General features: G+C 66.6%; 55 protein-coding genes (2 of these 55 cut by a window edge). 21 read left to right on the top strand and 34 right to left on the bottom strand.

The window, feature by feature from the left end; genetic code table 11:
• The 3 genes from AC3WG5_RS02570 to AC3WG5_RS02560 form a co-directional block, all read right to left on the bottom strand.
• A protein-coding gene (locus tag AC3WG5_RS02570; RefSeq protein WP_482580665.1) for an MATE family efflux transporter crosses the window boundary here: on the bottom strand, positions 1-215 show its beginning. The gene continues 1,192 nt to the left of window position 1, outside the view; the window shows 215 of its 1,407 coding nt (coding positions 1-215); the start codon lies at positions 213-215; its stop codon lies off the left edge, out of view.
• A gap of 77 nt (positions 216-292) precedes the next feature.
• Positions 293-595: a hypothetical protein gene (locus AC3WG5_RS02565; RefSeq protein WP_014087987.1), complete on the bottom strand. Its 303-nt coding sequence runs from the start codon at positions 593-595 to the stop codon at positions 293-295.
• A gap of 279 nt (positions 596-874) precedes the next feature.
• Entirely contained in the window at positions 875-1,600 is a 726-nt protein-coding gene (locus AC3WG5_RS02560; RefSeq protein ID WP_492567665.1) for a 3'-5' exonuclease, read from the bottom strand.
• A gap of 202 nt (positions 1,601-1,802) precedes the next feature.
• On the opposite strand from AC3WG5_RS02560, the gene pcnB reads away from it, so the two are divergent.
• The 7 genes from pcnB to AC3WG5_RS02525 all read left to right on the top strand — a co-directional run bounded on the left by pcnB (position 1,803) and on the right by AC3WG5_RS02525 (position 7,183).
• Positions 1,803-3,170, top strand: coding sequence for a polynucleotide adenylyltransferase PcnB (gene pcnB / locus AC3WG5_RS02555; RefSeq protein ID WP_492567664.1), 1,368 nt, complete (start codon positions 1,803-1,805; stop codon positions 3,168-3,170).
• The gene (folK, locus tag AC3WG5_RS02550) at positions 3,167-3,649 is read left to right on the top strand and encodes a 2-amino-4-hydroxy-6-hydroxymethyldihydropteridine diphosphokinase (protein WP_482580667.1); all 483 of its coding nucleotides are present in this window, start codon (positions 3,167-3,169) and stop codon (positions 3,647-3,649) included. The genes pcnB and folK overlap by 4 nt, the downstream gene beginning before the upstream one ends.
• Positions 3,650-3,664: 15 nt before the next feature.
• The gene (locus AC3WG5_RS02545) at positions 3,665-4,300 is read left to right on the top strand and encodes a deoxynucleoside kinase (protein ID WP_008954278.1); all 636 of its coding nucleotides are present in this window, start codon (positions 3,665-3,667) and stop codon (positions 4,298-4,300) included.
• A gap of 79 nt (positions 4,301-4,379) precedes the next feature.
• The gene (gene panB / locus AC3WG5_RS02540) at positions 4,380-5,171 is read left to right on the top strand and encodes a 3-methyl-2-oxobutanoate hydroxymethyltransferase (RefSeq protein ID WP_492567663.1); all 792 of its coding nucleotides are present in this window, start codon (positions 4,380-4,382) and stop codon (positions 5,169-5,171) included.
• A 183-nt stretch (positions 5,172-5,354) separates the two neighbouring features.
• Positions 5,355-6,188: a pantoate--beta-alanine ligase gene (gene panC, locus AC3WG5_RS02535; RefSeq protein WP_492567662.1), complete on the top strand. Its 834-nt coding sequence runs from the start codon at positions 5,355-5,357 to the stop codon at positions 6,186-6,188.
• Positions 6,189-6,220: 32 nt separating this feature from the next.
• A complete protein-coding gene (panD, locus tag AC3WG5_RS02530) occupies positions 6,221-6,601 on the top strand; it encodes an aspartate 1-decarboxylase (protein ID WP_492567661.1) in 381 nt (126 codons plus the stop codon).
• Positions 6,602-6,772: 171 nt separating this feature from the next.
• Positions 6,773-7,183 (top strand): GFA family protein, encoded by a 411-nt coding sequence (locus AC3WG5_RS02525; protein ID WP_008954282.1) that lies wholly within the window; start codon positions 6,773-6,775, stop codon positions 7,181-7,183.
• Between the two features lie 69 nt (positions 7,184-7,252).
• Here AC3WG5_RS02525 and rraA read toward each other — a convergent pair whose 3' ends face one another.
• The 5 genes from rraA to AC3WG5_RS02500 all read right to left on the bottom strand — a co-directional run bounded on the left by rraA (position 7,253) and on the right by AC3WG5_RS02500 (position 12,973).
• Positions 7,253-7,732 carry a ribonuclease E activity regulator RraA gene (gene rraA / locus AC3WG5_RS02520; RefSeq protein ID WP_492567660.1) on the bottom strand — a complete coding sequence of 160 codons (480 nt, stop codon included), beginning with the start codon at positions 7,730-7,732 and terminating at the stop codon, positions 7,253-7,255.
• Between the two features lie 123 nt (positions 7,733-7,855).
• Entirely contained in the window at positions 7,856-9,331 is a 1,476-nt protein-coding gene (locus AC3WG5_RS02515; protein WP_492567659.1) for a DegQ family serine endoprotease, read from the bottom strand.
• A gap of 104 nt (positions 9,332-9,435) precedes the next feature.
• Positions 9,436-10,068: an endonuclease III gene (gene nth, locus AC3WG5_RS02510; RefSeq protein WP_008954285.1), complete on the bottom strand. Its 633-nt coding sequence runs from the start codon at positions 10,066-10,068 to the stop codon at positions 9,436-9,438.
• Complete coding sequence (gene rsxB, locus AC3WG5_RS02505; protein WP_492567658.1) at positions 10,065-10,787, bottom strand: electron transport complex subunit RsxB; 723 nt, start codon at positions 10,785-10,787, stop codon at positions 10,065-10,067. The genes nth and rsxB overlap by 4 nt, the downstream gene beginning before the upstream one ends.
• A gap of 101 nt (positions 10,788-10,888) precedes the next feature.
• Positions 10,889-12,973 carry a TonB-dependent siderophore receptor gene (locus tag AC3WG5_RS02500; RefSeq protein ID WP_492567657.1) on the bottom strand — a complete coding sequence of 695 codons (2,085 nt, stop codon included), beginning with the start codon at positions 12,971-12,973 and terminating at the stop codon, positions 10,889-10,891.
• Positions 12,974-13,123: 150 nt separating this feature from the next.
• Between AC3WG5_RS02500 and AC3WG5_RS02495 the strand changes: the two genes are divergently transcribed.
• Positions 13,124-14,212 (top strand): PepSY-associated TM helix domain-containing protein, encoded by a 1,089-nt coding sequence (locus AC3WG5_RS02495; protein ID WP_492567656.1) that lies wholly within the window; start codon positions 13,124-13,126, stop codon positions 14,210-14,212.
• Between the two features lie 221 nt (positions 14,213-14,433).
• On the opposite strand, the gene ctlX is transcribed toward AC3WG5_RS02495, so the two are convergent.
• Complete coding sequence (gene ctlX / locus AC3WG5_RS02490) at positions 14,434-15,354, bottom strand: citrulline utilization hydrolase CtlX (RefSeq protein ID WP_492567655.1); 921 nt, start codon at positions 15,352-15,354, stop codon at positions 14,434-14,436.
• 200 nt (positions 15,355-15,554) lie between these two features.
• Between ctlX and AC3WG5_RS02485 the strand changes: the two genes are divergently transcribed.
• Entirely contained in the window at positions 15,555-15,977 is a 423-nt protein-coding gene (locus AC3WG5_RS02485; protein WP_482580674.1) for an Lrp/AsnC family transcriptional regulator, read from the top strand.
• A gap of 294 nt (positions 15,978-16,271) precedes the next feature.
• On the opposite strand, the gene acs is transcribed toward AC3WG5_RS02485, so the two are convergent.
• The 3 genes from acs to AC3WG5_RS02470 all read right to left on the bottom strand — a co-directional run bounded on the left by acs (position 16,272) and on the right by AC3WG5_RS02470 (position 20,291).
• Positions 16,272-18,239, bottom strand: a complete 1,968-nt coding sequence (acs, locus tag AC3WG5_RS02480) for an acetate--CoA ligase (RefSeq protein WP_014087974.1) — start codon at positions 18,237-18,239, stop codon at positions 16,272-16,274.
• A gap of 64 nt (positions 18,240-18,303) precedes the next feature.
• Positions 18,304-19,983 (bottom strand): cation acetate symporter, encoded by a 1,680-nt coding sequence (locus AC3WG5_RS02475; protein WP_294866696.1) that lies wholly within the window; start codon positions 19,981-19,983, stop codon positions 18,304-18,306.
• Entirely contained in the window at positions 19,980-20,291 is a 312-nt protein-coding gene (locus AC3WG5_RS02470) for a DUF485 domain-containing protein (RefSeq protein ID WP_008954293.1), read from the bottom strand. The genes AC3WG5_RS02475 and AC3WG5_RS02470 overlap by 4 nt, the downstream gene beginning before the upstream one ends.
• A 425-nt stretch (positions 20,292-20,716) precedes the next feature.
• Between AC3WG5_RS02470 and AC3WG5_RS02465 the strand changes: the two genes are divergently transcribed.
• From AC3WG5_RS02465 to AC3WG5_RS02445, 5 genes are all read left to right on the top strand, one after another.
• Positions 20,717-21,613, top strand: coding sequence for a LysR family transcriptional regulator (locus AC3WG5_RS02465; RefSeq protein ID WP_014087972.1), 897 nt, complete (start codon positions 20,717-20,719; stop codon positions 21,611-21,613).
• Positions 21,614-21,636: 23 nt separating this feature from the next.
• Positions 21,637-22,098, top strand: a complete 462-nt coding sequence (locus AC3WG5_RS02460; protein WP_014087971.1) for a hypothetical protein — start codon at positions 21,637-21,639, stop codon at positions 22,096-22,098.
• Positions 22,099-22,183: 85 nt separating this feature from the next.
• Positions 22,184-23,650, top strand: a complete 1,467-nt coding sequence (locus tag AC3WG5_RS02455) for a protein adenylyltransferase SelO (RefSeq protein ID WP_492567654.1) — start codon at positions 22,184-22,186, stop codon at positions 23,648-23,650.
• 198 nt (positions 23,651-23,848) lie between these two features.
• Positions 23,849-25,006, top strand: coding sequence for a metallophosphoesterase (locus AC3WG5_RS02450; RefSeq protein ID WP_492567653.1), 1,158 nt, complete (start codon positions 23,849-23,851; stop codon positions 25,004-25,006).
• A gap of 258 nt (positions 25,007-25,264) precedes the next feature.
• Positions 25,265-25,972 carry a DNA-3-methyladenine glycosylase I gene (locus AC3WG5_RS02445; protein ID WP_492567652.1) on the top strand — a complete coding sequence of 236 codons (708 nt, stop codon included), beginning with the start codon at positions 25,265-25,267 and terminating at the stop codon, positions 25,970-25,972.
• A 36-nt stretch (positions 25,973-26,008) separates the two neighbouring features.
• Here AC3WG5_RS02445 and AC3WG5_RS02440 read toward each other — a convergent pair whose 3' ends face one another.
• From AC3WG5_RS02440 to mdcA, 12 genes are all read right to left on the bottom strand, one after another.
• A complete protein-coding gene (locus tag AC3WG5_RS02440) occupies positions 26,009-27,148 on the bottom strand; it encodes an ABC transporter permease (protein WP_492567651.1) in 1,140 nt (379 codons plus the stop codon).
• Positions 27,145-28,074, bottom strand: a complete 930-nt coding sequence (locus tag AC3WG5_RS02435; RefSeq protein ID WP_492567650.1) for an ABC transporter ATP-binding protein — start codon at positions 28,072-28,074, stop codon at positions 27,145-27,147. Before AC3WG5_RS02435 ends, AC3WG5_RS02440 begins: the two co-directional genes overlap by 4 nt.
• Position 28,075: 1 nt before the next feature.
• Positions 28,076-29,050 carry an HlyD family secretion protein gene (locus AC3WG5_RS02430; protein ID WP_492567649.1) on the bottom strand — a complete coding sequence of 325 codons (975 nt, stop codon included), beginning with the start codon at positions 29,048-29,050 and terminating at the stop codon, positions 28,076-28,078.
• 96 nt (positions 29,051-29,146) lie between these two features.
• Positions 29,147-30,079, bottom strand: coding sequence for a malonate decarboxylase subunit epsilon (gene mdcH / locus AC3WG5_RS02425; protein ID WP_492567648.1), 933 nt, complete (start codon positions 30,077-30,079; stop codon positions 29,147-29,149).
• Positions 30,076-30,735 carry a malonate decarboxylase holo-ACP synthase gene (locus AC3WG5_RS02420; RefSeq protein WP_492567647.1) on the bottom strand — a complete coding sequence of 220 codons (660 nt, stop codon included), beginning with the start codon at positions 30,733-30,735 and terminating at the stop codon, positions 30,076-30,078. The genes mdcH and AC3WG5_RS02420 overlap by 4 nt, the downstream gene beginning before the upstream one ends.
• Before the next feature lie 104 nt (positions 30,736-30,839).
• The gene (gene madM / locus AC3WG5_RS02415) at positions 30,840-31,604 is read right to left on the bottom strand and encodes a malonate transporter subunit MadM (protein WP_492567646.1); all 765 of its coding nucleotides are present in this window, start codon (positions 31,602-31,604) and stop codon (positions 30,840-30,842) included.
• 16 nt (positions 31,605-31,620) lie between these two features.
• Positions 31,621-32,013, bottom strand: coding sequence for a malonate transporter subunit MadL (gene madL, locus AC3WG5_RS02410; protein ID WP_482580686.1), 393 nt, complete (start codon positions 32,011-32,013; stop codon positions 31,621-31,623).
• Positions 32,014-32,193: 180 nt separating this feature from the next.
• A complete protein-coding gene (mdcE, locus tag AC3WG5_RS02405) occupies positions 32,194-33,015 on the bottom strand; it encodes a biotin-independent malonate decarboxylase subunit gamma (RefSeq protein WP_492567645.1) in 822 nt (273 codons plus the stop codon).
• Positions 33,012-33,863 carry a biotin-independent malonate decarboxylase subunit beta gene (locus AC3WG5_RS02400; protein ID WP_492567644.1) on the bottom strand — a complete coding sequence of 284 codons (852 nt, stop codon included), beginning with the start codon at positions 33,861-33,863 and terminating at the stop codon, positions 33,012-33,014. Before AC3WG5_RS02400 ends, mdcE begins: the two co-directional genes overlap by 4 nt.
• A gap of 7 nt (positions 33,864-33,870) precedes the next feature.
• On the bottom strand, positions 33,871-34,173 hold the full coding sequence (locus AC3WG5_RS02395) for a malonate decarboxylase subunit delta (RefSeq protein ID WP_492567643.1): 303 nt from the start codon (positions 34,171-34,173) through the stop codon (positions 33,871-33,873).
• Between the two features lie 13 nt (positions 34,174-34,186).
• Positions 34,187-35,080 (bottom strand): triphosphoribosyl-dephospho-CoA synthase, encoded by an 894-nt coding sequence (locus AC3WG5_RS02390; protein WP_492567642.1) that lies wholly within the window; start codon positions 35,078-35,080, stop codon positions 34,187-34,189.
• On the bottom strand, positions 35,080-36,741 hold the full coding sequence (gene mdcA / locus AC3WG5_RS02385) for a malonate decarboxylase subunit alpha (protein WP_492567641.1): 1,662 nt from the start codon (positions 36,739-36,741) through the stop codon (positions 35,080-35,082). The genes AC3WG5_RS02390 and mdcA overlap by 1 nt, the downstream gene beginning before the upstream one ends.
• Before the next feature lie 153 nt (positions 36,742-36,894).
• Between mdcA and AC3WG5_RS02380 the strand changes: the two genes are divergently transcribed.
• Positions 36,895-37,800 (top strand): LysR family transcriptional regulator, encoded by a 906-nt coding sequence (locus AC3WG5_RS02380; RefSeq protein ID WP_492567640.1) that lies wholly within the window; start codon positions 36,895-36,897, stop codon positions 37,798-37,800.
• A gap of 72 nt (positions 37,801-37,872) precedes the next feature.
• Here the strand turns inward: AC3WG5_RS02380 and AC3WG5_RS02375 are convergent, their stop codons facing one another.
• From AC3WG5_RS02375 to AC3WG5_RS02355, 5 genes are all read right to left on the bottom strand, one after another.
• A complete protein-coding gene (locus AC3WG5_RS02375; protein WP_014087955.1) occupies positions 37,873-39,543 on the bottom strand; it encodes an L-lactate permease in 1,671 nt (556 codons plus the stop codon).
• Between the two features lie 292 nt (positions 39,544-39,835).
• Complete coding sequence (locus AC3WG5_RS02370; protein ID WP_492567639.1) at positions 39,836-40,567, bottom strand: UDP-2,3-diacylglucosamine diphosphatase; 732 nt, start codon at positions 40,565-40,567, stop codon at positions 39,836-39,838.
• Positions 40,568-40,609: 42 nt separating this feature from the next.
• Positions 40,610-41,101: a peptidylprolyl isomerase gene (locus AC3WG5_RS02365; RefSeq protein WP_008954314.1), complete on the bottom strand. Its 492-nt coding sequence runs from the start codon at positions 41,099-41,101 to the stop codon at positions 40,610-40,612.
• Between the two features lie 14 nt (positions 41,102-41,115).
• Positions 41,116-41,673, bottom strand: coding sequence for a peptidylprolyl isomerase (locus AC3WG5_RS02360; protein ID WP_008954315.1), 558 nt, complete (start codon positions 41,671-41,673; stop codon positions 41,116-41,118).
• A 134-nt stretch (positions 41,674-41,807) separates the two neighbouring features.
• Positions 41,808-43,058, bottom strand: a complete 1,251-nt coding sequence (locus tag AC3WG5_RS02355) for an anion transporter (protein ID WP_492567638.1) — start codon at positions 43,056-43,058, stop codon at positions 41,808-41,810.
• Between the two features lie 630 nt (positions 43,059-43,688).
• Here AC3WG5_RS02355 and AC3WG5_RS02350 point away from each other — a divergent pair.
• From AC3WG5_RS02350 to AC3WG5_RS02335, 4 genes are all read left to right on the top strand, one after another.
• Positions 43,689-44,729 (top strand): cation diffusion facilitator family transporter, encoded by a 1,041-nt coding sequence (locus AC3WG5_RS02350; protein WP_492567637.1) that lies wholly within the window; start codon positions 43,689-43,691, stop codon positions 44,727-44,729.
• Positions 44,726-45,040 (top strand): ArsR/SmtB family transcription factor, encoded by a 315-nt coding sequence (locus AC3WG5_RS02345; RefSeq protein ID WP_492567636.1) that lies wholly within the window; start codon positions 44,726-44,728, stop codon positions 45,038-45,040. The genes AC3WG5_RS02350 and AC3WG5_RS02345 overlap by 4 nt, the downstream gene beginning before the upstream one ends.
• Positions 45,041-45,128: 88 nt before the next feature.
• Positions 45,129-46,796 carry a SulP family inorganic anion transporter gene (locus tag AC3WG5_RS02340; protein WP_492567635.1) on the top strand — a complete coding sequence of 556 codons (1,668 nt, stop codon included), beginning with the start codon at positions 45,129-45,131 and terminating at the stop codon, positions 46,794-46,796.
• A 226-nt stretch (positions 46,797-47,022) separates the two neighbouring features.
• Positions 47,023-47,634 carry a YitT family protein gene (locus AC3WG5_RS02335; RefSeq protein ID WP_492567634.1) on the top strand — a complete coding sequence of 204 codons (612 nt, stop codon included), beginning with the start codon at positions 47,023-47,025 and terminating at the stop codon, positions 47,632-47,634.
• 116 nt (positions 47,635-47,750) lie between these two features.
• On the opposite strand, the gene AC3WG5_RS02330 is transcribed toward AC3WG5_RS02335, so the two are convergent.
• Both AC3WG5_RS02330 and norV read right to left on the bottom strand, forming a co-directional pair.
• A complete protein-coding gene (locus AC3WG5_RS02330; RefSeq protein WP_492567633.1) occupies positions 47,751-48,866 on the bottom strand; it encodes an FAD-dependent oxidoreductase in 1,116 nt (371 codons plus the stop codon).
• A 24-nt stretch (positions 48,867-48,890) separates the two neighbouring features.
• Positions 48,891-50,285, bottom strand: a complete 1,395-nt coding sequence (gene norV, locus AC3WG5_RS02325; RefSeq protein ID WP_482580701.1) for an anaerobic nitric oxide reductase flavorubredoxin — start codon at positions 50,283-50,285, stop codon at positions 48,891-48,893.
• Between the two features lie 260 nt (positions 50,286-50,545).
• Here norV and AC3WG5_RS02320 point away from each other — a divergent pair, with 260 nt between their 5' ends.
• Positions 50,546-50,998: an RrF2 family transcriptional regulator gene (locus AC3WG5_RS02320; protein WP_492567632.1), complete on the top strand. Its 453-nt coding sequence runs from the start codon at positions 50,546-50,548 to the stop codon at positions 50,996-50,998.
• A 24-nt stretch (positions 50,999-51,022) separates the two neighbouring features.
• Here the strand turns inward: AC3WG5_RS02320 and AC3WG5_RS02315 are convergent, their stop codons facing one another.
• Entirely contained in the window at positions 51,023-51,937 is a 915-nt protein-coding gene (locus tag AC3WG5_RS02315) for a LysR substrate-binding domain-containing protein (protein ID WP_492567631.1), read from the bottom strand.
• Positions 51,938-52,051: 114 nt separating this feature from the next.
• On the opposite strand from AC3WG5_RS02315, the gene AC3WG5_RS02310 reads away from it, so the two are divergent.
• Positions 52,052-53,317 carry an MFS transporter gene (locus AC3WG5_RS02310; RefSeq protein ID WP_492567630.1) on the top strand — a complete coding sequence of 422 codons (1,266 nt, stop codon included), beginning with the start codon at positions 52,052-52,054 and terminating at the stop codon, positions 53,315-53,317.
• 74 nt (positions 53,318-53,391) lie between these two features.
• Here the strand turns inward: AC3WG5_RS02310 and AC3WG5_RS02305 are convergent, their stop codons facing one another.
• Both AC3WG5_RS02305 and AC3WG5_RS02300 read right to left on the bottom strand, forming a co-directional pair.
• A complete protein-coding gene (locus tag AC3WG5_RS02305; protein ID WP_492567629.1) occupies positions 53,392-54,315 on the bottom strand; it encodes a 2-hydroxyacid dehydrogenase in 924 nt (307 codons plus the stop codon).
• 16 nt (positions 54,316-54,331) lie between these two features.
• Positions 54,332-55,281, bottom strand: the 3' portion of a protein-coding gene (locus AC3WG5_RS02300; protein ID WP_492567628.1) for a TIGR03862 family flavoprotein. It continues 307 nt past the right edge of the window; only the last 950 of its 1,257 coding nucleotides appear in the window; its start codon lies beyond the right edge, outside the window — the gene reads right to left on this strand; it ends in the stop codon at positions 54,332-54,334.

Below are 55,281 nucleotides of genomic sequence, written 5' to 3'. Positions count from 1 at the left end.
CCGACCAGCGTCACGTACACCGTGATGAAGACGCTGGAGCCCAGGGACACCGCGGCCAGGTCGTTGGTGCTGACGCGGCCGGACATCACGGTATCGACGAAGCCCATGGCGACGTGGGCGATCTGGGCCACCATGATGGGTAGCGCCAGGGCGAGAATCTGTCGGGCTTCCGCGACGATTTTGGTGCGCGGTTCCCGACTCAGTCCGAATAGCATGGCGGGGCCGGAGGGATGAAAACCGGTCAGTATACGGTCATCCCGCCGGGGCGTCGTTACAGCGTTGAGACACTGCGTTACGCGAAACGGGCCGGCGGATGACAGCGCAGGTCGCAGCTGATGACGAGGGCGCTGCCGAAACGGGCGTTGATCGCCAGGGCGTCGGGCAGGGTGACGTCGACCAGTTCCAGCAGATGCTCCCGCCGGCGCAAGGGGTAGCCGTGCTGGCGCGCGAACTGCGACAGCTGCTCAAGCGTGGTCAGGTGATCGCTGTGGACGGCGCTGGCCACCAGCGTGCCCTTGAGCGTGGATTGGGTCGGGGCGGTGTGGCCGGCGTCGTAGGCGAAGTCGCGGCAGCTGTCGTTCTGGCAGTCGTACATGGCGTATTCCTTCAGGTTGGGCGCTGTGGCGTGCCCGGAACCTTGCCAGGCGACGCTTTAGCAGGATTTTTGAGCGCCCTGCAAGTTGTCATTAACTCGGCGCTAATTACGGTATGGCGGATTGCTACGGCGGGCGGGGAGGGGCGGCAGGCAAGAAAAAACCCGCTTGCCAGAGGCCAAAGCGGGTTTTGTCGCACGCTTTAGCTGGAATTTATCGGCGCCCCGCAAGCTGTATCAAATCGGCGCATGCAAAAAGACTACCCGGCGTGCGGGCGGGTGTCAACCCTGGGGCGATGGCCATGCGGCGAGGAAGTCACGCCAGTGCGGCGCGGCCTGTTGTCCGATCCAGCCGCGTGCCTGCGCCACGCTGTCATGGTAATCGGCGGCGCCGAGCGTGCCCTGTACCAGGCGGTCGCGCAGGAATAGCAGGTAGGTGGCCATGGCTTCGATATCGCAGCGCGCCCGGATTTCGCCAAGACGGCCCGCCCGGTAGGCCTCCCACGGTGTGCCGCCCGCCACCACCGGCAGGGCGGGAAAGCCGCACAGCCTGGCCATGTCGTCGAGCGGGACCGTGGCGTAGGGCAACGGCGCGAGGCCGCTTTGCGTCGTATCCTCGGCGGACCAGTACGGCGGCAGGGCGATGCCGTTGATCAGGGCGCGGTAGCGCAGCAGCGGCAGGGCGAACGCCGCGCCGCTCCAGCTGGTGACGCAAGGCGCATGCTGCGCCACCTGGTCGAACAGGGCCCGCAGCAGCGCGGCCTCGTCGGTGTTGGCGTCGCCGCCGGTGTGGCAGGCGATCTCCTCGCCCAGTCGCAAGGTCCAGGAGATGGCAACGATGCGCTGCAGGTGAAGCGGCATGCCATCCTCGCCGCTGCGGGCGCGCTGGCGTTGCAGGGCGAATTCGGCGACGTCACTGTCGGCAATGTCGGCGGCAAAACCGTACAGGGTGCGGATGCCGGCCACGTCCGGAATGGTGGCGAGGGCGAAAGCGAGAATAGGGGTCACGGTGGGGCCGGCCTGCAGCAATGGAAACGGCTGAATTCTAGGTGGGCGGGACGGTCAGGGCAATCGCCGGCTGGGGCGGCCTTGCCGGGTACGGTCCGCCGTCATCGTGCGCGGTGTGTTTTCCCCGTCGTTTCAGGCTATAATCGGCGCCTTGAATGCGACGCTTTTCGGCGTAATTCCATACTCTCTCACCATTTCCCCGATGATCCGCAAGCTAATTCGACGAGTACTCGAGCTGCCCGCAGGCGTAGTAGGCAAGCGTCGCGTCAAACCGCGCGTTATTCCTCTTTCCCAACACGGAGTGCGGCGCGACCGGCTCAGCCATGCCGCGCTGAAAGTGACCTCCCGTCTGCAGGAAGCCGGCTTTACCGCGTACGTGGTAGGGGGCGCCGTGCGCGATCTCTTGCTGGACGTCAACCCCAAGGACTTCGACGTGGCCACCAGCGCCACGCCGGAGCAAGTGCACCATCTGTTCCGCCGCTCGCGCATCATCGGCCGTCGTTTCAAGATCGTGCACGTGATGGTCGGGCCGGAGACGATCGAGGTCACCACCTTCCGTGGCGGCAGCATCGACGACACCAACGAGACCGGCCGCATCATGGCCGACAACTCCTACGGCAGCCAGGAAGAAGACGCCCACCGCCGCGACTTCACCGTCAACGCGCTGTTCTACGATCCGTCCGACGAGTCCATCGTCGACTATCACCACGGGGTGAAGGATCTGCAGGCACGCAAGCTGGTGATGATCGGCCAGCCGGCGCGCCGCTACCAGGAAGACCCGGTACGCATGCTGCGCGCCGTGCGCCTGGCGGCGAAGCTGAATTTCGAGATCGACGAGAATACCCGCAAGCCGATCCGTGCCCACGCCCACCTCTTGAAGAAGGAGCCGCCGGCGCGCCTGTTCGACGAAATGCTCAAGCTCCTGATGTCGGGCCAGGCCTATTCCTGTCTGTGCAAGCTGCGCGAGGAAGGGCTGTCGCGCGGGGTGTTCCCGCTGCTCGACGCGGTGCTCGACGAAGAGGGCAAGGATGAGTTCCTGAGGCTGGGCCTGCAAAGCACCGATGCGCGCATCCGCGAGGACAAGCCGGTGTCGGTCGGTTTCCTGCTAGCGACGCTGCTGTGGCGCCAGGTGTCGCAGCAGTGGACGACACGGCTCAAGGACGGCGAACGGCCGGTGCAAGCGTTGTTCGACGCCATCGCCGAGGTCGAGTCGCTGCAGGACAACGAATTTGCCATTCCGCGCCGTTTCAGCGCCACCATGCGCGAAATCTGGCTGCAGCAGCCGCGTTTCGACAGCCGTAGCGGCCAGCGCCCGTTCCGCTTCCTGGAACAGCCGCGCTTCCGCGCCGCCTTCGATTTCCTCTCGTTGCGCGCCCAGGCGGGCGAGGTGCCGATGAGCCTGGTGCAGTGGTGGGACGATTTCCAGCACGCCGATCACGACGAACGCCAGGAACTGATTGCCAACGTGCGCGAAGAGGGCTCGTCCAGCGGCGCCCCGGCCAAGAAGCGCAAGCGTCGCCGTTCCAGCCAGCGTCGTCGTGAGGGCGGCGAGCAGGGCGTCGAATCGTGAGCCGGGCGTACATCGCGCTGGGCAGCAACCTGGAGCAGCCGCAGCAACAGGTCCGCGCCGCCTTCGCGGCGCTGGGCACCATCCCCGGAGTGAGTCTGCGGCGCACCTCCTCGCTGTATCGGACCACCCCGGTTGGCTATCTGGATCAGCCCGACTTCATCAACGCGGTCGCCGAGCTGGATACCGACCTTCCCCCGCTGGCCTTGCTGGACGCCCTGATGGCGCTCGAAGAGCACTTCGGGCGGGTGCGCTCGTTCCGCAACGCTCCGCGCGTACTCGACCTCGACCTGCTGATGGTGGAGGATGTCGAGCTGGAGTCCGAGCGTCTGACCTTGCCGCACCCGCGCATGCACGAGCGCACCTTCGTGCTGGCACCGCTGGCCGAGTTGCAGCCCGATCTCGCAGTGGGCCGGCATGGCCGCGCGGACCGGCTGCTGGCCGGGCTGGATGCATCGGGCGTGGAGCGGCTGGAAGGCTAATCAGTAGGGGGGGGTATGAGCCAATTGCGTTATGTGGTGGTGGAAGGGCCGATCGGGGCCGGCAAGTCGGCGCTGGCGCGCCGCCTCGCGGACTACTGGGGGGTGTCGTTGTTGGCCGAAGAGCCCGCCGCCAACCCCTTCCTCGGACGTTTCTACCGCAATCCGCAGCAGCATGGCCTGGCCACCCAGTTGTCGTTCCTGCTGCAGCGCGCCGATCTGGCCGCCGAGATGCAGGACGGCCCGCTGCGTACTGCGCCGCTGGTGTCCGATTTCCTGTTCGAGAAAGACGCGCTGTTTGCCCGCGTCAACCTCGACGAGCCGGAGCACGCCCTCTACCAGCGCCTGACCGACCGGTTGCTGCCGGCGTTCCCGGTTCCCGACCTGGTAATCTACCTGCAGGCGTCGGAAGACGTGCTGCTGTCTCGCGTGGCCAGCCGCGCCAAGGAAACCGAGTCGGCCTTCCCGGAGGGCTACCTCAAGCGCGTGCATGCCGCCTACAGCGAATTTTTCCACGGCTACGACGCCGCCCCGCTGCTGATCGTCAATACCGATCACCTCAACCTGGTTGATGGCAGCGACGATTTCGAGCTATTGTTGCGCTGCATCAGCGAGATGCGCGGTCAGCGCAGCTATTTCAACAAGAGCGTCTGATCGTCTGAAACAGCCGGGCGTGGCGGCCACGAGCAGTCGGCGTCGGCGGCTGTTTTCCCAAGCCACGAGGAAGAAGACAGTGAAAATCAACGTCAATACCCTGTTCAAAATGGCCGCCGAAGGCCAGAAGATCACCATGCTCACCTGCTACGACACGAGCTTCGCCACGCTGCTGGACGATGCCGGGGTCGAAATCCTGCTGGTGGGCGACTCGCTGGGGATGGTGATCCAGGGGGAGGACTCGACGCTGCCGGTGACCATGGAGCAGATGGAGTACCACACCCGCTGCGTGGCGCGCGGCGCAAAAAATGCCCTCGTCTTGTCCGACATGCCGTTCGGCAGCTATCAGGAAAGCCCGCAGCAGGCCTTTGCCAACGCGGCGCGGCTGATGCAGGCCGGCGCCCACATGGTCAAGGTCGAGGGCGGCGCGTTCATGGCGGAAACCACCCGTTTTCTGGTCGAGCGCGGCATCCCGGTATGCTCCCATATCGGCCTGACGCCGCAGTTCGTCAACAGCTTCGGCGGCTACCGGGTGCAGGGCAAGAGCGAGAACGATGCCGAGCGCATCCTGCATGATGCGTCTGCCCTGGCCGACGCCGGTGCCAGCCTGGTGCTGATGGAGTGCGTGCCGGCCGCCCTGGCCAAGCGGGTGAGCGACAGCATCGCGGTGCCGACCATCGGCATTGGCGCCGGGGGCGACGTTTCCGGGCAGGTCCTGGTGCTGCATGATATCCTCGGTGTCTACCCAGGGCGCAAAGCCCGTTTCGTCAAGAATTTCATGGCTGGTGCGGACAGCATCCAGGCGGCGGTGGCGGGCTACGTCACTGCGGTCAAGGCACGTTCGTTCCCGGCGGAAGAGCATTGCTTCTGAGGCGTACCAGCCTGTTCAGGGTCTGTCGCGAGCGGCCCTCAGCGGGGTGAAGAGCAGCACAGAAACCGGAATGTACAGGGGGACATGAGGATTTGATCGCTGAGCGAAAGATTCGCACGCAGTGCGCATGAGCCCCGATCAGGGCCGCGCAGCAAGACTATGGGCAGGTTCTAAGGAAGGAAGATGGAAGTCATTCGTAATATCGCCGCGCTACGAGCCTGGCGGCGCCAGGCCGGCAAGGTGGCGTTCGTGCCCACCATGGGCAATCTGCACGAGGGCCACCTGGCTCTGGTGAAAGAAGCGCGCCAGCGCGCCGACAAGGTGGTGGTGAGCATTTTCGTCAACCGCCTGCAGTTCGGTCAGGGCGAGGACTTCGACGCCTACCCGCGTACTTTCGATGCCGACAGTGCCAAGTTGCGCGATGCCGGTGTCGACGTGCTGTTCTTCCCGATCGAGCAGGAGTTGTATCCGCGCATCCGCCAGGACTTCAACGTCGAGCCGCCGCATATCCAGAACGAGCTGTGCGGCGCCTTCCGTCCCGGCCACTTCCGCGGCGTGGCCACGGTGGTGACCAAGCTGTTCAACATCGTGCAGCCCGATCTGGCCTGTTTCGGCAAGAAGGATTACCAGCAGCTGCACGTGATCAAGGCCATGGTGGACGATCTCAACCAGCCGGTCGAGGTCGTGCCGGTCGATACCGGCCGCGCCGAGGATGGCCTGGCGCTGTCGTCGCGCAACGGCTACCTGAGCGCCGAGGAGCGTGCCGAGGCGCCGCGCCTGTACCGTCACCTGGCGGCGATTCGTGACCGTCTGCTGGCCGGGGAACAGGATTACGCCAGCCTGGAGGCGGCGGCACGCCAGGATCTGGAAGCACATGGCTGGCGCGTCGACTACGTCGAAGTGCGTCAGGCCGACACCCTGGAGATCGCCCACGCCGGCGAGAAGCGCCTGGTGGTGCTGGCCGCGGCGCGTCTGGGCAAGACCCGCCTGATCGATAATGTGGAAGTGCTGCGCTGAGCGCGGCGTCATTGCTAGCAAGGAACGGAATTATGCAGCGCAGCATGCTGAAGTCGAAACTCCACCGCGTGACCACGACCCACGCCGAATTACACTACATCGGTTCGTGTGCCATCGACGAGAACCTGCTCGAGGCGGCGGATATCCGCGAGTACGAAGAAGTGCAGATCTGGAACGTGACCAATGGCGAGCGTTTCGCTACCTACGCCATCAAGGCCGAGCGGGGCTCGGGGGTGATTTCGGTCAACGGTTCCGCCGCGCGCCGCGCCGCGCCGGGCGACCTGCTGATCATCGCCTCGTTCGCGACCTACGAAGACGTCGAGCTGAAGGATCATGCACCGAAACTGGTGTTTGTCGACGGCAGCAATCACATTACCGAACTGGCGGGGTCGACCCCGGTCCAGCCGGCCTGAGGATTCTTCGGGACAAGACAAAGCGGACTTCGGTCCGCTTTTTTTATGGGTAAAGCGAAATGGGGCAATTTGAAATTCGCCGTCCGGGTGCCATAGTGACAGAGTGGAGTATTGCCGGCTGCGCTCGGGACGGCCTGCCCTGACGCGCGATGCCGAAACGGGAGGGCCTGCATGGCGCATTTGAGAGGCAGTTGCTTGTGTGGAGCCATTTACTACTGCGTGTACGGGGAGCCGAGTTTTGTCACGCATTGCCACTGCTCGGCGTGCCGCAAGGCAAGCGGAGCACTGTTCGTGACCTGGTTCACGGTGCGTGAGTGCGAGGTGGAGTGGCACGGCGAACCGCTGATGCACTATCACTCGTCGTGCCCGGTGGAGCGCGGTTTCTGTCCCCATTGCGGCACGACGCTGACCTATCGGCACGAGGCCGATCCGGACAGCATCGATATTACCCTGGCTTCGCTGGATCAGCCGGAACGCGTTATGCCGGAACACCATACCTGGTGGCAGGAACATGTGCCGTGGGTCGAACCGGAGGTGTGGGCCGGGCTGCCGCATTATACCCGGGCCAAGGCGGGCAATTGATGGCGTCAAAAAGCTTCGGCCAACCTATAAAGGTTGGCCGAAGCGTTTGGGGCAGGGCGTGGGGCCGGGTCAGAGCAGGGCCCGATCGGCCACGATCACGCCGTCTTCATCGGCGTAGAGCCAGTCGCCTGGGCTCAGGCTGACGCCGCCGAAGGTGACGGCGAGGCCGCGCTGGCCTTCGCCGCGCTTCACCGATTTGCGCGGGTGGGTATCCAGCGCCCGGACACCCAGGGGCAGGGCGTTGAGTGCCACCGAATCGCGGATGCAGCCATACACCACGATGCCGGCCCAGCCGTTCTTCACCGCCAGCTCGCCGATCTGGTCGCCGACCAGGGCGCAGCGGCGGGAGCCGCCGCCGTCCACGACCAGCACCCGGCTGTTGCCCGGCTCGCTTAGCACCTCGCGCACCAGGGTATTGTCCTCGAACACCTTGAGTGTCTCGATCTGGCCCTGGAAACGTGGGCAGGCGCCAAAACGCTGGAACATCGGCTCGAGCACGCGCACATCGTTTTCGTGTTCGTCGCACAGATCGGTCGTCAGAAAAGTCATGCTTTCTCCTTGTGGTGTGTTGTGTTGATGGGGCGCCTGCCACCGTGCCCCAGATTCGGCGTGTCACCGCCTGGCAGGGACTGACGGGGCAAAAAAAACCGCCCCGGAGGGCGGCTTGGTCGATCAGTCGAGGCGCAGCGGCACGAACAGCGTGTTGTCCTGTCGCCGCACCAGAAGGGCAATGCTGCCGCCGGCGTTGGCCAGGGCGTGTTCGAATCCCTTCACGTCGAGCACCTGGCTCTGGTTCAGGCCGATGATGATGTCGCCGTGCTGCAGGCCGGCGCGTGCCGCCGGACCCTGGGCTTTCTGGATCAAGAGGCCGCCAGGCAGGCCCAGTTCGGTTTTCTGGGCGGCGGTCAGTTCGGTCAGCGTCAGGCCCAGCTTGTTGAACTGGAAGCTTTGCGGAGCCGGTTCTTCCTGCTGGGGCTGCGGCGCGTTGGCCGCTTCGTTGGCGAGTTCACCCAGCACCACCGGGACGTCCTTTTCCGCTCCCTTGCGCCAGACGCCGAGCTTGATCTTGGCGCCCGGCTGCAGGCCGCCGACCAAGATCGGCAGGTCCTTCGAGCTTTCCACCAGCTTGCCGTTCATGTGCAGGATGATGTCGCCGACCTGCAACCCGGCCTTGGCGGCCGGACCGTTGGGTTCCACCCGTACCACCAGCGCACCGTTGGGCTGTTTCAGGCCGAAGGACTGCGCCAGTTCCTGGCTGACTTCCTGAATGTGCACGCCGAGCTGGCCCCGGCTGACCTTGCCCTTGGTCTTGATCTGCTCGGCCACGTTGATGGCGATGTCGATCGGGATGGCGAAGGAGATGCCCATGAAGCCGCCGGAGCGGCTGTAGATCTGCGAGTTGATGCCGACGACCTCGCCACGCAGGTTGAACAGCGGCCCGCCGGAGTTGCCCGGATTGATCGCCACGTCGGTCTGGATGAAGGGCACGTAGTTTTCGTCGGGCAGGCTGCGTCCCTTGGCGGAGACGATGCCGGCGGTGACGGTGTTGTCGAAGCCGAACGGTGCGCCGATGGCGGCGACCCACTCCCCAACCTTGAGCTTGGCCGGATCGCCGATCTTGGCCACCGGCAGGCCGGCCGCCTCGACCTTGAGCACGGCGACGTCGGTGCGCTTGTCGAGCCCGACCAGCTTGGCTTTCAGTTCGCGTTTGTCGGTCATCACGACCTTGATCTGCGAGCCGCCCGCCACGACGTGGGCGTTGGTCAGGATGTAGCCGTCATCGCTGATGATGAAGCCAGAGCCGAACGACACGCTCTCGCTCGGGGTCTGATCCTGCTGCGGCGGCTGGTTCGGCATGAAGCGACGGAAGAAGTCGTAGAGCGGGTCGTCTTCGGGGATCGGGAAGGGCAGCTCGTTCTGGGCCGCGGCCGCTTCGAGCTTGTTGGCCTGAATGTTTACCACGGCCGGCCCGTCGCGCTCGACCAGCTGGGTGAAGTCGGGCAGCAGCATGGCCACCCGCCCGTCGGACTGGGCGGGAATCGCTACGTTGGGGTTATCGCCTTTGAACAGGCGTTCGATCTTGTCGCAGCCAGCAAGCAGCGTCACTGCCAGGGCGGCGCTGACAATGGTGCGGAAATACGGAGTCACGGAACATCCTTTCTGGTAGTGACAGAGCGGAACTCGGGTCGACTTGTCATTTTTCAAGCCTCGGCCACCTGTTCATGGCCACGGAGTCCGCGCTCCCGCTTTCATCATACCGTTTTTGCAGGGTATTCACAGAGATCGACGATAGGACAGCGTTCGCATTCAGGCCGGCGGGCCTTGCAGGTATAGCGGCCGTGCAGGATCAGCCAGTGGTGGGCATCGACCAGGTATTCGGCCGGAATGACCTTCATCAGCTTGTCTTCCACCGCGCGCACGTCCTTGCCGGGGGCCAGGCGGGTGCGGTTGGCGACGCGGAAGATATGGGTGTCCACCGCCATGGTGGCGTGGCCGAAGGCGGTGTTGAGCACCACGTTGGCGGTCTTGCGTCCGACGCCGGGCAGCGCCTCCAGCTCTTCGCGGGTTTGCGGCACTTCGCCACCGTGCTTTTCCAGCAGCAGGCGGCAGGTGGCGATGACGTTCTTGGCCTTGGTGCGGTAGAGGCCGATGGTCTTGATGTACTCGGAGAGCCCTTCTTCGCCCAGCGAGAGCAGGGCCGCCGGGGTGTTGGCGACCGGGAACAGCAGGCGTGTGGCCTTGTTGACGCCGACGTCGGTGGCTTGCGCCGACAGTACCACGGCGATCAGCAGCTCGAACGGCGTGCGGTATTCGAGTTCGGTGCGCGGCGCGGGGTTGAGCTCCTTGAGGCGGCGAAAGATCTCACGGCGTTTGGCGGCGTTCACTGCTTGTCCTTGTCGGCATCTTCCTTGTCGGCATCTTCCTTGGCGGCGCGCAGGGCGGCGGCGCGTTCCATCGCCTTGCGGATCAGCTCGTTCTTGTCGACGGCGGAAGTCTGCGGCGCCGCGCTGGTCGTACCGGACGCCGCTGCCGGGGCCGGGGCCGGGGCCGGCGCGTTCACCGCGGCGCGCTCTGCCAGCCGTTGCGCTTTTTCGGCCTGGTCGCGCGCCTTGCGTGCCTGGTGCTGCTCGTAGCGCTTGCGCGCCTGCTGGGCGCGCGCCATGACGTGTTCGCGCTTGCCGTCGTCCGGGTCGTCCACCGGCACCAGATCGATGCAGTCCACCGGACAGGGGGCCACGCACAGTTCGCAGCCGGTGCATTCGTCCGCGATCACGGTGTGCATCAGCTTGGCCGAGCCGACGATGGCGTCCACCGGACAGGCCTGGATGCACAGGGTACAGCCGATGCAGCTGTCTTCCTGAATCACGGCGAGCGCGCGCGGCTTGGGCTGCGGGCCGTCGGCGGCGAACGGGATGACGGGCTGTCCGAGCAGTTCTGCCAGCGCCCGGATGCCGTCCGCGCCGCCCGGCGGGCAACGGTTGATCGGGTCGCGTCCTTCCGCCAGTGCCTCGGCATAGGGCCGGCAACCGGCGTGGCCGCACTGGCCACACTGGGTCTGGGGCAGGAGGGCGTCGATCCGCTCGACGAGTGTGATCACGGGCATGCTGTCGGAGTCCACATCAAAACCGTTTATTATCCGTCCTCCAGGCGGCAGCTTCAATGCCTGCGCCGTGACGGTGGGCACATGGCCCGCCCTCCCGCCGCTCAGAACGACAGACGGGTCTGCAACACCAGCTCGCGCGGTTCGCCGACGTTGACCTGCAGGTTGCTGCCGCTGGTCGAGGTGTAATAGGTCTTGTCGAACAGGTTTTTGACGTTGAGCTGCACGTCGAGCCTGTTGCCACTCAGACGGGTTTGCCAGGCGACGAAGGCATCGGCCACGGTGTAGGCGTCGAGTGCGAAGCTGTTGAGCGCATCGCCCTGGCGCTTGCCGACGTAGCGTGCGCCGCCGCCGACGCGCCAACGGTCGCCGTTGCCGGCCGGCATGAAGTCGTAGGCGAGGAAGGCCGAGGCGGTGTGGCGGGCGACGTTGAACAACTGCTTGCTGACGTAGGCGGCCTGGTCGTCCAGCACCTCGGCGTCGGTGTAGGCGTAGCTGCCGATGGCGCTCAACTGGCGCGTGAGCTTGCCGCTGACGTCGAGCTCGACACCTTGCGAGCGTACCTTGCCGACTGCGCGCGAGACGTCGTTCTCGGTCACCAGCACGTTGCGTTTGACGATGCGGTAGAGCGCGGCGGTGGCCGAGACGCGCTCGGTTTCGAGCTTGACCCCGCCTTCGTGCACCACGCCGCGTTCCGGCTCGAAGGGTCCGCCTTCGTTCACCGAGCTGTTCGGTTTGAACGACTCGCTGTAGTTGGCGTACAGCGACACGGCCGGTGTCGCCCGGTACACCATGCCGGCCTGCGGCAGGGCCACGTTGCCGCTCGCTTCGCCAGTGATGGTGAACGGCCGGCCGGCGCCATCGCTCTGGCGGTAGTGCTGGTAGCGCAGGCCGCCGACGGCGATCCACTGCTCGTTCAGGTGCAGCGAATCCTTCACCAGCACCGCCTCGGTCTCGACCTTGCTGCGCACGTCGCTCTTGCTGGCGCTGACCGTGCTCGGGTAGGCGAGCTGGCCATAGTCCGGGTCGAACACGTTGAAGCCGCCGACAGTGCTGCCGCGCAGCGCGTCGCCCTTGCTCTGCCGGTTCTGCTCGAGGTCCACGCCGAACAGCAGTTCGTGGCGCAGGTTGAGCCAGTTCACGTCGCCCAGCAGGTTGGCCGAAGCCAGCAGATTGGTGTCATCGAAGGCGCGGTTGCCGTCGGCGCTGCGCCGCAGGATGCCGGTGCTGGCGTTGTAGGACACCGGGCGCGCCTGGTTGTCGCTGTAGCGGTGGTTGTTCCAGCCGGCATTGAAACGTGCGCGCCAGCTGTCGTCGAGGTCGTGCTCGACTTCGGCGGTCATGCTCTGCGCGGTGCCTTGCGCCAGGTTCCACGCTTCGTCGAGGCGGCGTTCGCGCGGGATGGTGATGGGCTGACCGTTGCTGAACACCGTGCCGCGGTCGTAGGGGACGGAATAATCCAGGTATTCGTAAGCCACGCGGGCGCGGGTGCCGCCGTCGCGCCATGCCAGCGACGGGGCGATCAGCTTGCGCCGGGTGGTGCCGAAGTTGCGCCAGTAGTCGGCTTCCTCCAGTTCGCCGATCAGGCGGTAGGCCAGGCCGCTGTCGCCGATCGGTCCGGTCAGGTCGACGTTGCCGCTGCCTCCGCCGAAGCTGCTGCTGGTCAGCGTCACGCTGCCGGCCTGCTGGTACTGCGGTTTCTTGGTGACGACGTTGATCACGCCGCCCGGTTCCTGGATGCCGTACAGCAGCGAGGCCGGGCCTTTGAGGACCTCGACCTGCTCGGTGGTGGCGCTGAAGTTGCGCGGCAGGGTGGAGCGTACGCCGTCGCGTAAGATGGAGCCGTCGGCACGGCTGCCGAAACCGCGCCGGATGAAGCTGTCCCAGGTGTTGGCCAGGGTGTTGGTCTGGGTCACGCCGCTGACGTTGGCGAGCGCTTCGTCGAGCGAGGTGACCTGCTGGTCTTGCAGCACCTGGTGAGGCACCACGTTAAGTGCCTGCGGGGTCTCGATCAGCGGCGCCGGGCTGCGCGTGGCGCTGCTGCTGATGCGAGGTTGATAGTCGTTGCCGGCGGGGGTGTCGGCGCTGACTTCGACCACGGCAAGTTCGGTGGTGTCGTTCTGGCTGGCGTAGGTGGGGGCGGCGAGGGCGAGGCTCAGTGCCAGTAGCGAGGTATCGGTTTTCTTCATTGTTGCGGGGGCTCGGGGCGGAAACGGTCGGCAGGACTTGGCCGAGAATGGTGTGGTTCGGCTAGTTAATGATAAAGATTCTCATTATAATTGTCGTTTTGCATCAAGCCAATAGGCCCGGCCTGGCGCCGGGGCCGACAAGGACACACCATGAAACGCGTAATCATCCTGCTGCACCGCTACTTGGGGCTCGCCTGTGCGCTGGGCGCGCTGATACTGGGCCTCAGCGGTGGCCTGCTGGTGTTCAAGAAAGAGCTGTCGACGCTCAGCGGTGAGCGGCCGGTGGCGGTGAACGGGCCGTTCGTCGGCTACCAGGCGCTGTACCAAGCTGCGGAATCGCGCCATCCGGGCGGCAGCGTCAACCTGCGTTTCGGCGAGGCGCCGGGCGAGCCGGTGCAGGCACGCATCCGTGGAGCCGGCGAGGAGCGCTTGCTGTGGCTCGACCCGGTGACGGCCGAGGTGGTGAGCGATCGTGCTCCCGGCGAGGGGCTGTTCAGCTGGCTGCGGGAACTGCACGAAACGCTGTTGATGGACGACGCCGGCGAAACGCTGGTCGGCATCATCGGCATCGGCCTGCTGCTGATGGTGATCAGCGGCCTGATCTACTGGTGGCCCAAGGACTGGAAGCGGGCGTGGCGCGTGCGCACCGATAAGGGTGTGCGCATTCTGGTGGGCGATCTGCACCGCGTCGCCGGTGCGGCCTTGTCGCTCTTGCTGCTGATCAGTGCGCTGACCGGCGTGCTGCTGGTGTTCTCCAAGCCCCTCAACGGCTGGATCAACGCGCTCTACGACGCCAAGCCGGCCAGGAGCGCCAAGGTGGTGCCGGGCGAAGCGCACCTGCCGCTCGACCAGTTGGTGGCCAAGGGCAACGCGGCGCTGCCCGGCGGCCGGCTGGTGGACGTGCGCGTCGACGCCAAGGCCGCCAAGCCGGTGGTGCTGAGGAAGCGCCTGCCGGGTGAGATTCAGCCCAACGGGCGCAGCATGGTCGAGGTCGACCCGTACCGCGGCGAGGTGTTGACGGTGCGTCCGGTCGACCAAGCCGAGCCAGGCATCCGCCTGACCACCTGGGTGTTCGCCTTCCACGTCGGCTCGGTCGGTGGCCTGCCGCACCGCTTGCTGATGCTGGTAACCGGCCTGGGGCTGGCCTTGCTGGGCGGCTCGGGCGTGTACCAGTGGAGCGCACGCGAGTGGAAGCAGAGGCGGGCTATGCCGAAGCGCCTGGCGCCGCGCGCGGGGTGAGCGTGACGTGATGCCCGCGCGCTTTCGGTGGGCGTCCCGTTCGGCCTTGGGGGCGGAGTGAAGAGGGCGCTTCACGTTATGCTCCCGCCGACACCTCCGCTGGACCCGGTACGTCCTGCTTCGAGATTTCCCTTCGGAAACGGCGGCCGGCGCTCGCTCCTGGCGCCTGGAATACCGCCTCGGGATGGTCCTGCGTCCTGTGCTAGCCCTGATGAGAAAAATCAGCAGGCGCGGCGCGGCAGGAAAATCTCCGCGATCATGCAGCGCGCACCGCCGCCGCCCAGCCGCTCGATGGTATCGATCGGGGCCTGGGCGACCCTGGCGTAGGACGAAATGGCGGTTTGTTGCTCTGGCGTCAGCGAGGACCAGGCCTGGCGCGACAGGGCGAACACCGCTTCGCCGTCGCGGGAGGAGAGTTCGAGCATGTTGCCGGCGAAGTGCTCGAGCTGATCGTAGGAAATATCGATGATCTCTTTGCCGCTGGCGGTGAGCGCCTGTGCCAGGGCGGCTCGTTCGTTCCGATCGCGGATCGATTCCAGGCACACGACGGCGAGTGTTTTGCCCACGCACATCATCACGTTGGTGTGGTAGATGGGCTTGCCGTGGCGATCGACCGAGTGAAACCAGAGCGACTGGTAGCCGATGGTTTCCGACACCGCCTTCATCACCATCTCGCTGCTGCGCGACGAGAAGCAGACGTAGGCCATCTTCTGGTCGTGGTCGAAAATCATGGTGCCGGTGCCTTCGTGGTACTGACCGACCCTCTCGAAGCCGCTCAGATCAATGACATCCTCGACGGCGAATACCTGCGTGATCTTTTCCAGGACCTTGTTGTTGCGCTCCAGGCGGCGGTTGAGGGCTTCCATCGGGTAGAGCAGCACCTTGCCGTCGGCGTGCAGGCTGATCCAGTTGTTGGGGAAGATCGAATCGGGCGTGTGCGGATCGACCGTGTCGTCGATGACCAGCACGTCGACGCCGCAGCGGCGCAACTCACCCACGTAGGCATCGAACTCGGCGAGCGCATTTTGCTGCGCTTCCTGGTGGTCGATGTCCGATTTCTGAAAGGCGTTCGAGGACGACGTTTGCGGATTGGACAAGAATCGCGCCGGGCGGATCATCAGAATAGTGCTGGTGGTTTGCATGCTGCTTAATCGTCCTTGCAGGAGGGTGGAGTAAGGGGCCATTTTTATGGTCTCGGGCCGACATCGTTGGCGGCTCCCGAGCAATGTCGATCTCGGTGTTGCCGCTATTGTGGGCCGCTGTCTTGTTGGCAAAAAGTTGGCAAACTTCGCAAATTCTCACTATATTTTGCAAATTGATATATTGAATTGGCGTTTTGTTAATGAATGACACGGATCGACAGTTGCTGGCCTTGCTGAGGGACGATGCGCGCATGTCGGTGACGACGCTGGCGGAAAAGCTGAGGGTGTCGCGGGCGACGGTGCAGAGCCGGATCAACAAGCTGGAGGAGACGGGGGTGATCGTGGGTTACACCGTCCGGCTCAAGCCGGAGGCGGAAACCCATCGTATCAGGGCGTGGATGGGCATTGCCGTTGAGGGCAGCAAGGCGCCGTCGGTGCTGCAGGCGCTGCGCGGCGATCCCAACGTGCAGACCCTGCATTCGACCAACGGGCGCTGGGACATCGTGACCGAACTGCGCGCCGATACCCTGGAGCAGTTCGACCGCGTGCTCGGGCGCATCAGGCTGATTCCCGGCATCGCGTCGACCGAGACCAGCATCCTGCTGTCGACGCACAAGGTGTAGCGTTGCCGTGAGCCAAGGTCGCCGCAACGAGGGCGGATTTCCCCTGTTTGGGCGGCTGACAGTGGCCGAAGAGGGCGCCCGCGTTCGTCGGGCCCGGTGACGCTATTCCGTTGGCCGCGAGGCCAACGGTGAATGACCCGCGCGCGGCCAGGCCGGCACAGGGGTTGGCCGAAGCTCATGCCTGACGTTTAGGGGGAAGGGGCGCGAGCGGGGTGCGCAAAAAAAAAAGCCCGGCGGGCGCCGGGCAAAGTCCTGTTTCACACAGACAGATACATCAGGAACAGGTAGTTGGTATCAAGACACGGTTTCCTTCAGCTGGCCGAGGATCTGCGGGTTCTCCAGCGTGGAGACGTCCTGCACGATTTCCTCGCCCCGCGCCAGCGAGCGCAGCAGTCGGCGCATGATCTTGCCGGAGCGGGTCTTGGGCAGGTTCTCGCCGAAGCGGATGTCGTCCGGCTGGGCGATCTTGCCGATTTCGTGGGCCACCCAGCTCTTCAGTTCGGCGGCGACCTTCTTGGCTTCGTCGCCTTCCGGACGGGCGCCCTTCAGGACCACGAAGGCCACCACGGCTTCGCCTTTCACCTCGTGCGGCTTGCCGACCACCGCGGCTTCGGCCACCAGCGGGTTGGCAACCAGCGCCGATTCGATTTCCATGGTGCCCAGGCGGTGACCGGAGACGTTCAGCACGTCGTCGATACGGCCCATGATCCAGAAGTAGCCGTTTTCGTCACGGTTGGCGGAGTCGCCGGCGAGGTAGTACTGGCCGTTGAACTCTTCCGGGAAGTAGGTCTTCTTGAAGCGCTCCGGGTCGTTCCAGATGGTGCGCACCAGGCTCGGGAACGGCTTTTTGATGACGAGGAAGCCACCGCGGCCCGGTTCCACCTGGGCGCCGGATTCGTCGACGATGTCGGCCATGATGCCCGGCAGCGGCAGGGTGCACGAGCCCGGCTTGGTCGGTACGGCGCCCGGGGTCGGGGCGATCATCACCGAACCGGTTTCGGTCTGCCACCAGGTATCGACGATCGGGCAGCGGCTGCCGCCGACCACTTCGTAGTACCACATCCAGGCTTCCGGGTTGATCGGCTCGCCCACGGTGCCCAACAGGCGCAGGCTGGAGAGGTCGTGCTGTTTCGGCAGATCGGCACCCAGCTTGATCAGCGAGCGGATGGCGGTCGGCGCGGTGTAGAAGGTGGTGACCTTGTGCTTCTCGATCATGCTCCAGAAGCGGCTGGCATCCGGGTAGGTCGGCACGCCTTCGAACACGACCTGGGTGGCGCCGTTGGCGAGTGGACCGTAGCAGATGTAGGAGTGGCCGGTGATCCAGCCCACGTCGGCGGTGCACCAGAATACGTCGTTCGGTTTGTAGTCGAACACCCAGCGGAAGCTGTTGGCCGCACCCAGCAGGTAGCCGGCGGTGCTGTGCTGGATGCCTTTCGGCTTGCCGGTGGAGCCGGAGGTGTAGAGGATGAAGAGCGGGTCTTCCGCGTTCATCCATTCCGGCTCGCAGGCTTCGGACTGGCCTTCGACCAGCTTGTGCCACCATACGTCGCGGCCTTCGGTCCAGTTGGCGCCGCCGTTGGTGCGCTGGTAGACGATGACGTTCTTGACGCTGGAGGTGCCTTCCATGGCCAGCGCTTCGTCGACGGTGGCCTTGAGCGGAACGGTCTTGCCACCGCGCAGGCCTTCGTTGGCGGTGATGACGGCCTTGGCGCCGGCATCTTCGACACGGTCCTTCACGGCGCCGGCGGAGAAGCCGCCGAACACCACGGAGTGGATAGCGCCGATGCGGGCGCAGGCCTGCATGGCGACGATGGCTTCGATCACCATCGGCATGTAGATCACCACGCGGTCGCCCTTCTCGATGCCGAGGCTCTTCAGGCCGTTGGCAAACTGGCAGACGCGGCGGTGCAGTTCGGCGTAGGTGACGCGGGTGACTTCGCCGTCATCCGCTTCGAAAATCAGTGCGATCTTGTTGGCATTGAGCGGCAGATGGCGGTCGAGGCAGTTGTAGGAGACGTTCAGCACGCCGTCGTCGAACCATTTGAAGAACGGGGCGTTGCTGTCGTCGAGCACGCGTGAGAACGGCTTCTTCCAGGTGATCTGTTCGCGAGCCAAGTCCCCCCAGAACGACAGGTAATGATCGTCAGCCTGCTCGCACAGCGCGTTGTAGGCTTCCATGCCGGAAATGCCGGCCTTGCGACGGAAGTCGTCGGAGGGCGGGAAGCTGCGGGTTTCTTTCAGGATCGATTCGAGGGTGGACATTGTGTTCTCCTTGTAGCGTGCCGGATGCCGCACCCTGGCGGGTGCGGCGGGCATGAGTTGCAGATTAATGCTTGGACGCACCGGTGGCGCCGATGCCGGTCATGGCACGGACGTACTGGGCGTCGAACTTGGCTTTTTCTTCGCTGGCCTGCTTCGAGTTATCCAGCACCGAGAACAGCCAGGTGAAGGCGAAGGCCAGGGGCATCGAGAAGATGGCCGGGTTCTTGTACGGGAAGATGGCGGCTTCGTGCTTCATCACGTCGACCCACACTGCCGGGCCCAACACGATCAGCAGCACCGCCGAGATCAGACCGATAAAGCCGCCGATCACCGCGCCGCGGGTGGTCAGACCTTTCCAGAACATCGACAGGAACAGGATCGGGAAGTTGGCCGAAGCGGCGATCGAGAACGCCAGACCGACCATGAAGGCGATGTTCTGCTTCTCGAACAAGAGGCCCAGCACGATGGCGACCACGCCCAGGACCACGGTGGTGATCTTGGAGACGCGGATTTCGTCGGCTTCGTTGGCCTTGCCCTTCTTGATCACCGAGGCGTACAGGTCGTGCGATACCGCCGAAGCACCGGACAGGGCCAGGCCGGCTACCACTGCCAGGATGGTGGCGAAGGCGACCGCCGAGATGAAGCCCAGGAACAGGTCACCGCCCACGGCGTTGGCCAGGTGGATGGCTGCCATGTTGGAGCCGCCCACCAGCTGGGTCACTTCCTTGCCGTTCTTCACAATGGTTTCCATGAAGTGCGGCTGGTTGAGCACCAGCATGATGGCGCCAAAACCGATGATGAAGGTCAGGATGTAGAAGTAGCCGATGAAACCGGTGGCGAAGAACACCGACTTGCGGGCTTCCTTGGCGTCGGACACGGTGAAGAAGCGCATCAGGATGTGCGGCAGGCCAGCGGTACCGAACATCAGGGCGAGGCCCAGCGAGATCGAGTCGATCGGGTCGGCCTTGCCCGGGGACATGATGGCGATGCCCTTAGCATGGATTGCCGTGGCTTTCTGGAACAGTGCTTCAGGGCTGAAACCGACCGAGGACATCACCATGAACGCCATGAAGGTGGCGCCGCACAGCAGGATGACGGCCTTGATGATCTGCACCCAGGTGGTGGCCAACATGCCGCCGAAGGTCACGTACAGCACCATCAGCACGCCGACCAGTACTACGGCGGACGAGTAGCTCATGCCGAACAAGAGCTGGATCAGCTTTCCGGCACCGACCATCTGCGCGATCAGGTACAGCGCCACCACGACCAGCGTGCCGGTGGCGGCGAAGGTACGTACCGGCATCTGCTGCAGGCGATAGGAGGCGACGTCGGCGAAGGTGAACTTGCCGAGGTTGCGCAGGCGTTCGGCGACCAGGAACAGGATCACCGGCCAGCCCACCAGGAAGCCGATGGAGTAGATCAGGCCATCGAAGCCCTTGTCGAACACCATGGCGGAAATACCGAGGAAGGAGGCGGCGGACATGTAGTCGCCGGCGATCGCCAGGCCGTTCTGGAAGCCGCTGATGCCGCCGCCGGCGGTGTAGAAGTCGCTGGCGGAGCGGGTACGGCGTGCGGCCCAGTAGGTGATCCCCATGGTGAACGCGACGAACAGGAAGAACATGATGATGGCGTGCCAGTTGGTCGCCTGCTTCTCTACGTCACCTTCGATGGCGCCGCTGGCAAACGCCAGTGCCGGTGCCAGCGCGAGGCCGGCCAAGGCCAGGGTGGTCAGGGGTTTTTTCATTGTTTTGCCTCCTCAACGATTTCCTGGTTCAGTTGGTCGAATTCGGTGTTGGCCTTGCGCACGTAGACGCCGGTCAGAACAAATGCCGACAGAATGATCAGTACGCCGATCGGAATGCCCACGGTGGTCACGCTGCCCTCACTGAGCGGCGTACCGAGCACTTTCGGGGCAAACGCCAGCAACAGTATGAATCCGTAGTAGATCACCAGCATGACTGCGCTCAGCGTCCAACCCAGGCTCGTCTTCTTGTGAACGAGCTCTAAAAATTTGGGGTTGGATTGCACGCGCTTCAGAACATCTTCGTTCATTGCATCCTCCTTTGTGATGGCGATCCGTCGACCGCTGTTGCAACCTTACGAGGAGCGCTGGAGAGCGGCTAATCGCTTTTTCTGATCAGGAAAATTTGTTGAGTGGATGTTGCGACGCAAAAATTAAATAAAAACAAACACTTAACCTTGAGCAAATGCTTGGTTTGCCTCGTGGGAGGGGCGTGATCGTTTTTTTTGATGGGGGAAATTAGCCGGAACGGTGTGGCGTAAAAAAGGCCATGGAAAACAAGGGGCTGGGAATGGCTGTCATAGCTTTAAGCCATTTTGCAATCGGGGTTATCCCGGTGTTGCGCCGATGCGCACGGGGGCTTGTCTCGTCTTTCCGATGGATCAACAATAGGTTCCCCGCCGGGTCGGGGCCATAGAAAAACACAGACAGCCCGGTGCTTGCGAACGAGAGCTAAATGGAAATCTATCAGTTGCGTACCTTTGTCACGGTGGCCCAGCAGGGCCATCTGACGCAGGCGGCGGAGTTGCTGCACCTGTCCCAGCCGGCGGTAACGGCCCAGATCAAGGCGCTGGAGGAGGAGGTGGGGATGGCGCTGTTCGAGCGCACCACCGGCGGCGTGATGCTGACGCGGGCGGGGCAGGAGCTGCTGCCGCGCGCGCAGTCGATTCTCGAATCGGCCAAGGACATCCTCAATCACGCCCGCCACCTCAAGGGGCAATTGTCCGGCAAGGCGCTGATCGGGGTGTCGCTGACGCCGGAAATCCTCAAGCTGGGGGCGTGGGTGGCGCGCCTGACCGAGAAATACCCGTTGCTCGACCTGCGCCTGCAGCACGGCGTGACCGGCGGCATTCTCAACCTGGTGCGCAAGAAGGAGCTGGATGCCGGCTTCTATCTGGGCAAGAACCCCTACATCAACGTCAATACGGTACTGCTGACCGAATTACCCTTCGTCATCGTGATGCCCAAGGGCTGGGAGAGCCGGGTCGATATCACGGTGCCCAAGGAGCTGGGCAAACTGCCCTGGGTCGGGATTTCTCAGTTCTCAAGTCTTTGCAAGATCACCTCTGAAGTATGGCGTGAACTGAACATTTCGCCGAAGAAGGTCGCCGAATGCGACCATGTGAACACCATCCTCGACATGGTCTGTGCCGGTGTCGGGCTGGCGCTGGCACGTGCCGATGAGGCGCAGGCGGCCGCCGACAAGGGGCTGGTGACCATCGTGCCGGGCATCTGCAAGCTGGCCGAGCTGCAGTTCGTCTATCCTGCCGACCGCGTCGGCGATCTGATTCTCGACGTATTGCTGGAAGAACTGGCGGCGGTCTGGCAGCTTGCACCGTCGTCCCCGCATTGATGATTCCCTCCTGGGAGGCTGGCATGACCTATCAGTTGATGGCCGGTACGCTGGCCGCCTATTTCAAGGCTCTGGAAGCCAGCCAGCGGCGCTGGCTGGACGCGCAGCGCGACGTTTACCAGAGCTGGTCGGCGGTGTTGAAACCGGCCTACCCCCTGGCCGAGAACGAAATCCAGCGCCGTCTCGACAGCGCCTTGCTGGCCGGGGTGTCGCTGAGCCAGGTGCCGTTCGATTCGCAGCATCGCCTGATGCAGGTGACCGAGAAATGGGTGGCGGCGTTGAACCGCACCGTGCTCGACAAGCTGGAGCACGACAGCCTGCACCCTTCCATGGCGGTGGTGCGCCAGGCGCTGCAACTGAGTGATGTCTCGTACGGGGCGTTGTCGAAGGCGTCGCGCCAAGTGGGCCATTTCGCTTCGACCAGCTTTTCGTCGGCGACGGTCAAGGCGGCGCACGATATGCGCCACGCCTGGAAGCTGCGCTGACGCGAGCGCCGCGCCCGGCTCGGGGCGTCAAAAACCCTCTTGCTTGTCAGGTGTTTATCGCGCGCCCCAATGTTTAGAATGGGGCATGAACGCTTTTTCCTCACTCGGCTTCGGCCAACGTTTCCAGACACTTCCGCCGGCGTTCTACCGCCGCGTCGATCCTACCCCCTTGCCCGACCCTTACCTGGTCGCCGTCAGCCGTCCGCTGGCGGCCGAACTCGGCGTGGCCGGCGAGTCGCTGCTAGCTGCCGACGCCGTCGGTGTGCTGAGCGGTTCGCTGCTGCGCCCCGATATGCGACCGGTGGCGGCGATCTATTCCGGCCACCAGTTCGGCGTCTACGTGCCGCAACTGGGCGATGGCCGCGCCTTGCTGCTGGGGGATACCAAGGCGCCGGATGGGCGCCTGATGGAGTGGCAGATCAAGGGCGCCGGCCTGACGCCGTTCTCGCGCATGGGCGACGGGCGCGCGGTGCTGCGCTCCAGCATCCGCGAGTTCCTCTGCTCCGAGGCGATGCACCATCTCGGCATCCCCACCACGCGGGCGCTGGCGATCATGGGCTCGGATGAGCCGGTGTACCGCGAGACCACGGAAACCGCGGCGGTGGTGACGCGGGTGGCGGAAAGCTTCCTGCGTTTCGGCAGCTTCGAGCTGTTCTACCACCGCGGCATGCATGACGAAATCCGCGTGCTCGCCGACTACGTCATCCGCCACCATTACCCGGCCTGCCAAGAGGCCGCCAACCCTTATCTGGCGCTGTTCGCCGAGGTGACGCGGCGTACCGCCGAACTGATCGCGCAGTGGCAGGCGGTGGGCTTCTGTCACGGTGTGATGAACTCGGACAATATGTCGATCCTGGGCCTCACCATCGACTACGGTCCGTTCGGCTTCATCGACGGCTTCAACGCCGCGCATATCTGCAACCACTCCGACCATGCCGGGCGTTACGCCTACAACCAGCAGCCGCAGATCGGGCTGTGGAACCTGCACTGCCTGGCCTCGGCCTTGCTGCCGCTGGTGAGCGAGGAGGAGCTGGTGGCGGTGCTCGGCAGCTACCGCGACACCTTCGAGGCGGCGCACCTGATGCGGCTGCGCGCCAAGCTCGGCCTCACGGCCGAGCACGACGACGATGCCGACCTGATCAACAGCCTGTTCCTGACGCTGCACGCGCACCGCACCGACTTCACTATCTTCTTCCGCCGCCTGGCCGGTTTCCGCCAGGACGACGCCGTGAACGCGCCGGTGCGCGACCTGTTCGTCGAGCGCGAGCAGTTCGACGCCTGGGCCCGGCGCTACCGCGAGCGGCTGGCGTGGGAGGCCAGCGTCGACGCCGAGCGTGCCGTGCGCATGAACCGCGTCAATCCCAAGTACATCCTGCGCAACTACCTGGCCGAGGCGGCGATCGCCAAGGCGCGTGACGAGCGCGACTACAGCGAGATCGAGCGTCTGGGGCGCTGCCTGGAAAAACCGTTCGACGAACAGCCCGAGTTCGAGGCGTACGCCGGTTTTCCGCCGGAGTGGGCCGAGCAGATCAGCGTCAGCTGCTCCAGCTGAGTCGATGGCGTGTCGTGCCGGGCTGGTCCGCCGCGGTGGCGGACGGGCTTCGGCCAACCTTGGCTCGTGTTGACGGTGTCGACGCGAACCATGCCGAAGGCATCGATGTCCAACCCTCTAATGTCCCTGCGCGAGCGGGCGCTGTCGCCGTGCCTCATCGCCAGCGCGCGGGGCGATGATCTGAATCGAGGAGTCGTGATGCGGCCAAGCCGTTTCATTGTGGTGGCGTCCAGCCTGCTGCTGTTGCTGCACGCCTATATCGGCGTGCGCTTGCTGCCCGACCTGCCGCTCGGCCCGGTGGGGCGGGGGCTGGGGGTGCTGGCGCTGACGTTGTCCTGCGTCTTGATGCCGCTCGGCCTGATGGCGCGGGGTATCGAACGCCAGCCGCTGGCCGACCGCCTGGCGTGGGCCGGCTTGCTGCTGATGGGCGTGTTCTCGTCGTTGCTGGTGCTGACGTTGTTGCGCGACATCGCGTTGGGCATCGCCGCCCTGGCACTGCCGGCGGCGGAGCTGCCAACGCTGGTGCGCGACTCGGCGCTGGCGGTGCCGTTGCTGGCGGGGCTGGTCAGCCTGGTCGGCCTGGTGAACGCACGCCGCCGCGCCCGCGTGGTGGAGGTCGAGGTGCCGCTGGCCGGCCTGCCTCCCGCCCTCGACGGCTTCACCATCGTCCAGATCAGCGATATCCATGTCGGTCCCACCATCAAGCGTGGCTATCTGGAGGCGATCGTCACGGCGGTGAACGGGCTCGAGGCCGACATGGTCGCGGTGACTGGCGACCTGGTCGACGGCAGCGTCGAGCAGCTGGCGCCGCATACCGCGCCCCTGAGCCGGCTCACGGCACGGCACGGCGCCTACTTCGTCACCGGCAACCACGAGTACTATTCCGGCGCCGCGGCCTGGGTCGAGGAACTGCGCCGGCTGGGGCTGAGGGTGCTGGAAAACGAGCACGTGGTGCTGTGTCATGGCGAAGCCGAACTGGTGGTGGCGGGCGTCACCGACTACGGCGCGCATCATTTCGACCCGGCGCAGCGCAGCGACCCGCACGCCGCGCTCGAGGGGGCGCCTGAGGCAGCCGGTGCGCGCATCCTGCTCGCCCACCAGCCGCGCAGCGCACCGGCGGCGGCGGCCGCCGGTTTCGACCTGCAACTCTCCGGTCACACCCACGGCGGGCAGTTCTGGCCGTGGAACCTGTTCGTGCGCCTGCAGCAGCCGTACACCGCCGGGCTGCATCGCCTCGACGCGCTGTGGGTGTATACCAGCCGCGGCACCGGCTATTGGGGGCCGCCGAAACGCTTCGGCGCGCCGTCGGAAATCACGCTGGTGCGGTTGGTGGCGGCGCGGGAAGCCAGCCGTTAGCAACGCTGTCCGATAAAACGATGGGGTGTCTCCTCCGCCCCAAATCGGCTTCATGCACGGTTTGGCTTTGCGCAAGTGGCAGCATTGTCACCCGAAAGTAGAGATGGCATTGCGCACGGTGGCGTGGGAGGGGGAAGGCTTGTTCCCATCCCGATTAAGAAACACGGGAAAACAAGGAAGCCTCCACCTGAGCACTTCAGGCCATTTCCTTCACGCAACGGGTATCACAAAGTACGATCAAATGAGATGGGGCATTAGATGCTGAAGCAGAACGAAATAAGCATGGTCTTTAACTATCGCTGGCTTTACGACACTGTACGTCAGCGTTTTGACTCTGACGAGGCCATGGAGGCTTTTCTGCCCAAAGCGCTCACGCCTGAAGAGCTAAAGCATAAGGGCGATGATCGCTATCTTTCTGCCATGAGCCAGCGGGTATTTCAGGCTGGCGTGCAACACTCGGTGGTCGATGCCAAGTGGCCTGAATTTGAAAAAGCCTTTTTGGGCTTTGCCCCCGAGCAAATGGTGTTGCTCAGTCCGGAACATATAGAAAGTCATATGAAAAATGACCGGATTATCCGCGATCGTACCAAGCTAAAAACTATTCCAAACAATGCCCAGTTTATCTTGGATATCCGCCAGGAGCATGGCAGCAGTTTCGGCGCGTTCATTGCCGACTGGCCGAGTGCCAACATCGTTGGCTTATGGCGTTTGTTGGCCAAACGTGGCTCTCGCCTGGGCGGCCGCTCGGCCGCCGGATTTTTACGCTTGGCCGGGAAGGACACTTTTTTATTGACCAGTGATGTGATTGCACGCCTGATGGCGGCAGGCATTATTGGCCATGAGCCCACCAGTCAGCGCGATCTGCAAATCGTACAGGATGCTTTCAATGAGTTGCAGCAAAGCTCCGGAAGGCAGTTGTGCCAGCTATCGGCTATGTTGTCGTTGAGTATTAATCCGCGGTTTTAGTAAGACCATCACGCTTCGACGTTTTGTTGGCGGCGCCTAATCCAGCGTGCGGCGGAAGGTTTTCAGCCCCACCCCCAGCACTACCGCCATGAACGCCAGGATCGGCCACACCTGCGGCCATAGCAGGCTCACGTCGTTGCCCTTGAGCAGGATGCCGCGCACCAGCACCAGGAAATGGGTCAGCGGCAGGCAGTTGCCGATGACCTGGGCCCACTCCGGCATGCCGCGGAACGGGAACATGAAGCCCGACAGCAGGATCGACGGCAGGAAGAAGAAGAACGTCATCTGCATCGCCTGCAGCTGGTTGCGCGCAATCGAGCTGAAGGTGATGCCGAGCGTCAGGTTGGCGCAGATGAACAGCAACACCACGGCGTAGAGCAGCACCAGGCTGCCCAGCATCGGCACGTCGAACACCCAGCGCGCCGCCAGCAGCACCAGCGACACCTGGATCAGCCCGATCAGGATGTAGGGCACGATCTTGCCGGTCATCACCTCGAGCGGTGTGGCCGGAGTGGCGAGCAGGTTCTCGAAAGTCCCGCGCTCGCGCTCGCGCGTCATGGCGAGCCCGGTCATCAGCACCATGGTCATGGTGAGGATCACGCCCATCAGCCCTGGCACGATGTTGTACGCGGTGATCCCTTCCGGGTTGTAGCGCTTGTGCAGGCGCAGCTCGATCAGCTGTTTTCCCGGCGGGTGGAAGCCGGGCAGGTCCGGGGTGAACACCTCGTTGCCAAGGTGGTTGAGCACGGAAATGGCGCTGCCTGCCGCCACCGGGTCGGTGGCGTCGGCCTCGACCAGCAGGCTCGGCTGCTCGCCGCGCACCAGCGCGCGCTGGAAGCCGGGCGGGAAGGTGACCACGAACTGCACGTCGCCGCGGTCGAGCAGGCGCGCGGCCTCCGCCTCGCTCTCGACGCTGCCCACCAGGTCGAAATAATCGCTGTTCCGCATCGCGGCGAGGTAGGCGCGCGCGTACGGGCTGGCCTCGGCCATCACTACTGCCGTCGGCAGGTGCTTGGGGTCGGAGTTGATGGCGAAACCGAACAACAAGAGCTGGATGATCGGGATGCCGATGATCATGCCGAAGGTCAGCCGGTCGCGCTTGAGCTGGATGAATTCCTTGACGACGATGCCGAGCCAGCGCTGCAGCGAGGGGCGGGACAGGGCAAAGCGCTTCATGACGCGGCCTCGAACGGGTCGGGGCGGTGGCGCATGAGCTGGATGAAAACGTCTTCCAGCGTCGAGTCGACCTGCGCCAGACGCAGCCCATGCTCGCGGCAGAAGCGCTCCAGCGCGGCCTCCAGCAGCGCCGCGTCGGAACCGCTGACGTGCAGGCGCGTCCCGAAGCTCGCCACCTGTTCCACCCCCGGCAGTTGCCGCAGCGCTTCTCCCAGGCCGGTGACGTCGGGGCCGCTGAGCTCCCAGGTGGCCAGCTGCTGCGCCGCGATCACTTCGCTGGCGGTGCCGGCGGCGAGCAGGTTGCCGTATGAGAGGTAGGCGAGGCGATGGCAGCGCTCGGCCTCGTCCATGTAGTGGGTCGACACCAGGATGGTGATGCCGCTCGCCGACAGGCGGTGGATTTCCTCCCAGAAGTCGCGCCGCGCCTTGGGGTCGACGCCGGCGGTGGGCTCGTCGAGCAGCAGCAGCCGCGGTTGGTGCAGCAGGCAGGCGGCCAGCGCCAGGCGCTGTTTCCAGCCGCCGGACAGGGTGCCGGCGAGCTGGTGGCGGCGTCCGGCCAGGCCGAGATCGTCCAGGGCGCGGTCCACCGCTTCGCGCCGGCCGCGCATGCCGAACATGCGCGCCACGAAGTCGAGGTTCTCGGCGATGGTGAGGTCGTCCCACAGCGAGAATTTCTGCGTCATGTAGCCGACTTGGCGCTTGATCTCGGCGCTTTGCGTCAGCACGTCGTAGCCCAGGCAGCGCCCGCTGCCGCTGTCCGGCGTCAAGAGGCCGCACAGCATGCGGATCGAGGTGGTCTTGCCGCTGCCGTTGGGGCCGAGAAAGCCGTAGATCTCGCCCTCGCGCACCTGCAGCGACAGGTCGCGCACCACATGCTTGTCGCCGAAATGCTTGTTGAGGCCGCTAACGTCGATGGCGAGTTCCATGTCACCTCCCGACCAGGCTGACGTCCACCGGCAGCCCCGGACGCAGCGCGGCGGCCTGCTGCGGCGCCGGGTAGGCCTCGACGCGGAACACCAGTTTCTCGCGGCTGCCGCGGCTGTAGATCACCGGCGGGGTGTACTCGGCTTGCGCGGCGATGAACGCCACGGTGGCGCGGATCGGCGCCGGGCAACCGTCGCAGCGTGCTTCCACCGCCTGGCCCGGGCGCAGTGTGCCGACCACGCTTTCCGGCACGAAGAAGCGCAGGCGGCGGCGGTTGTCCGGCAACAGGCTCGCCACCGGCTGGCCCGCCGGCACCCATTCGCCGGGGCGGTAGTAGGTCTCGACGATCTCGCCCGCGGCCGGGGCGCGCACCGCCTTCTTCTCGACTTGCCAGCGTTTCTGCTCCTGCTGCGCGCGCGCGGCTTCGAGCTCGGCGCGCGCGCCGCGCACCTCGGGCGGACGGCCGAGGGTGATCTGCGCGCTTTTCAGCTGCTGGCGCAGCGCGTCGGCCTGGGCCACGGCCTGGTCGTGGGCGGCGGTGACCTCGTCGAGCTTGGCCTGCGAGATGAAGCCCTGGCGTGCCAGCGCCTGTTGCTGGCGCAGCTGGGTGGCGGCCAGGCGCAGGGCGGCTTCGGCCGACTGCAGCTGGGCCTCGATCGCGGCGATTTCCGGCGGGCGGCGCGGTTCCTGCAGGTTCTGCAGCTTCTGTTCGGCCGACTGCACGCGCGCCTCGGCCTCCTGCAGCCCTTGTTGTTCCGGGTCGGGGGCGATGGCGAACAGCGCGCTGCCGGGCTGCACCCGGCTGCCGCGCGCGGTGTCGAGCGTCTGCAGGTAGCCGGCGGCGGGGGCGGCGAGGTAGAGGTAGTCGCCCTCGATATAGCCCTGGTAGGCGTGGCCGGTGTCCTGGTTGCAGGCGGTCAGCAGCAGGGCGAGTGCCGTCGCCGCCAGGCGTGGCCCGCCCTGCCCAAGCATCCTCATGGTGGTTCCTTCTCTCGATCGGCCAAGGTGGATACCGCCAGTTTATTACTTTGTCGTGCTCCTGATCAGGGGAATCGAGCGGGCCGGGGCGCGGCGTCAGGCTGGCGAGGCGGCGCAGGCCACTTGCTGCGCCAGGAAGTCGAGCCGGTTGTGCTCGCAGCACAGCACGCGGCCGTCACTGAACACCGGGCGCGTCAGCCCGCTCAGCACGTTGCCGCTGGGCATTTCCAGCGCCAGCCGCGCGCCGCGTTCGTAGGCGTGGCGCACGGCGTCGTGCCAGCGCACCTGGCGCGCCATGTTGAAGGCGAGGTCGTCGCGGATGGCGTCCACCTCGAATAGCACGCGGCCGCGGCTGCCGCTGAGGTAGAGCGGGCCCGGGCGGCGCAGCGGGTATGCGGCCAGCGCTTCGGCCAACTGCGCCGCCGGGGGGGCGAGCAGCGCGCAGTGCGAGGGCACGCTCATCGCCAGCCGGCGCGTCAGCGTGGCGCCGGCGCGGCGGGCGCACTCCATCAGCCGCTCCAGTGCGCTGTCGGCGCCGGCCACCACCAGCTGCGTGGGGGCGTTGAGGTTGGCGAGATGGAGCGGCGCGGTGGGCGTGTGCAGCGCCGCGATCAGCGGCTCGAGCTGCGCCACGCCAAGCCCGACGATGGCCGCCATGCCGTAGCCCGAGGGATAGGCCTGTTCCATCAGCCGGCCGCGCAGCGCCACCAGTTGCAGGGCGGCGTCGAAGTCGAGCGCCCCGGCCACCACCGCCGCCGGCCAGGCGCCGATCGACAGGCCGGCCACCATGTCGGGGCGGGCGCCCTTGGCGGCCAGCACGCGTGCCATCGCCACGCCGGCGATCAGCAGGCAGAGCTGCACCGCGACGGTGGAGGCGAGCGCGTCGGCATGGTCCAGCTGCAGCGGGTCGCGGCCGAGCACGGCGTGCGCCCGCTCCAGCGTGGCGCTTGCTGCCGGATGATCGGGCAGGGCGTGCAGCATGCCGGGCCGCTGCGAGCCCTGGCCGGGAAAGGTGAACAGTACGCTCATGGGGTGGCTCCTTGCGGTGCGGGGAGATGCCACGGGTCGCGCACCAGGCGGGGGCCGTGGTCGGTTTTGAGCAGCAGGCGCGGGGCTTCGGCCAACCATTCGTTCAGGGCGAAGCCGCCGAGGCCGGTGTCGATCTGGATGTCGAGGCGGCACGCCACCCGGCCTTGCAGTGCGCGCAAGGCCGCGCGTTGCGGCGGCGTCAGCGGGGTGGCGGCGCGCAGCAGCAGGTCGAGGTCGCTGTCCGGGCGCAGCACCGGCAGGCCGCTGGCGAGCGCGAAACCGACGCCGCCGCTCGGTCCCCAGGGCAGGCCGATGGCGTCGAGCTGTGGCGCCAGGGTGCGCAGGGCCGCGATGGCGGGGCAGGGGGCGAGGTGGCTGTCGCGCCACGGTGCCTGCTGCGCCAGCGTTTCCGGGGTGAGCACCCGCGCCACGGCGTGGTGTGGCGCGTGGGTGGCGTGGCGCTGCGCGCGCCCGCGCCCGCGCAGCCCGACCGGCAGCCTGCCGTCGGCGCCGGCCGGGGCGCGCCGCACCACCAGCGGCGCGCGCGCCAGCCAGTCGGCGCCGGCCCAGTCGGGCAGCGGGGTGTCTGGGCACAGCGCGGCCGGATCGGCGAGCCACAGCAGGTCGTGCGGGCGTGGGGCGGGAGTGTGCGTCATGTCGTGTCCTGTGGCGGCGACAGCAGGAAAAACGGCGCCCCACGGGGCGCCAAACTCTTGCCGCCGTGCCGGCCGGGCCGGCGTGACGGCAGGAGGATGCCGGGTCAGCCCACCACCGCCTTGGTGGCGAGGAACAGCAGCGAGGGGCCGAGCAGGCAGCCCAGCCCGGTGTGGAAGGTGGCGACCAGCGCGCCGTACGGCACCAGGCGGCGGTCGGTGGCGGCAAGCCCGGCCGAGACGCCGCTCACCGTGCCGGCCAGGCCGCCGAACACCATCGCGGCGCGCGGGTTGTTGAGCCCGAGGAAGCCGGCAGCGAACGGCGTGCCGACCATCACGATGATGGCCTTGATCAGGCCGGTGGCGATGCTCAGCGCGATCACGTCCGAGCTGGCACCGAGCGCCGCGCCGGTCACCGGGCCGACGATGTAGGTCACCGCGCCGGCGCCGATGGTGGCCATGCTGACCGGGTCGGTGTAGCCGAAGGCGTAGGCCAGGCCGGCGCCGACGATGAACGGCAGCACGGTGCCCAGGAGCAGCGAGACGGCGCCGATCAGACCGGCCTTGCGCGCCTCGGTCACCTGCACTTCGAAGGCGGTGGCGACGATGGCGAAGTCGCGCAGCATGGCACCGCCCATCAGGCCGATGCCGCCCAGCAAGGGCAGGTCGGCGAGGCCTTTCTCACCGCCGGTGAGCACGCCGCCGTAGTAGGCGAGCACCAGGCCGATCATGATGGCGATGGCCGAGCCGTGTACGCGGCCGAAGGTCAGGCGGCGCGACAGCCAGGCCGACAGGCCCATGATGATGCCGACCAGGGCGAAGGCGGCGACCAGTCCGTTGTGATGCAGCATTTTTTCGAGCATGGACAACATGGCGGGACTCTCCTGTTCAGGCAATCTGGTCTTGGGTGGCGGCCGGGAGCGGCTCGTGCTGTCCCAGGCGGTTGATGGCGGCGATGCAGCAGGCGCAGACCAGCACCGCGCCGACGGCGGCGAGCAGCGCGACCGGGCCGCCGCGCAGGGCGGTCACCACGTTCTGCTGGGCGGCCATCGCCACCACCACCGGGATGTACATGGCGCCCCAGAAGCCGACGCCGGCTTCGGTTTCCTTGGGCAGCAGGCCGCGCTTGTGCAGCCACAGCCGCGAGCTGATCAACAGCAGCATGGCGATGCCGACGCCGCCGACGTTGGCCTTGACGCCAATCGCGCTGCCGAGCAGATCGCCGAAGAACAGGCCTGCCAGGTGGCAGAGTGCAAGTAGGGCGGTACCGTAAATGACCATGGTTGAATCTCCTTATGTAGATGGATGTTGCAACTGCCTGGTTTTTGTTTTGTCTGGGTACGGCTTCAGGGTACGGCGGATACGACATGATGCAATGAATCAACTGGTTGGGGACGATCTCCTCCGGGTGCGGGCGCCGCCGGGGCGCCCTGACTGACGTCAATGGTGGATGTTCCGGTGTCAGGCGACGTTCCACTGCGCGCGCAGGCGCTCGCGCACCGTGAGCGAGGCCTGGCGCGGCGCGGCGCCGAGACGGCCGGCGAGCCCGCGCGACGGCTCGGCGGCGATGTCGGCCAGCGCGGCGGACAGCGCGCTCTCGACCGTATCGAGGTCGGCGCTGCCGGGCGCGGCGGCGTTCTCCACGCGCAGCAGGCGCCACAGCAGGCCGAGCGAGGCGAAGTTGGCGATGTCGTAGGCCATCGGCGGCACGCTTTCGGCCAACCTTTCCAGCTCCTCCACCGAACGCTGCGTCACGCGCGCCGCGGCGGCCTTGCCCATGGCGTGCACCATCACCCCGGCGTCGTCCAGCGCGATCAGCCGGTTGGCCTGGTAGCCGTGGGCCAGAAACGCCCCGGACATGGCCTTGCCGACGATCAGCCCGAGCACCGGGTGGCCGGCCAGCCGGGCGCTGGCGTAGGCATCGGCGGCGGCGGCGAGCGCCAGATGGATGCCGTAGGCTTCCTCGCGCCGGCCGTAGGCCTGGCTGGCGACGTCGATCACCGCGACGATGGCGCGCTTGTCGTCGCGGCCGGCGTCGGCGTCGATCGCCTCGCGCACGGCGCGTGCCAGCTGCCAGCCTTCCACCAGGCCGACTTCGCCATTGCGCACCCGTGGGAAGCGGTTGTCCGGGTCCGGCACCACGGCGAGATAGCGCGCCGGCCGGCCGGCCAGCTCGGCGTCGACCACCTGCAGCGCCGCCGGGTAGCCGGCGACACGCGGGGCGTGGCGGGTGAGCGCGGCGAGCCAGACGGCGCCGCGGCTCTGGATGGGGTGTTGGTTCATGCTTGGTCTCCCTGGGCGTAGATGGCGCGCACGTCTTCGGCGCTGGCCTGGCGGCTGGCGTCGACTTCGGCCAACCTGGCGAGGTAGTGCGCCACGCGCTGGCTGCGCGGCGCGGCCGGCTGGCCCTGGTGCAGCCAGGCGATGGCCTGGGCGCGCAGCGCCGGGGCATGGTCGTCGAGGCAGGCATCGGCCAGACCCGTCGCCACGCGCTGCTCGCCGCCGGTCAGGCTCCAGATGAAGGGCTTGTCGCGCGAGTCGTATTCCTCCACCCCGGCTTCCTGCTCGATCACCGCCGGGCCGTTCAGCCCCAGCCGCGCCTCGCGGGTGACCAGCAGGTAGCTGCACAGCGCGGCGGCGATGCTCATGCCGCCGAAGCAGCCGACGGTGCCGGCGCTGATGCCGATCACCGGCTGGTAGCGGCGCAGCTCGACGATGGCGGCGTGGATCTCGGCGATGGCGGCGAGCCCCAGGTTGGCTTCCTGCAGCCGCACCCCGCCGGTCTCGAACAGGATCAGCGCGCAGGTTGGAATGCCGTGGCGGTTGTCCTCGGCGGCCAGTTCCAGCGCGCCGGCGATCTTGGCGCCGGACACCTCGCCCATGCTGCCGCCCTGGAACGCGCCTTCGATCGCCAGCACCAGCGCCGGCCGGCCGTCTAGCGTGCCCTTGGCCACCACCACGCCGTCGTCGGCCTGGGGGACGATGCCCTGGCGCGCCAGCCACGGCGAGGTGAGGCGGTCGAACGGGCCCAGCAGCTCGCGGAAGCTGCCGGCGTCGAGCAGGGCGCGGGCGCGCGCTCGGGCGTCGCGCTCGATGAAGCTGTCTCGATGAATCAGGTCGGATATCGTCATGTCGTCCTCACTCGCGCTCGTCCAGGGACTCGAACGCCTGCTCCAGGCGCAGCCGCACCACCGCCGGAGTGGCGCCGAAATCGTTGATCTCGATCGCGGCGGCCGGCCACAAGCGGGCGCCGAACAGCCGGTCGAGCTGGGCCTGCCACACCGGCCCCATGCCGTTCACCGAGGTGGTGACGCTGACCTGCAGGGAGCCCGCCGGGCGCGGTTCGAGCAAAACCTCCAGGTCGCCCGAACCGACCACGCCGGCCAGGGCTCGGCCCGCAGCGGGGATGCCGGCGGGGTAGTCGAATAGGTGTTTTTCCATGATGCTTTCCTTGTCAGGGCCGGCCGTCGGGTGCCGGCGCTGCGTTATTCAGTCGGTCGAGAAACAGCGCGGCGGCCAGCAGGTCGGCCGAGCCGCCGGGCGAGACGTTGAGCGCCAAGAGCTCGGCGTCGAGCCGCGCCAGCGCCTGGCGCCCGGCAGGGGTCGCGCTGCCGCCGGCGTCGAGCACGCGCGCCGCGCCGGCCTGCACCGCGTCGAGCGCGGCCGGTCCGCCGCGCGCCAGCACGCAGGTGTCGTCGAGCAGGCTCATCAGCGCCAGCAGCGCGTCGAGGCGGGCGGCGTCTTCCGCCACGCCGGCGGCGCGAGCCTGCCACAGGGCGGGCAGCGCCACCTCGACCACGTGCGGGAAGCCGGCTTCGGCCTGGCCGCGTGCGCCGCCGACGCCGTAGTCGAGTCGGGCGCGTTCGCCCTTGTGCCCGGTGCGGCGCGGGGCGTGGCGGTCCGGCGTATTGGCCAGCACGGCGGCGCGGAGTGCCACCTGCTGTGGTGCGCAATCCGCCGGCGTCTGCGTGGCGGCGGTGACCAGCAGCCCCAGCGCCCAGATCGCGCCGCGGTGGGTGTTGACGCCGCCGGTGGCGGCGAGCATCGCCGCCTCGCCGTCGCGGCCGAGCCGGCCGATGCGTTCGCGCAGCGTGACGGCTTCGGCCAACGTGGCGCCGGCCTCGGCCATGGCCTGGAAGGCCGGGCGCAGCGCGTGCGCCGAGCGGCACATCAGCGCCCAGTCGAGGTCGCGGTGCGCGCCGCGTCCGCGCACGTCGACCAGCCCCGGCTTGGGTGAGAGCGTGACCTCGTCGATCAGCGCCGTCACCACCAGATCGGCCAGCCGCGCGGCGTGCCCGGCGTGCCAGAGGTGAGTGGCGCGACGTTCGGTGAGCAGGGCCGCGTCCATCACCAGCTCCTGAACTTGGCCGGAGGGTTGTAGAGGCCGCCGGACCACTCCACCAGCTCGGCGATACTCTTGGCCGCCAGCAACTCGCGGCTCGCCTCGCTACGGCGGATACCGAGGTCCTCGGGCAGCGCGATCAGACCGTCGCGGCGCATCCGGTCGGTGTGCTTCGGGTCGTGGCGCAGGCCGATGCTGGTGACGCCCGCCACCGCCGCGATCATGGCGCGGCGCTCCTCCAGCGAGCGCGCCTTGTAGAGGTAGGCGATGCCGTCCTCGGTCAGCAGGTGGGTCACGTCGTCGCCATAGATCATCACCGGGGCCAGCGGCATGCCGCTCTTCTTCGCCACCTCGACTGCGTCCAGTTGCTCGACGAAGGTCGGCTTGCCGCCCTCCTGGAAGGTCTCGACCATCTGCACCACCAGCTTCTTGCCGCGCTCCAGCATCGTCACCGGCTCGGTCATGTCGAGCCAGGCTGGGGTGGCATGGCGCCGGCCGCGCGGGTCGTGGCCCATGTTCGGTGCGCCGCCGAAGCCCGCCAGGCGGCCACGGGTGACGGTGGAGGAGTGGCCGTCGCCGTCCACCTGCAAGGTGGCGCCGATGAACAGGTCGACCGCGTACTGGCCGGCTAGCTGGCACAGCATGCGGTTGGAGCGCAGCGAGCCGTCGCGCCCGGTGAAGAACACGTCCGGCCGCGCCGCCACGTAGTTCTCCATGCCCAGTTCGGTGCCGAAGCAGTGCACGCTCTGAACCCAGCCGGTTTCGATCGCCGGGATCAGCGTCGGGTGCGGGTTGAGCGTCCAGTTGCGGCAGATCTTGCCCTTGAGGCCGAGCCTCTCGCCGTAGGTCGGCAGGATCAGCTCGATGGCCGCGGTGTTGAAGCCGATGCCGTGGTTGAGCGACTGCACGTTGTGTTTCTCGTAGATGCCGCGGATCGCCATCATCGCCATCAGCACGTGCACCGGCTTGATCAGGCGCGGATCGCGCGTGAACAGCGGCTCGATGTAGAACGGCTTGTCGGCCACCACCACGAAGTCCACCCACGAGGCCGGGATGTCGACGCGCGGCAAGTCGGTCACGTCGTCCACCAGCTCGTTGACCTGCACGATGACGATGCCGTCGCTGAAGGCGGTCGGCTCCACCAGTGCCGGGGTGTCCTCGGTGCTGGGGCCGGTGTAGACGTTGCCGTGGCGGTCGGCCATGAAGCCCGCCACCAGCGACACGTTGGGGATCAAATCGACCACCAGCCGCGAATACAGCTCGATGTAGGTGTGGATGGCGCCGACTTCCAGCCGGCCGTCTTCCAGCAGCTGGCTGATGCGCAGGCTCTGCGGCCCGGCGAAGGAGAAATCGAGCTTGCGGGCGATGCCGCGCTCGAACAGGTCGAGGTGCTCGGGGCGGCTCACGCTGGGCATGATCATGTGCAGGTCGTGCAGCCGCTCCGGATCGACGCGGGCCAGCGAGCGCGACAGGAAATCCGCCTGCTTCTGGTTGTTGCCTTCCAGCACCACCCGGTCGCCCGGGGAGAGCAGCGCTTCCAGCGCCGCGACGATGTCGTCGCTTGGCAGCACCACGCCGTCGGTCAGGTGGCGCACGCGCTCCAGGCGGCGGCGCTTTTCTTCGCGCCGACGGTTCCACTGCGCGGGGGGAGAAATCTCGGTTTGCATGGACACTCCGCAAATCGGTTGGACGTGCGGCTACCTTATGCCTCGCCCGAGCACGCTTCAATCAACCAAGATGATAGCTTGTTAACTTTAGGTTAATGAATTAGGGTGGCGGCTGGCATGGCTTGGCCACGGCGTGGCCGGACGGAGGAGGGAATGGAGATCGACGAAGAAATCACGCTGAAGAAGCTGGAGGTGTTCCTGTCCTTCATGAAGCTCGGCAACATGGCGCGCGTGTCCGAGGCGCTGGGGCAGAGCACGGTCAGCGTGCACCGCGCGCTGCACTCGCTGGAGGAGGGGTTGCGCTGCCCGCTGTTCAAGCGCGACGGGCGCAAGCTGATCCCGCTCGCCACCGCCTACACCTTCGCCGAGTACGCCACGCGTGCGCTGCGCGAGTGCGAGGAGGGTGTACGCAAGACGCGCGAGGCGGCCGGCTTCACCGCCACCCGGCTCAAGATCGGCGGGCTCTATTCGCTCACGGTGCGCACCATCCCGCAGCTCCTGGTCGGGTTGAAGACGCGCCGCCCGGAACTCGACGTCGACCTGACCTTGGGCTCCAACCGCGAGCTCTTGCACAAGCTCGACGACGGCCAGCTCGACGCCATCGTCATCGCCCTGCACGAGGCGCCGCGCCAGAGCGAGCTGGTGGCGGTGCCGATGTTCGACGACGACATCCTGTTCGCCGCGCCGCTCCACTCCCGCTTTGCCGGGCACGAGCGCATCGACCTGCAGGAGCTGCGTGGCGAAAAATTCGTGTCGCTGGGCGAGGACTTCGCCACCTACCAGGATTTCAGCCACGCCTTCGAGCTGGCGGGCTTCCTGCCCGAGATCGCGATGCGCGTCGGCGACATTTTCTCGCTCACCAACCTGGTCAGCGGCGGCATCGGCTACGCCCTGCTGCCGGGGCGGGTGGCGCATTTCAGCCCGCAGGTGCAGCTGATCCCGCTCGAGGCGCGCTACGCCATCAGCCAGCGCATCATGCTGCTGCTGCCGAAGAACCGCGAACGCGACCCCAACCTCCTGGCGCTGGCCGCCGAATGCCGCATGGTAGGGCGGCGCTGACGCGACCCGGCGCCGCCAATAACAAAAAAGGCTCCCCGCAGGGAGCCTTGGTCATGCTGGCGGCAGCCGGGATTACGGCCACAGCACCAGATGAGTGAACGGCGGCAGGTAGGCCATGGCGCTCACCACCAGCCCCACCAAGCCGGCCAGCGCCAGCGAGTGCAGGAACACGTAGCGCAGGATCACGCCTTCCTTGCCGTAGTACTGGGTGGCGGTGGAGGCGACCACGATGGACTGCGCGTCGATCATCTTGCCCATCACGCCGCCGGCGGAGTTGGCCGACGCCATCAGCACCGGCGACAGGCCGAGCTGCTGCGCCGAGGCTTTCTGCAGACCGCCGAACAGCACGTTGGCGGCGGTGTCCGAACCGGTCAGCGCCACGCCCAGCCAGCCCAGCAGGGTGCCGAAGAACGGGTAGAACATGCCGGTGTGCGAGAACGCCAGGCCCAGCGTGATGTCCACGCCGGAGAAGCGGGTCAGGTAGCCCAGCGCCAGCATGGCGACGATGGTGACCAGCGAGTAGCGCAGCGACCAGAAGGTCTGGCCGTATACCTTCACCAGCTCGCTCGGACGGTAGCCCATCAACAGGCCGGACAGCAGCGCGGCGACCAGGATGCCGGTACCGGTGGTGGAGAGCAGGTTGAGCTTGTAGATGGCCGCTTCCAGGTGCGGCTCGGCCACGACCGGCGGCATCTTCTGCACCAGGTTGTGCAGGCCCGGCCACTGGATGTCCAGGGTGAAGATGGCGTCCAGCACCTTCTTCACCGACGGCGAACCCCAGGCGAACACCATCACCGACAGGATGATCCACGGCAGCCAGGCGCGCAGTACTTCGCCGCCGCTGTAGCCGTGGCTGCCACGCTTGGCGGTGCCGGCTTCTGCGGCGGCAACCTTGGCGCCGCCCATGGTGCCGAAGGTCGAGGTGAACACCTCTTCCGGGTGCCATACCTTGAGGAATACTACCAGTGCAGTGATCGAGCATACCGAGGCGATCACGGCCACCAGTTCCGGCCCCATCAGGTTCGATACCAGCAGTTGCGGGATGGCGAACGACAGACCGGCAACCAGCGCAGCCGGCCAGATGCGCAGGGTGTTTCTCCAGCCGCAGAAGGCGATCAGCAGCCAGAACGGCACGATGACGGCGAAGATGGTCATCTGGCGGCCGACCATCGACGAGATCGACATCACGTCGAGCCCGGTCACCTTGGCCAGGGTGTTGATCGGGGTGCCCAGCGCGCCGTACGCCACCGGAGCGGTGTTGGCGATCAGCGACAGGCCAGAGGCGGCCAGCGGCGAGAAGCCCAGACCGATCAGCATGGCGCCGGTCACGGCCACCGGGGTGCCGAAGCCGCCGGCGCCCTCGAAGAACGCGCCGAAGCAGAAGGCGATCAGCAAGAGCTGCAGGCGGCGGTCGTTGGTGACGCTGGTGATGCTCTCGCGCAGCACCGTGAACTGGCCCTTACGCTCGGTGAGCTGGTACAGGAAGATGACGTTCAGAATGATCCAGCCGATCGGCAGCAGGCCGTTGGCCGCGCCCATCAAGGTGGCGCTCATCGCCATGTCCACCGGCATGCCGAAAATGCCGATCGCCACCAGCAGCGAGGCCACCAGCCCCATCACGGCGGCGATGTGCGCCTTGATATGGAAAATGCCGAGAGCGCTGAGCAGCACGATGACCGGCAGCGCAGCGCACAGAGTCGACAGCCAGGGGTTGCCCAGCGGATCGTAAACCTGAGACCACATGATGTTCTCTCCTGATTGTTTTGGTTGAGGGCGGCACCGGTCGTCGCCGGCGTTGGCCCTTTTGAGCGTTGTTATCCAGAAAGACTGGACCGTGCTCGAACTCTAATCAGGACGGAACGCGTCGTCATTTGGGGCTTGCCCTTGCGGGTTTACCCTCGAATGGCATGAAAAACAGCAAAAAGGTTGGCCGAAGCCCGTGTCAGACGGGGCTTCGGCCAACCTTTGGAAGGGCGGTGGAGCGGGCGGAGGAGGGCGTCGCGAGCGGCCTCTTGGTCCGGGACGCGCCGCGGAGCTAGCCGCCCGCGCCCAGCGGGTGCGCCGACAGGCCGCTCGCGTCGAGCCTGAGGTAGCCGCCACGCTCGCCGTGCCAGTCCGCGATCACCCAGCGTTCGGCCTGGTGCGTGCCGTCGCCGTGGCGATGCACCGCCGGGCGATGGGTGTGACCGTGAATCAGCGTCGGCCAGCCGTGCGCCGCCAGCAGGGCCTCGATGGCGCTGTCGGTGACGTCGGAAATCGCCGACAGGCCGGTGCTGGCCTTGCCCGCCTCGCTCATGCCGCGCGCCTGGCGCGCGATGGCGTGGCGTTCGGCCAGCGGCCGCGCCAGCATCGCCTGCTGCCACTGCGGGTTGCGCACCATGGCGCGGAACTGCTGGTAGGGCGTGTCGTCGCTGCACTCGGCGTCGCCGTGTACCAGCAGGTAAGGGCGGCCGTAGGCCTCGATCAGCGCCGGCTCCTCGAGCAGCGTGGCGCCGCTGGCGCGGGCAAACCCCTCGCCCAGCAAAAAGTCGCGGTTGCCGCGCAGCACGTAGAGCGGCGTGACGGCGGAAAAGTCGCGCAGCAGCGCCAGCGCCTCGTCGATGAACGGCGAGCGGTCGTCGTCGCCCACCCACACCTCGAACAGGTCGCCGAGAATGTAGAGCGCGTCGATCTTGCCGCGCCAGTCCGCCAGCGTGGCGGCGAACAGCCGGTTGAGCGCGGGGACCTCCTCGCTCAGGTGCAGGTCGGAAATGAAATGGATGGCCATAAGCGAAAAAGGCCGCCCTGCGGCGGCCTGGTAGTAGCTAACTCAGATGATTTCAGCCTTGGTGATCAGCACCGCATCCACCGGCACGTCCTGGTGCATGCCGTGGCGGCCGGTCTTCACGCCCTTGATGCGGTCGACCACGTCGGTGCCCTCGACCACCTTGCCGAACACGGCGTAGCCCCAGCCCTGCGCGCTTTCCGACTTGAAGTCGAGGAAATCGTTGTCAGACACGTTGATGAAGAACTGCGCCGACGCCGAGTGCGGGTCCGGGGTGCGCGCCATGGCCACGGTGTAGGTCTTGTTGGACAGGCCGTTGTTGGCCTCGTTCTTGATGGTGTCGCGCGTCGGCTTCTGCTTGAAGTCGGCGTCGAAGCCGCCGCCCTGGATCATGAAGCCGTTGATCACGCGGTGGAAGATGGTGCCGTCGTAGTGGCCGTCCTTGACGTACTGCTCGAAGTTGGCGGCGGTGATCGGCGCCTTCTCGGCGTCCAGTTCCAGCACGATATCGCCGAAGGTGGTGGTCAGTTTGATCATTAGTCTTGTCCTAATCAGGGTTTCAGGATGGCTTTCTGGATGACGATCGGCTCGAACGGCGCGTCGCCCATGCCGTTCAGGCTGCCGGTGCGGGTCTTGGCGATGCGGTTCACCACATCCATGCCCTTGCTCACTTTGCCGAACACGGCGTAGCCCCAGCCTTGCGGCGTGGGCGATTGGTAATTCAGGAAGTCGTTGTTGGCGACGTTGATGAAGAACTGCGCGGTGGCCGAGTTCGGATCGTTGGTGCGCGCCATGGCGATGGTGCCGATGTCGTTCTTCAGGCCGTTGTTGGCCTCGTTGGCGATCGGCGCGCGTGTCGGCTTCTGCTGCAGCTTGGCGTCGAAGCCGCCGCCCTGGATCATGAAGCCGTCGATCACGCGGTGGAACACCGTGCCGTTATAGTGGCCGGCCTTGACGTAGGCGACGAAGTTGTCGACCGTCTTCGGCGCCTTGGCCGAATCCAGCGTGATCTCGATATTGCCCTTGTTGGTGATCAGTTCCACCACCGGCGCCGCCAGCGTGGTGAAGGGCAGGGCCGCGAGGGCCAGACAGGTCAGCAGAGATTTCATGATGTTCCGTTCCGGGAAGAGTCGTGCCATTGCGTGGCGCGCCATGCAGGGGGAGTCGCGCCCTCGATCCTGACAGTTTACCACGTGCCTTATCCGATGCCTGCCCCCGCCGTCCGGCCCGGCGCGAGCCCGGCCTAGGCCGCGCCCAAGTGCAGGCGCAGCGCCAGGTAGACGCCGGCAATGGCCAGGGTGGCCACGGTGACCGGCACCCCGACGCGCGCGTAGCCGCGCCAGTCGATGTCGATGTGGCGTCGCGCCGCGGCGTCCACCACGATGATGTTGGCGATGCTGCCGACGATCAGCAGGTTGCCGGCCAGCGTGCTGACCAGGGCGAGCAGCGTACCGGCCATCGGATGATGGGCCAGCGGCAGCAACAGCATCACGGCGGGGACGTTGGAGACGATGTTGGAGAGCAAGAAGGTCACCCCGAACAGCGAGCCCAGCTGATCCAGGTGCACGCCGGCGGCGGCGAGGAAGGCGATGGCGTGCGCCGTGACCCCGGTGCGCTGCAGCGCGTGGTTCACCACGAACAGGCTCATGAACAGGATCAGCAGCTCCCAGTCCACCAGCCCCAGCATCTTGCGCGAGTGCAGCTTGCGGCTCATCAGCAGCAGCCCGGCGCCGATCAGCGCCATGTGCTCGCGCGGCCACGGCGCCACCAGGAACGCCACCAGCAGCGCGCCGGCCACCGCCAGCCCCTTGCCGGTCTGCCAGGCGTCGAAGGCAATCGCCTCGGTGCGTGCCTCGTGCAGGGTGTCGGGCGGGATGAGCGCCGCGCCGTCCGTCCAGCGCCCACGGGTCTGCCAGGCGATCAGCCCCCAGCACGCCAGCAGCCCGACACTCACCGGGAGGATGGCGTCGAGGAAGTAGCCGTCGAATGACAGCCCCAGGGTCTGGCCGATCAGCATGTTCTGCGGGTTGCCGATCAGCGTCGCGGCGGAGCCGATGTTGGCGGAACAGGCCAGCGCCAGCAGGTAGGGTGTCGGGGCGAGGCGGCGCTTCTGGCAGGCCTCGATCAGCACCGGGGCGACGGCGAGGCAGACGATGTCGTTGCTGAACACCGCCGACAGCGCCGCCACCACCACGACCAGGACCCCCAGCAGCCCGGCCGGACCCAGCGCCAGCCCCGCCAGCTTGTGCGTCACCCAGTCGTAGAAGCCGCCGAGACGCATCTGCGCCGACACCACCATGAACGAAAACAGCAGGATCACGGTGGGCAGGTGCACGGCGGCGACCGCCTCCTCCAGGCTCAGCGCACCGACGCCGATCAACGCGATGGCGCCGAGCAGGGCGACCCCGGTGCGGTCCAGTTGCAGGAAGGGCAGCCCGCCGAGAATCATCCCGAGGTAGACGATGAGAAAAATGACGACGATGGTGGTGATCATGATGCGTTCGCGGCCTCGGCCGGTACCTCTAGCGGGGGGTGACAGGATTATGGGTGGGGTTTCGAGCCGGTGCCAGCGATTGCCGCCGGCGCGGGTACCTCGGGCGGGCAGCCGAGGCGTCGTTTGCTCCAGGCCAACGAGCCCGAAGGGGGAGGGCATCGCCCCACGGCGACGCTAGCCGAAGCCGGTACCGCCGCCCTGGCACGGCGCACGCGAGACGGGGGGTGCGATCCCGCCTGCGGCCGTCCAGGCGCACGCCGCCATGGCGACGAGGCGACCCTCGTTCCGGAAGCCGGCATCCGCGTCGAGCCGTGAGGCCGCCGTGGCCCCGCGCATTCTAGCGACAAGCGGGTGTCTCTCCAACCGGGCGCCGCAGCAAGACCGATTTCCCCTCCGCCTGGCCGTGTTGGCCGAAGACGCCAACGCCCCGGACGACGCCTGGGGCGACGAGGCGTCATCGAGCCCGTCCTGGATAGATCCCGGGCAGGGCGAGAGGCAGGGCCTTTCCGTTGTCACGGTGCCTGCTACGGCGAGGGGGCGCCGGGAAGGCTCGGGCCGCCGTGCCGATGCGCTATAAAATACATGAACACGTATTGATATGTTTGCGTCCCTTCGTCGCGGAGCAGGCCGATGCCCCATTCCCATCACGACCACCAGCACGGTCATGACCACCATCACGACCACGCCCATGTGCCGACGGTCGGGGACGACAATCAGCGCAAGGTGCTGATCGCCTTCCTGTTCACCTTCGCCTTCATGGTGGTGGAGGTGGCGGGTGGCCTGCTGTCCGGTTCGCTGGCCCTGCTCGCCGACGCCGGCCACATGCTGACCGACGCCGCCGCGCTGGCGCTCGCCTACGGTGCCTTCCGCTTCGGCAAGCGCGCCGCCGACACCAAGCGCACCTTCGGCTACCTGCGCTTCGAGGTGATCGCCGCCCTGATCAACGCCATCACCCTGTTTGTCATCGTGCTCTGGATCGTCATCGAAGCCATCGACCGCTTCCGCCATCCGGGGGCGGTGCTGGCGGGGCCGATGTTCGGCGTCGCCACCATCGGGCTGCTCGTCAACCTGCTGGTGTTCTGGATTCTGAGCCGTGGCGGCAGCGAGCACGTCAATATCAGGGGCGCGGTGCTGCACGTGCTGGGCGACCTGCTGGGCTCGGTCGCCGCCATCGCCGCCGCCGTCGTCATCTACTTCACCGGCTGGACGCCGATCGACCCCCTCCTGTCGGTGTTCGTCGCGCTGCTGATCCTCTACAGCGCCTGGTCGCTGCTGCGCCACTCGCTGCACATCCTGCTCGAAGGCGCGCCGGAGCACGCCCAGCCGGATGCCATCGCCAGCCATCTGCGCCAGACCGTGCCGGAGCTCGCCAACGTGCGCCACGTCCACGTCTGGTCCATCACCTCGGGCCGGGTGCTGGCCACGCTGCACGTCGAGCCGCGCGCCGAGGCCGATCCGCGCCGGCTGGTGCAGGCCGTCGAGGTGGAGCTGGTGGCGCGTTTCGGCATCGCCCATGCCACCGTCGCCATCGACTGGCCCGAGACCGAAGCCGGCGCCTGCCACCTTGGACCCCATGACGACACGGTCCACCCCGCGGGCCACGCCGGGGCCGAGCATGAGCACGACGGTCCGGCCCATCCCGGGCCTTGCCAGCAAGGACGCCAGCCGTGAGCCGGCTCGCCCGGCCTTCCCCGGCCGACATCGCCGTGCTGGCGGAAACGTTCCGGTTGCTGGGCGACCCGACGCGTCTGCGCATCCTGTTCTTCTGCCTCGACGCACCACGTTCGGTCGGCGACATCGCACAGAGCCTCGAGCTGTCGCAATCGCTGGTCAGCCACCACCTGCGGCTGCTGCGCGGCGCCCGGCTGGTGCGCGGTCAGCGCCGGGCCAGGCAAGTCTTCTACCAACTGGCCGACCTGCACGTCAGCGACATGCTGGCCGACATGGCGCACCACGTGGCCGAGGAGCACGCCGAGAAATGAGCGGGCCCCGTTCCGCCGAAAACCCTCTTGCATCCGGGGGCATTTCCCTCGTAGGCTGGTATTCATGACAATTCATTGATCGCCTGCCATGCTGAACCTCAGCTTTCGCCCCCGCCTGATCGATGCACTCAAGGGTTATCACCGCGAAGTGTTCCGGCACGATGTCCTGGCCGGGTTGACGGTGGGGATCGTGGCGCTGCCGTTGGCGATGGCGTTCGCCATGGCCAGCGGGGTGACGCCGCAGGCCGGCATCTTCACCGCGGTCATCGCCGGCTTCCTGGCTTCGCTCTTGGGCGGAACCCGGTTCTCGGTGACCGGTCCCACCGGCGCCTTCATCGTCGTCATCTACGGCATCGTCGCCAAGTACGGCGTGGCCAACCTGCTGATCTGCACCTTCATGGCCGGCATGATGCTGGTGTTGATGGGGCTGATGCGGCTGGGGCAGGTGATCAAATTCTTTCCGATGCCGCTGATCACCGGCTTTACCAACGGCATCGCGGTGCTGATCTTCCTCACCCAGCTCAAGGACTTCTTCGGCCTGCCGGTGGCGCAGATGCCGGCCGGTTTCTTCGCCATCGTCGCCACGCTCAGAGCGCGCCTGGCCGAGTTCGACGGCATGACGCTGGCGGTGTCGGGGGCCTCGCTGGCGCTGATCCTGCTGTGGCCCAAGCGGCTCAACAAGTTGCTGCCGTCGCCGTTCGTGGCCTTGCTGCTGGCGACCATCACGGTGGCGCTGTTCCATCTGCCGGTGGCCACCATCGGCAGCAAGTTCGGCGGCATTCCGCAGGGGCTGCCGGCGTTCTCCGGCCTGGCGCTGGACTGGGCGACGCTGTCCGAACTGATGACGCCGGCCTTCACCATCGCGCTGTTGGGCGCCATCGAGTCGCTGCTGTGCGCGGTGGTGGCCGACAGCCTCACCGGCGACAAGCACGACGCCAACCAGGAGCTGATCGCGCAGGGCATCGCCAACATGGTGGTGCCGTTCTTCGGTGGCATCCCGGCCACCGGGGCGCTGGCGCGTACCGCCACCAACATCAGCAACGGCGGGCGCACCCCGGTGGCCGGGATGGTGCACGCCGCATTGCTGTTGCTGGTGATCCTGGTGGCGGCGCCGCTGGCGTCCTACATCCCGCTGGCGGTGCTGGCGGCGATTCTGGTGGCGGTGGCGCTGAAGATGGGCGACTGGGATATCCGCAAGGCGGCGCAGTTTCCGCGCCACGACACCGCGGTGCTGGTGGTGACCTTCCTGCTCACCGTCGCCTTCGATCTCACCATCGCGGTGGAGATCGGCCTGCTGATGTCGGCGGTGTTCTTCATCCAGAGCATGGCGCGCAATACCAGCGTGCAGCGGCTGCGGCCGGAGCATGCCCAGCTGTTCGAGCGCCATTCCATCGCCGGCAAAGCGGTGCCGCCGGGCTGCGCGGCGTTCCGGGTGGAGGGCGCGCTGTTCTTCGGTGCCGCCGATACGGTGGAGCAGGTGCTGCACGACGCGCCGGACGCGCGCGTGATCATTCTGCAGCTGCACCGGCTGGTGCTGCTCGACACCACCGGCCTGCTGGCGCTGTCGGCGCTGCGCCAAAGGTTGGCCGAAGAGCGGCGCACGCTGATCCTGTGCGGTGCCGGGGCCGAGGTGATGGGGTTGCTGGTCGGCTCTAGGCTGGCGGCGGAAATGGGCGAGCGCAACATTCAGCCCGATCTCGCCACGGCGCTGATGCGCGCCGAGGAACTGCTGACCAGCGGGGTGGTGTGGGCGTAGAAAAAGCCTTGATTGATCGGATATTGTTTATTTTTGTGCCGACAATTTTTGATTTGTAGCAATTAATTTAATAAAAATGACGAATCCAGGGCGCTTGTGAGGAGGCGCTGGTGTAGACTTGCGCTGCTGTCGTAGCGGGTAAGGTGCTGCACCGTGCCCCGGTGCCGCCGGCGGGCGACGACGGTGGCCGGCAGGCCGTTCTGCCACTCCCCTGCAAGGATTCATCATGGAGCACCCGCAGCGCGTGGCGCGGCACACCCTGTTCGAAGACGTTCAGGCGATCGTGATCGGCACGCTGTTCATCTCGCTCGGCGTCGCGCTGTTCGCCCAGGCCAAACTGCTGACCGGCGGCACCGCCGGCCTCGCCTTCCTGATCCACTACGCCACGCCGCTGAGCTTCGGCCAGGTGTTCTTCGTCATCAACCTGCCGTTCTACTACCTCGCCATCAAGCGCATGGGCTGGCGCTTCACGGTGAAGACCTTCTGCGCCGTGCTGCTGCTGTCGCTGTTCTCCGAGCTGCAGTCGCACTTCATCCACATCGACGGCCTCAACCCGTTCTACGCCGGCGTGGTCGGCGGCCTGCTGATGGGCGCCGGTTTCCTGATGCTGTTCCGCCACCAGGCCAGCCTGGGCGGCATCAACATCGTCACGCTCTACCTGCAGGACAAGTACGGCATCCGCGCCGGCAAGCTGCAGATGGCGATCGACGTCAGCATCGTCAGCGCGGCGCTGTGGGTGGTGAACCCGCTGGCGGTGCTGGTGTCGGTACTGGGCGCGGTGGTGCTCAACCTGATCCTCGCCGTCAACCACAAGCCGGGCCGCTACCTCGCCGCCTGAGCGCCCGCCGCGCACCGCTGCCCGGCGCTCGCGGGGCCTGTTCGGTGGCGCGGCCGAGCACTTGCAGCGACCCGATGCCGGCTAGGTTTTTCCTTTCCTTGCCGCTTGGCGCTCCCTCAGCGCGCCAGGCTGGGCAGCAGGCTGAAGCCGTTGCGCGAGCCGGTGGTCACGTAGCCGACCAGCTGGCTGTCGCGATGGGCGAGCGCGGTCAGTCCGTCGTCCCCCTCGCTGATCTGCCAGTCGAGGGCGTTGCCCTGGGTGACCCCGGCCAGCTGGATCGGGTAGCGCGGCGTCTTCACCGCCACCGGCAGGGGGCCGAAGCGGACCGGTGTCGGCGTGCCGGCCAGCGTGCTGGCCAGCGCGTTGGCCGACAGCGTGATCGGCTGCAGGTAGGGCAGGATCTGCCCCTCGATTTCGGCGCAGTCCCCCAGCGCATAGACGTGGGGTTGCGAGGTGCGCAGGTAGGCGTCGACGACGATGCCGCGCCCCGTCTCCAGTCCGGCCGCCAGCTCCAGCCGCGGCTTCAGGCCCGCCGCGCAGACCACGGCGTCCACCGCCAGCGTGTCGCCGTCGCTCAGCGTCACGCGGTAGCCTTGCTCGGCCCGCTCGACCCGTTCCACCCCGGTGCCGAAGCGCAGCGTGACCTGGTCCATGACGTCGTGCAGGCGTTGGCTGACCACCTCGGGCACCAGCCGCTCCAGCAGGCGGCTGCCGATGTCCACCAGCGTGACGCGCTTGTGCTGGGCGATGTCGTGGGCGATTTCGGTGCCGATCAGGCCGCCGCCGATGACCAGCACGTGCTCGCTCCGGTTGAGCCGGTCGAGGTAACGCCGGTACTGCTCCAGGTTGTTCAGGGTCAGGATGTCCTGCGCCGCGTCGCCGCCGACGGGCGGGACGAAGGGCTCGGCCCCCACCGCCAGCACCAGGTCGCTGTAGGGAATCTGCGCTTCCCCCGCGGTGATCTTCTGCGCGACAAAATCGATGGCGCTGACCCGGGTACGCGGCCGCACCATGATCTTCAGCTCGGCCGCCATGCCGGTGGCGTTGTTCAGGGTGAGCCGTTCGGCACTGGCCTGATGCCCGAAGCCGTGGCTCAGTTGCGGCTTGGGGTAGTGTTCGCCGCCATCCTCGGTGAGGACGACGACCGGCGTGGTGCTGTCGTGCTGGCGGAACGCCCGGGCCAGGGTGTAGCCGGCATGGCCACTGCCGATGATGACGAGGGGCTTTTTCATCGTGTTTTCTCCAGAAGCCGTCGCTTAGGCGGGGACAAAGTCGCTCTTGCCCATGAAGCACACCGGGCAGAGGAAGGTCTCGGGGACGTCCTGCCAGGCGGTGCCGGCGGCGACCCCCTGGGCCGCGTCCCCCTGCTGCGGGTCGTAAATCCACGAGCAGGTCTTGCAGCGCATCTTGCCGCTGCAGCCGCACGCGGCGGCGGCGTCCGCCGTATTCTGTCCGGTGCTGCCCAGTTGCTCGATGAACGCCTCGCCAAAACGCACCCCCTGGGCGAGGGCATCGTCGTTCGGCCGCCATTCGGCGGTGATGCCCGGGTTGAGCACGCGGAAACCAGCGTCGTCCAGGCGCTTGGCGATACGTTCCACCGCACCACCGCTCCAGCCGTGGGTGCCGAAGGAGGCGGCCGCCTTGTTCTTGAAGCGCAGGCCGGTCATTTCCTCGAGCAGGGCGGCAACATGCGGCAACATCACGTTGTTGACGGTCGGGCTGCCGACCAGAATGGCCTTGGACTTGAACACGTGGGTGAGGACGTCGTTCTTGTCAGTGTTGGACAGGTTGAACAGCTTGATCACGACATCCTGGTCCGCCTTGCGGATGCCTTCGGCAATCGCCTCGGCCATCATGCGGGTGCCGTTCCACATGGTGTCGTAGACCAGGGTGATCTGGTTCTCCTGGTAGTCGTCGGCCCACTTCAGGTATTGCTCGACGATCTGGGTCGGCTTGTCGCGCCAGATGATGCCGTGGCTGGTGGCGATCATGTCGATCGGCAGGTTCAGCGCCAGAACTTCATGAATCTTCTGGGTCACCAGCGGGCTGAACGGGGTCAGGATATTGGCGTAATACTTGATGCATTCTTCCTGCAGTTCGACCGGGTCGCACTGGTCGTTGAACATCTGGGCGCTGGCGTAGTGTTGGCCGAAGGCATCGTTGCTGAACAGCACGGCGTCGCCGGTCAGGTAGGTGGCCATGCTGTCCGGCCAGTGCAGCATCGGCATCTCGACAAACACCAGTTGCTTGCCGTTGCCGAGGTCGAGGCTGTCCCCGGTCTTGACGATCTGGAAATTCCAGTCCTGGTGGTAGTGGCCGCGTAGCGATTTGACGCCGTTGGCAGTGCAGTAGATCGGCGTGTCGGGGATGCGCGCCATCAGTGCCGGCAAGGCGCCGCTGTGGTCGATCTCGTTATGGTTGGCGATGATGTAATCGATGGCGCCGAGGTCCACCTCCTTGGCCAGATTGGCGACGAATTCTTCGGCGTAAGGCGCCCAGACGGTATCGATCAGGGCGATTTTTTCTTCCTTGACCAGATAGCTGTTGTAGCTGGAGCCGCGATGGGTGCTGTATTCGCTGCCGTGAAATTCACGCAGTTCCCAATCCTGTTTACCAACCCAGCGGATGTTGTTTTTGACGGTGAAAGCCATGGCAGAGAGCTCCTTGAGGTATAAGATTCGTGTGAAATGAATCTTATACTTCATAACATTCACCGTAAATGAATCTTATTGGTTATCATGAATTCGCTTGAGGTATATCAAGAGCGGGCTGTTGCCGTGCCCTGTATGCCTATATCGTATGCCAGAATCAAGCTTGGGCCCGCTGTCGCGGCGCCACAGGCAAGATAGAATGCAGGTTCGACCCCAACCGGGCCTACCTGATTGAACAACCCCATGGAACGGCACCGATCGTGCGACTGACGGCTTTTACCGATTACTGCCTGCGCGTGATGATGTACAGCGCGCTGGCGGGCGAGCGCCTGGTGACGATCAACGAGATCGCCCAGGCGTACGGCATTTCCGCCAGCCACCTGACCAAGGTGGTGTTTTTCCTCGGCCAGCATGGCTATCTCACCACCGTGCGCGGCAAGGGCGGAGGGATGCGCCTGGCGGGCGATCCGCGGCAGGTCAACCTCGGCAAACTAGTGCGTGCCGCCGAGACCGACAACGTGCTGGTCGAGTGTTTCGATCCCCTGCACTCGCAATGCCGCATCGCCTCGGCGTGCCGCCTGATGAACGTGCTGCATGCGGCCCAGGAGGCCTTTTACGGCGAATTGTCGCGCCATACCCTGGCCGATCTGCTGGTTCAGCCGGCGGGGCTGGGGCGGGCCTTGGGCATCGAGATCCGGCTCGTCTCCGATTGAGAAACCCGGCGCGGCGACGCCGCGTCACGCGCTGTTCTTGATCGGCTCCATTTCTTTGCGGTTCTGCAGGCAATCCAGAAACCCCGCCAGCAACGGCGGAACGGGCCCAGGGCGCGTCGCCAGCCCCAGCGACAGGTACGCCCCCTCGTCGCTGAGCGGCAGATAGCGCACCCCCGGCATCTTCACGCACTCCAGCGGCGAGGGCAGCAGCGCCACGCCGAGACCCGCCGCCACCAGCCCGATCTGGGTGGTGGCCTCGCGCGCTTCCTGCACAATCCTCGGTTCGAAGCCGGCCGCCAGGCAGAGCTGGCGCACCTGCACGTTGAGCCCGGTGCCGGCGCCGGCCGGGTAGATGATGAAACTCTCGTCGCGCAACTGCTCCAGCGACGCGTGGGGCTGCGCGGCCAGCGGGTGGCGGGCGTTGATCACCAGCCGCAGCGGGTCGCGGTGGATCTCGCGCAGTTGCAGGTCGGGCGGGTTTTCCTTGCCGTGGAAACGCACGAAGCCGATGTCCAGCCGTTCTGCGCGCAGCGCCTCGAACTGCAGCGCGGTGAACATCTCGCGCAGCGTCAGCTGCACCTGCGGGTAGTGGCGGCGATAGTCGGAGATCAGCCCGGGCAACAGGCTGGTGAATGGCAGCGAGGAGGTGAAGCCGACGCGCAGCTCGCCCACCTCGCCGCGCGCGGCGCGGCGGGCATCGTCGGCGGCCTGTTCCACCTCGGCTAGGATGCGGCGGGCGTGCTGCAGGTAGCGCTCCCCGGCATCGGTCAGCGCCACGCGGCGCTTGCTGCGCTCGAACAGGGCGACGCCCAGTTGTTCTTCCAGCGAGCGAATCTGCTGGCTCAAGGGCGGCTGGGCGATGTGCAGGCGTTCGGCGGCGCGGGTGAAGTTGAGTTCTTCGGCGACGACGACGAAGTAACGCAGGTGACGCAGTTCCACGTGATATCTTTTACGTATTAATCAACGATTAAATATATATTGGACTGGCGTTTTGTCCAGTCCTAGCATTCGGTTATCCAGCCCCTGACCGGGGCCGCCAGCCGAGTCTTGACCATGTCTTCCGATGCCTTAGCCGTATCCCGCGCCACTGTTTTTCCCGCTCCGCCCACCGCCCCGGTGCACGAACGACTGCGTGCCGGCACCCCCGCCTTCCGCCGCACCAGCTGGGGCATGTTCTTCGGCGGTTTCGCCACCTTTTCCTCACTGTACGGCATGCAGCCGCTGATGCCGATGTTCTCGCACGACTTCGGCCTGTCGCCGGCGGCGGCCAGCGGCGTGGTGTCGGCCGCAACCGGCGCGCTGGCGGTGGCGCTGATCCCGATGAGCCTCCTGGCCGACCGCTACGGCCGCAAGCCGGTGATGAACCTGTCGCTCGGCCTGGCCGCGTTGTTGACGCTGCTGGCGGCATTTGCCGGCAGTTTCGGCCAACTGCTGCTGCTGCGCACCCTGCTGGGCATCGCGCTGGCCGGCATCCCGGCGGTGGCGATGGCCTATCTGAGCGAGGAGATCGAGCCGGCCTCGCTGGGGCAGTCGATGGGGCTGTATATCGCCGGCAACGCGCTGGGCGGCATGAGCGGACGCTTTTTCCTGTCGCTGATGAGCGAATGGGCCAGCTGGCGCGAGGCGGTGGCGGTGCTGGGCCTGTTCGGGCTGGGGTCGGCCGTGGTGTTCTGGCGCTGCCTGCCGCCGTCGCGGCATTTCCGTCCGGCGCGGCTGGTGCTGGGCGAGGTGCGCGGCAACCTGCGCCTGCATCTGGCCGATGACGGTCTGCCCTGGTTGTTCGCCACGGCCTTTTTGCTGATGGGCTGCTTCGTCAGCCTGTACAACTACCTCGGCTACCACCTGGCGCTGGCGCCGTTCAACCTGTCGCCGAGCGCGGTCGGCGCGGTGTTCCTGCTGTACGTGGTGGGGATGTGGAGCTCGGCCTGGGTGGGGCGGCTGGCCGACCGTCTGGGGCGGCGCAACGTGTTGTGGGTCATGGTGAGCCTGATGCTGGCCGGGCTGACGCTGACGCTGGCCGGCACGCTGTGGCTGGTGGTGCCGGGCATCGCGGTGTTCACCTTCGGTTTCTTCGGCGCGCACTCGGTGGCGAGCAGCTGGATCGGCCGCCGCGCCAGCCGGGCGCGCGGTCTGGCCTCGGCGCTCTACCTGAGCTGCTACTACCTGGGCGGCAGCGGCCTGGGCTCGGCCTCGGGCCTGATGTGGAGCTCGGGTGGCTGGGGCGGGGTGGTGCTGGCGCTGACGGGCGGCCTGCTGTTGTGCCTCGGCATCGCGCTGCGGCTGCGTCGCCTGGCACCGCTGCCGGCTGCAACGAACTGAGTTTTTCTCCTCCTCTTGTTTCCGGTCTCCGGACCCGGCGCGAGTCTTTCGCTGCCGGGTTTTTTTCTGTCCGCTCAATAGGCCCGTTGCCGGTCGACCCACCCTTCCGGCCTTGCCCCGCTTCGTAGTGCCCGCAGGCTGGCGGCGATCTGCGCTACCGCCGGGCCGGGCAGGGTGATGGCGGCAATGTGCGGGGTGACGGTCACGTTCGGGTGTGTCCACAGCGGGTGCTCCGGGGCCAGCGGCTCGCTGGCGAACACGTCGAGCTGGGCAAAGCGCAGCTGGCCGGCGTCGAGCAGAGCGAGCAGGGCCTCCTGGTCGAGTTGGTCGCCGCGGCCGGCGTTGATCAGTGCCGCGCCATGGGGCAGCCGGGCCAGCCGCTCATGGTCGAGCAGGCCGCGCGTTTCCGGGGTGGACGGCAGCAGGCTCACCAGCACGTCGGTCTCGGCCAGCAGCGTGTCCAGCGCCGCGCTGCCGTGCCGGCAGGCGACGCCGGGCAGCTGGCGCGGGCTGCGGCTCCAGCCGGACACGGTGTAGCCCCGCCCGGCCAGGGTGGTGGCGACTACCGCACCGATGGCGCCCAGGCCCAGCACACTGACGCGGGCCTCGTGCGCCAGCCGGGGCCGTTGCGGCTGCCAGCGGCGCTCGGCCTGCTGCCGCTGGTAGACGTCGAACTGGCGCTGGTAGCGCAGCACGCCGTACAGCGCGTACTCCGCCATCTGCTGCGCCATGCCGGCGTCGGTCAGGCGGATCACCGGTAGCGTCGCCGGCAGGTCGGCACGGGCGAGCAGGCGGTCCACCCCGGCGCCGAGCGCGAACACCGCCTCGAGCCGGGGAAAGCGGGCGAAAAACCCTTCCGGCGGATTCCACACCACGGCGTAGCGCACGGCCGCGTCGTCGACCTCCTGCGGCCACACCGCCAGGTCGATATCGGGCAGCGCCTGGCGCAGCAGCGGCGTCAGCTGTTCGGCATCCTGCGGGGCGTAGAGATAGAGCATGGCGTTTCCTTCGTTCTCAGGTGGGCCGGCGCGTCTGCAGCCACTCCCACACCCCCAATCCGGCGGCGCGGCCGCTGGCGAAGCAGGCGGTGAGCAGGTAGCCGCCGGTCGGGGCTTCCCAGTCCAGCATCTCGCCGGCGCAGAACACGCCGGGCAGTTGGCGCAGCATCAGGCGCTCGTCGAGCGCGGCAAAGGTGACGCCGCCGCCGCTGCTGATGGCCTCGTCGAGCGGGCGCGGCGCGATGAGCTTGACCGGCAGCGCCTTGATCGCCGCCGCCAGTCGCTGCGGATCGTTCATGGTGTCCTTGCCCAGGCACTCGCGCAGCAAGCCCATCTTCACGCCCTTCAGCCCGACGCGGCTTTGCAGGTGGCTGGACAGGGAGCGCGAGCCGCGCGGGTGCGCCACCTCCGCGGTGACGCGCGCCAGGTCCTTGCCCGGCGCCAGGTCGAGGTGGATGGTGGCGCTGCCGTGCGCGGCGATGGCGTCGCGCAGAGGGGCGGAAAAGGCGTAGATCAGGCTGCCCTCGACGCCACCCCCGGTGACGACGAACTCACCCTGCTTGTGCTGCTCGCAGCCGTCCGCGTCGGTGAAGCTCAGCACCACCGATTTCAGCGGCTCACCGGCAAAACGGCTGCGGAAGTGCTCGCTCCAGCCGACGTCGAAACCGCAGTTGGACGGCACCAGCGGGCTGACCTCGACGCCGCGTTCGGCCAACCTTGGCAGCCACGTCCCATCCGAGCCCAGCTTGGCCCAGCTGCCGCCGCCCAGTGCCAGCAGTACGGCGTCGGCGCGGACCCTCTTGTCGCCTTCCGGCGTGCTCAGCAGCAGGGCGCCGTCGTCGCTCCAGCCCTGCCAGCGGTGGCGCACGTGGATACGTACGCCGGCTTCGCGCAGGCGCTGCAGCCAGGCGCGCAACAGCGGCGCGGCTTTCATCGCGGTGGGAAACACCCGCCCGGACGAGCCGA

The organism is Pseudogulbenkiania sp. FW507-F1 (assembly GCF_058781125.1).
This window is presented reverse-complemented; position numbering and strand designations above follow the sequence as displayed.

Excerpts from the sequence above, each read along its gene's own strand:
- AC3WG5_RS02565 (WP_014087987.1), bottom strand. The coding sequence starts at position 595 with ATGTACGACTGCCAGAACGACAGCTGCCGCGACTTCGCCTACGACGCC.
- pcnB (WP_492567664.1), top strand. The coding sequence starts at position 1,803 with ATGATCCGCAAGCTAATTCGACGAGTACTCGAGCTGCCCGCAGGCGTA.
- AC3WG5_RS02545 (WP_008954278.1), top strand. The coding sequence starts at position 3,665 with ATGAGCCAATTGCGTTATGTGGTGGTGGAAGGGCCGATCGGGGCCGGC.
- panC (WP_492567662.1), top strand. The coding sequence starts at position 5,355 with ATGGAAGTCATTCGTAATATCGCCGCGCTACGAGCCTGGCGGCGCCAG.
- panD (WP_492567661.1), top strand. The coding sequence starts at position 6,221 with ATGCAGCGCAGCATGCTGAAGTCGAAACTCCACCGCGTGACCACGACC.
- AC3WG5_RS02525 (WP_008954282.1), top strand. The coding sequence starts at position 6,773 with ATGGCGCATTTGAGAGGCAGTTGCTTGTGTGGAGCCATTTACTACTGC.
- rraA (WP_492567660.1), bottom strand. The coding sequence starts at position 7,732 with ATGACTTTTCTGACGACCGATCTGTGCGACGAACACGAAAACGATGTG.
- rsxB (WP_492567658.1), bottom strand. The coding sequence starts at position 10,787 with ATGCCCGTGATCACACTCGTCGAGCGGATCGACGCCCTCCTGCCCCAG.
- AC3WG5_RS02500 (WP_492567657.1), bottom strand. The coding sequence starts at position 12,973 with ATGAAGAAAACCGATACCTCGCTACTGGCACTGAGCCTCGCCCTCGCC.
- AC3WG5_RS02495 (WP_492567656.1), top strand. The coding sequence starts at position 13,124 with ATGAAACGCGTAATCATCCTGCTGCACCGCTACTTGGGGCTCGCCTGT.
- ctlX (WP_492567655.1), bottom strand. The coding sequence starts at position 15,354 with ATGCAAACCACCAGCACTATTCTGATGATCCGCCCGGCGCGATTCTTG.
- AC3WG5_RS02485 (WP_482580674.1), top strand. The coding sequence starts at position 15,555 with ATGAATGACACGGATCGACAGTTGCTGGCCTTGCTGAGGGACGATGCG.
- acs (WP_014087974.1), bottom strand. The coding sequence starts at position 18,239 with ATGTCCACCCTCGAATCGATCCTGAAAGAAACCCGCAGCTTCCCGCCC.
- AC3WG5_RS02475 (WP_294866696.1), bottom strand. The coding sequence starts at position 19,983 with ATGAAAAAACCCCTGACCACCCTGGCCTTGGCCGGCCTCGCGCTGGCA.
- AC3WG5_RS02470 (WP_008954293.1), bottom strand. The coding sequence starts at position 20,291 with ATGAACGAAGATGTTCTGAAGCGCGTGCAATCCAACCCCAAATTTTTA.
- AC3WG5_RS02465 (WP_014087972.1), top strand. The coding sequence starts at position 20,717 with ATGGAAATCTATCAGTTGCGTACCTTTGTCACGGTGGCCCAGCAGGGC.
- AC3WG5_RS02460 (WP_014087971.1), top strand. The coding sequence starts at position 21,637 with ATGACCTATCAGTTGATGGCCGGTACGCTGGCCGCCTATTTCAAGGCT.
- AC3WG5_RS02455 (WP_492567654.1), top strand. The coding sequence starts at position 22,184 with ATGAACGCTTTTTCCTCACTCGGCTTCGGCCAACGTTTCCAGACACTT.
- AC3WG5_RS02450 (WP_492567653.1), top strand. The coding sequence starts at position 23,849 with ATGCGGCCAAGCCGTTTCATTGTGGTGGCGTCCAGCCTGCTGCTGTTG.
- AC3WG5_RS02445 (WP_492567652.1), top strand. The coding sequence starts at position 25,265 with ATGCTGAAGCAGAACGAAATAAGCATGGTCTTTAACTATCGCTGGCTT.
- AC3WG5_RS02440 (WP_492567651.1), bottom strand. The coding sequence starts at position 27,148 with ATGAAGCGCTTTGCCCTGTCCCGCCCCTCGCTGCAGCGCTGGCTCGGC.
- AC3WG5_RS02435 (WP_492567650.1), bottom strand. The coding sequence starts at position 28,074 with ATGGAACTCGCCATCGACGTTAGCGGCCTCAACAAGCATTTCGGCGAC.
- AC3WG5_RS02430 (WP_492567649.1), bottom strand. The coding sequence starts at position 29,050 with ATGAGGATGCTTGGGCAGGGCGGGCCACGCCTGGCGGCGACGGCACTC.
- mdcH (WP_492567648.1), bottom strand. The coding sequence starts at position 30,079 with ATGAGCGTACTGTTCACCTTTCCCGGCCAGGGCTCGCAGCGGCCCGGC.
- AC3WG5_RS02420 (WP_492567647.1), bottom strand. The coding sequence starts at position 30,735 with ATGACGCACACTCCCGCCCCACGCCCGCACGACCTGCTGTGGCTCGCC.
- madM (WP_492567646.1), bottom strand. The coding sequence starts at position 31,604 with ATGTTGTCCATGCTCGAAAAAATGCTGCATCACAACGGACTGGTCGCC.
- madL (WP_482580686.1), bottom strand. The coding sequence starts at position 32,013 with ATGGTCATTTACGGTACCGCCCTACTTGCACTCTGCCACCTGGCAGGC.
- mdcE (WP_492567645.1), bottom strand. The coding sequence starts at position 33,015 with ATGAACCAACACCCCATCCAGAGCCGCGGCGCCGTCTGGCTCGCCGCG.
- AC3WG5_RS02400 (WP_492567644.1), bottom strand. The coding sequence starts at position 33,863 with ATGACGATATCCGACCTGATTCATCGAGACAGCTTCATCGAGCGCGAC.
- AC3WG5_RS02395 (WP_492567643.1), bottom strand. The coding sequence starts at position 34,173 with ATGGAAAAACACCTATTCGACTACCCCGCCGGCATCCCCGCTGCGGGC.
- AC3WG5_RS02390 (WP_492567642.1), bottom strand. The coding sequence starts at position 35,080 with ATGGACGCGGCCCTGCTCACCGAACGTCGCGCCACTCACCTCTGGCAC.
- mdcA (WP_492567641.1), bottom strand. The coding sequence starts at position 36,741 with ATGCAAACCGAGATTTCTCCCCCCGCGCAGTGGAACCGTCGGCGCGAA.
- AC3WG5_RS02380 (WP_492567640.1), top strand. The coding sequence starts at position 36,895 with ATGGAGATCGACGAAGAAATCACGCTGAAGAAGCTGGAGGTGTTCCTG.
- AC3WG5_RS02375 (WP_014087955.1), bottom strand. The coding sequence starts at position 39,543 with ATGTGGTCTCAGGTTTACGATCCGCTGGGCAACCCCTGGCTGTCGACT.
- AC3WG5_RS02370 (WP_492567639.1), bottom strand. The coding sequence starts at position 40,567 with ATGGCCATCCATTTCATTTCCGACCTGCACCTGAGCGAGGAGGTCCCC.
- AC3WG5_RS02365 (WP_008954314.1), bottom strand. The coding sequence starts at position 41,101 with ATGATCAAACTGACCACCACCTTCGGCGATATCGTGCTGGAACTGGAC.
- AC3WG5_RS02360 (WP_008954315.1), bottom strand. The coding sequence starts at position 41,673 with ATGAAATCTCTGCTGACCTGTCTGGCCCTCGCGGCCCTGCCCTTCACC.
- AC3WG5_RS02355 (WP_492567638.1), bottom strand. The coding sequence starts at position 43,058 with ATGATCACCACCATCGTCGTCATTTTTCTCATCGTCTACCTCGGGATG.
- AC3WG5_RS02350 (WP_492567637.1), top strand. The coding sequence starts at position 43,689 with ATGCCCCATTCCCATCACGACCACCAGCACGGTCATGACCACCATCAC.
- AC3WG5_RS02340 (WP_492567635.1), top strand. The coding sequence starts at position 45,129 with ATGCTGAACCTCAGCTTTCGCCCCCGCCTGATCGATGCACTCAAGGGT.
- AC3WG5_RS02335 (WP_492567634.1), top strand. The coding sequence starts at position 47,023 with ATGGAGCACCCGCAGCGCGTGGCGCGGCACACCCTGTTCGAAGACGTT.
- AC3WG5_RS02330 (WP_492567633.1), bottom strand. The coding sequence starts at position 48,866 with ATGAAAAAGCCCCTCGTCATCATCGGCAGTGGCCATGCCGGCTACACC.
- norV (WP_482580701.1), bottom strand. The coding sequence starts at position 50,285 with ATGGCTTTCACCGTCAAAAACAACATCCGCTGGGTTGGTAAACAGGAT.
- AC3WG5_RS02310 (WP_492567630.1), top strand. The coding sequence starts at position 52,052 with ATGTCTTCCGATGCCTTAGCCGTATCCCGCGCCACTGTTTTTCCCGCT.
- AC3WG5_RS02305 (WP_492567629.1), bottom strand. The coding sequence starts at position 54,315 with ATGCTCTATCTCTACGCCCCGCAGGATGCCGAACAGCTGACGCCGCTG.